Origin of the sequence: Martelella alba (assembly GCF_006516955.1) — a bacterium.
Classification (GTDB): Bacteria; Pseudomonadota; Alphaproteobacteria; order Rhizobiales; family Rhizobiaceae; genus Martelella; species Martelella alba.
On sequence record NZ_VHLG01000017.1, the window covers coordinates 1 to 57,209 of the forward strand.

Here is a 57,209-nt window from a genome sequence, read left to right on the forward strand (position 1 = left end):
CGAAAAGAGCGGTAATTTGGCAGCGTGGTCCATCAATGTCATTGAATATATTTGATAAATTGCGATTTATTGATTCCTATCAGCGGCACCATATTTATTTGCGCTTTGCCGCCCGCCAACCCAAAGCGCGGGTTTCGGTTCGAGTCTTCTCACCTGCATCATTTTTATTTGCGCTTCGCCACCTGCCAACCCAAAGCATGGGTTTCTTTTCGCGGCTTTTTCTCTCGTTGCGATCATTTAGTCCCGGCGCTGAAAGGCCTTTGGCGCAGCGCTGATGCCTGCATATCGAGATATGAAAAGCCCCGGGCGGGGCGCCCGGGGCTTTGCTGTTTTGCTGGAGCGTGCCGTGATCAGTAGCCGGAGGGGCAGGCCGCGACATATTTTCCGCCATTGCGGTCACGGTAATAGCACTGGTTCTTGCCCCGGTCATTTGCGTGCCCGATCAGTGCACCGGCTGCAGCACCCACCGCACCTGCGGCGACGGCCTGGCCGGTAGAGCCGCCAAGCAGCAGGGTGGTTGCCGCTGCTCCGCCGCCGCCAATGGCTGCGCCCTGCTGGGTGGAGGTACAGGCAGCTGCCGAAAGGGCACAGCCGGAGACGAGAAGGGCGGCAAGCGCGCGCTTGATGATCATGGGAAGAACCTCTCTTTGGTGTTTGTTCTGCCGCATCAACGCATGTGCACTGCTTCGGGTTCCATGATCGGCTGTTACCGGCGCAAGCAAAAAGCCGCCGGAGGTGATCCGGCGGCTTTGAAAGCAGTGTCAGCTCGCGGTGGCTCAGAGGCCGACCGTACGCTGTTCCAGTTCTTCCAGGGTTACGCCCTTGGTTTCCGGTGCCACGGCGATGGCATAGAAAATGCCGAACACGCAGCAGGCGGTGAAGATGGCGAAGGTGCCGACAATGCCGACCTCGTTCAACAGGACGGGGAACAGCAGTGCGACAATGAAATTGAAGAACCAGTTTGAGACCGAGGCGAGCGCCATGCCGCGCGGGCGCAGCCGAAGCGGGAACAGTTCCGCCATATAGAGCCAGGGCAACGGGCCGAGGCTGACAGCGAAAAAGGCGATGAAGGCGAAGATGCCGAAGGTCGCGATATAGGGCGTTGCCGGAATATCGATGATCGTGGCACCGGTGACGATCGCCATAGAGCAGGCCGTACCGATGAAGCCGATGATCAAAAGCTTGCGGCGGCCGATCGATTCCACCAGATACATGGCAACCACGGTCAGCAGGACATTGATGACGCCGATACCGACGGTTGCCAGAAGCTGGGTCGTGGTGCCGGAAAAGCCGGCATGTTTGAAGATCTCGGGCGCGTAATAGATGATCGCATTGATGCCCGAAAGCTGCTGCAGCACGAAGACGATCATGGCAAAGCTGGTAACCGGCAGGATGCCCTTTTTCAGGAAGGAGCTCCAGGCGGGCTTTGCCTCTTCGTCATGCGCTGATTCCTTGATTTCGTTGATGATCCGGTCGACATCGGCCTTGCTGGCATCGGGCTGCAGCTTGGTGATGATGTCGCGGGCCTTGTCGGCATTGGAATTCAGCGTCAGCCAGCGTGGCGTTTCCGGCGACATCAGGATACCGATCAGCGCGATGACTGACGGGAAGACGCCAACGCCGATCATCCAGCGCCAGTCACCCGACTGGCCGAAGGCGGCATTGCTCATATAGGAGACCATGATGCCGATGGTGATCATCAGCTGGAAGGCGGCAACGATCGTGCCGCGAATGCGGGCCGGTGCCACTTCCGCCAGAAACATCGGTGCGGTCATGGCCGATGCGCCGATGCCGATGCCGATCAGAAGGCGGGTGAGGGTCAGGAAATACTGGTTGAAGGCCAGTGCGGAAATGATCGAGCCGACCAGGAAGATCACCGCACCCAGAACCAGCATCGGCTTGCGGCCGTAACGGTCGGTGGTGACCATGGCGATGATGGTCCCGGCAACCGCCCCCAGCGGCACTGCCGAGGTTACCACGCCTTCCATGAAGGGTGTAATCGTGAAGGTCTGCTTGATGAAGGGAAGTGCGCCGGAAATAACGCCCTGGTCGAAACCGAAGAGCAAACCGAAAAGCGCAGCCACGATAACGATGGCAATCAGCATTTTTATTCTCCTCCGTATTTGCCGAAGCCCCTGAGAAACGGGATACGGTCGGTGAGATGTTGTTGTTGTTCAGTCGCCCCTTTTTGTCTGTCTTCTATAGTGGCAGCAATAGGACGGCAAGCGGGCATCCGATCAATTCTTGATGCGATTTATATCTTGTAATACCGCGGGTTTGATTGGACGCAATTATTTTGACCAACTGCGCTTTGTCATCAGGCTGAAACGCCTGCGCGCCAGCTGTTCCGGCGCCGGTGTGATTCGTAAGTCTGTTCTTTACCGGTCCTTGGCCGGTCCTTGGCCGGTCTTTGAGCGGCCCTTGACCGCACGGTCGGATTTGGGCATAGATGGGCGATCCGAGGGGTGTGTCCTTTGAGGCGCTGAGATGGCCATGAGCCGAACCCTTGAACCTGATCCGGGTCATGCCGGCGTAGGAACGGAGTTTCATCTTGGCCATTGCCATCAGAAAATCTGGCTCATTTTGCGCGTCGGTTTACCGGTCAGGCGCATCGCCTGACATCGGCCTTCGGCCGGTTTGTCAGGGTGGTGTTCCTTCATCACCTGCCGCGCGCTGCATCGCTGTCACAATATCGCCTGGCCGCCTGAACGGAGCCCGTCTCCGTCCTGCTGCGCGATATCGCGGGCGCCCGGTTGTCATGCCGGGGAAGCGACGTGCTGAAATCAACCCTTGACGTTTTTTATCTCGGCCTGCGCGCCGCCATTCTGGTGCTGCTTGTCTGGCAGATGGCTGTCTTTTTCCTCGCGCCGCCGCCCTATATCCTGCCGCCGCCTCTTGCGGTGACGGACAAGCTTTTCAGTGCCCATCAGACGCTCTTTGCCGCAGCGCTGATCACCCTGCGCGAGATCCTGGCCGGCTTTGTCGCAGGCGTTGGCTTTGGCGCGGCAACGGCGCTCATGGTCGTCGCCTGGCCGCGTTTCGGGCGGCTGGTCTGGCCGGTCTTCGTCGTGCTGCAGTCCTTTCCCGTTTTCGTCATCGCGCCGATGCTGGTGCTCTGGTTCGGTTTCGGCCTTTCTTCAAAAGTGGTGATGACGGCGATTATCGTCTTCTTTCCCGTGGCATCTTCCTTTGCCGACGGGCTGATGCGCACGGATCTCAATGTCATCCGTGCGGCAAGGCTGGATGGCGCGGAAGGGTTTTCCCTTCTGTTCTTCATCCGTCTGCCGCTTGCCGTGCCGGCACTTTTCTCCGGCCTCAGGATAGCCGCTCCGCTCGCCCCGCTCGGCGCCGTTGTCGGTGAATGGGTGGGGGCGGCTGGCGGGCTCGGCTTCGTCATGGTGCAGGCCAATGCCCGCATGCAAACCGATATGGTCTTTGCGGCGATGCTCATTCTGGCGGCCGAAGCCGTCATGTTTCGCAAGGCGGTGGATCTTGCCGCCCCTCTTTTCACACGCTGGGCGGCTACCGCCTGAAGGCGGCATGCCCCCCTGGCACGCACTCTGGAGACCCTGATATGCTGCGTAAATTCTTCCTGGCTGCGGCCTTGAGCCTTGCCCTTCCGGGCCTGGCCTCAGCCAATGACAAGCTGACGGTGATGCTGGAATGGTTCGTCAATCCCGATCACGCCCCCATGGTCGTGGCGCAAAGCCTCGGGCTTTTCGAAAAGGAAGGCCTCGACGTCACGCTGGTACCGCCATCTGATCCTTCCATGGTTCCGCGCATGGTGGCATCGGGCAAGGCCGATATCGGCATTCATTACCAGCCGAACCTCTATCTTGATCATGATGCCGGCGTCGATATCGTCCGCTTTGGCACGCTTGTTTCCACGCCGCTCAACACGCTGATGACCCTTGCCGACGGGCCGGTGAAGACACTTGCCGATCTGAAAGGCAAAAAGATCGGCTTTTCGGTTGCCGGTATCGAGGACGCGCTGGTTGCGACCATGCTGAAGGATGCCGGGCTGACGCGGGATGATATCACGCTGGTCAATGTCAACTTCGCCCTGACCCAGTCGTTGATGTCCGGTCAGGTCGATGCGACGATCGGCGCGTTCCGGAATTTCGAGCTGACCCAGATGAAGCTGGACGGCGCGGACGGCAAGGCTTTCTATCCTGAGGAAAATGGCGTTCCGGCCTATGACGAGCTGATCTATGTGACCCGCCGGGACATGCTTTCCGATGACCGGCTGCCGCGCTTTCTCGATGCCGTCGAGCAGGCGGTGATCTACATCACCAATCACCCGGATGCCGCCTGGCAGCTTTTTGCCAAAGCCTATCCGGATCTCGATGACGCTCTCAATCATCAGGCTTTCATGGACAGCATTGCCCGCTTTGCCAAACGGCCAGCAGCGCTTGACGCGGGGCGCTACCAGCGTTTTGGCGACTTCATGGTTGAAAATGGCCTGATCAAGACAGCGCCTGAGGTCAGCGACATTGCCATAGAGCTTCCCTAAGCCGACCACAGAAAAAGTGAACCTGTCATAATTCAAGGTTTCAAAATTGCCACAAAAGCCGGTTAGGACGTCCGTAACGGATGTCCTTTAGGGTGTCCTTCGGTTCTTCGCATCCTTCTTCGGAGGCGAGCCTCCGGTTCGAAGACCGGTCTCATTAACCCAGCATGTGGCAAAGGGAGATCGGGCAATGAAAATGGCAGGCCTGGTGCTTGTGGTCGTCGGCCTTGCGGCCTGGACCATCAATGTCTGCTTCTTTGATTATGTCGATACGGTTGATATGCTTCAAAACAGCATGTTTGTTCCAGTCAGCCGTCTCGCGATCCTTATGGGGCTTGGACTTCTGGCCCTTCACGCCGCAGTGCGATTTCTGTGGCGGGTGATCAATCACTGAGGCGAAATGATCTATAAAAAAGGCCGGACGGTGCCCGCCGTCCGGCCTTCAGCTTGCTGATAAAGCCATTCAGCTTATCTGTTTGAGGTGGAATAGCCATCGCCTCCGTCGTCATCCCCGTGCTTGTCACGGGGATCCATGCTCTTAAGGATTTGAATAAGCAGAGTCTTTCGCCGCGCGGACGCGCGTCGGCTGGATGCCTGTGATAAGCACAGGCGTGACGTTAGAGAAGGAGCTAGGCTTTGTCAGCAATCTGACCCCGGAGGATGCCCGCCGTCCGGCCTTTTGTCTGTGTTTATGCCGGTTTAAAGTTACGATCCGAGAACCGAGATCACCGCTTCTCTGGTGGCATCGACAATCTGATCGGCCTCCTCACGTGTCAGGCAGAGCGGCGGGGCGTAGCCAAGAATATCGCCTTCCGGCATGGCGCGTGCGATCACACCCCTGGACAGAAGCGCTGCGGCCAGCTTGTAGCCGATTTTTTCCTCGGCATCGAAGAAGCTGCGGTTGGCGCGCTCCTTCACGCATTCCACGGCAAGCAGCATGCCTTCGCCGCGAATATCGCCGATATGGGGGTGGTCGCCCAGTGCATCGCGCATGGCGGCGCGGAAATAGGCGCCGGTCTCGCGGGCATTGTCGACAAGGCCGAGTTCATCGATCAGCTTCAGATTGGCGACACCGGCAGCCGCCCCGATCGGGTGGGCGGAATAGGTCCAGCCATGACCGATCGGGCCATTCTCGTCGGTGCCTTTTTCCAGAACCTCCCAGACCATGTCGGAAACGATCGTGCCGGACAGCGGCGCATAGGCAGACGTCAGTCCCTTGGCAATGGTGATCAGATCGGGTTTGAGGCCGTAATGATCAGAGCCGAACATGGTGCCGAGCCGGCCGAATCCGGTAACCACCTCATCGGCGATCAGCAGGATATCGTATTTTTGCAGCACGGCGGAAATTGCCGGCCAGTAGCCTTGAGGCGGCGGCACGATGCCGCCAGTGCCAAGCACCGGCTCGCCGATGAAGGCGGCGATTGTGTCGGCACCCTCCCGCGCGATCAGTGCTTCCAGCTCCGCGACGCAATGGGCGACGAAATCCGCCTCGCCCATGGAAAGGTCGGCACGACGGAAGAAATAGGGCGCTTCCGTGTGGAACACCCGATCGAGCGGCAGGTCGAACTTGCGCTGGAAACCCGGCAGACCTGTCAGTGAGCCGGTCATCAGCCCGGAACCGTGATAGCCGCGGCGGCGCGAAATGATCTTCTTCTTCTCCGGCCGTCCGAGGATGTTGTTATAATACCAGACCAGCTTGATATTGGTCTCATTGGCATCCGAACCGGACAGGCCGAAATAGACCTTGGACATGTGCGACGGCGCGCGGTCCATGACCATCTTGGCCAGCGTGATCGAGGCTTCGGTGCCGTGGCCGGCATAGGCGTGGTAGTAGGCGAGCGATCTTGCCTGTTCGGCAATCGCTTCAATGATTGTTTCGCGGCCGTAGCCGACATTGACGCAATAAAGCCCGCCAAAGGCATCCAGCAGCCGGTTGCCATCGCGATCCTCGATAAAGACGCCCTTGCCGCCGGTGACGATCCGGCTCGGGCTTTCGCCGCGCGCATGCTGGGCGAGATGGGTCGAGGGATGGAAGAAATTCTCGCGGTCAAACCGGTCGAGCTGGTCATTGGTCAGCATGGCTGCGGTCTCCTCTCTACGTGGCGGCCCGACAGGCCTTTTCGCTTTCACCTGTCTGCCGCTTGACGGCCGGGACAATTGGCTCTTATGTTGTGTACAACAACATCATGAGAGTGTTTGAAGTCAAGTATCAAAGCGTAAAATCGGCTTTTTAGCGCGCATTTTGGTGCATTTTGGCAAGATATCTATAGTGTCGTGCACAACAGGAGTGGACATGTCCATGGTCACGCTGCCCTTCTCAAAGACTGAATATGCAAGGCGCCTGGCCCTCGTCAGGGCGGCGATGGCGCGGGAGGGACTTGACTGTCTTTTTGTCACCGCGCCGACGGCAATGAACTGGCTGACGGGCTATGATGGCTGGTCCTTTTATGTCGATCAGGGCGTGATCATTACCGGCGACGGCGCGCCTTTCTGGTGGGGACGTCTGATGGATGTGAACGGGGCCAAACGCACCACCACGCTGCCGGAGGATCACCTGCTCTATTATCCTGACCGCTACATTCAGGCGACCGATTGTCATCCGATGGATGATCTGGCCGAGCAGCTGGCGGGGCTTGGTTTTGAAAAGGCGCGGATCGGGGTTGAGACCGGCAATTATTATTATACTGCCAAGGGGCATCTGGCGCTGATGGCAGGTTTGCCAATGGCCGATTTTGTCGATGCCTCGAGCCTCGTTAACTGGCAGCGGCTGGTGAAATCGCCGGAAGAAATCGGCTTCATGCGCAAGGCGGCGTCGATCTCCGAAGCGGTGATTGCCCGCGCGGTCGAGATCGCCGAGCCCGGCATGGTCAAGAACCATCTCGTTGCCGAATTGCAGAAGACGGCGACAATGGGTGTCGGCGATGCCTGGGGTGACTATCCGGCAATCGTGCCGCTCTTGCCGTCAGGGGCCGATGCCTCGGCGCCGCATCTGACCTGGAATGGCGATGTCCTGAGAAAGGGCGAGGCGACTTTCATCGAGCAGGCCGGATGTTTTCGCCGCTATCACGCGCCGCTCTGCCGCACGCTCTATTTCGGCACGCCGCCGCAATTCATGCGCGATGCGGCGGACGCGCTTGCCGAAGGCCTTGCCGCTGGCATGGAGGCGGCGCGTCCCGGCAATCGGGCGGGCGACGTGGCACTGGCACTGGAAAAGGTGCTGTGGAAGATCGGCATCGAACGGCCGCATCGCGCCGGCTATGCGGTCGGCCTTGCCTATCCGCCGGACTGGGGCGAACATACCGTCTCGATCCGCTCCAGTGACGAGACGCTGCTGGAGCCGGGCATGACCTTCCATTTCATGCCGGGGCTGTGGATGGAGGACTGGGGGATGGAAACCACCGAAACCATCCTGATCCGCGAGGATGGCCCGGCAGAAGCGTTGGCAAAGGTACCGCGCCAGCTTTTCGTCAAGGACTAGCCGATGGATGAGGCGCTTTCCCGTTGCCGGTCGATCCTTGCCGATCTCGTTGCTTTCCCGACCGTCTCTTGCGACAGCAATCTTCCGGCGATCGCCTATATCGCTGAAAGGCTTGCCGATCATGGCGCCCGCATCGAGATCATGACGGATCAGAGCGGACAGAAGGCCAATCTGTTTGCAACGCTCGGGCTAGAGCGGGAAGGCGGATTGATGCTGGCCGGTCATACCGATGTCGTGCCGGTGCGCGATCAGAACTGGAGCAGTGATCCCTTCACGCTTGCAGAGCGGGAGGGAAGGCTTTTCGGGCGCGGCACATGCGACATGAAGGGTTTTATCGCCGCCTGCCTTGCGCGGCTGGACCTCTTTGCCCGGATGGCCAGCGACCGGCCGATCCATTTTGCCTTCACCCATGACGAAGAGGTGGGCTGCCTTGGCGCGCGGTCGCTGGTCAAAGAGCTTGAGAAACGGGCGATCCGCCCGGCCCTTGCCATTGTCGGCGAGCCGACAGGGATGCGGGTGATTGAAGGGCATAAGGGGTGCTGCGAATATACCGTGACCTTCACCGGTACGTCGGGCCATTCCTCGCGGCCGGAGCTCGGCGTCAACGCGATTGAATATGCCGCCCGCTATATCGCAAGGCTGATTGAGCTTCGCACCCGGCTGATCGATCGCGTGCCGGAAGGATCGCGCTTTCTGCCACCTTTCTCCACGCTCAATATCGGCGGTATCGAAGGCGGGCTGTCGCATAATGTGATTGCGCCGCGCGCCGTGTTGAAATGGGAGATGCGCCCGGTGATTGCCGAGGACATGGCGCTGGTCAAGAACGACATTTCCGACTATTGCCAGCATCGGCTTTTGCCGATGATGCGAGCGGTGGCGCCTGAGAGTGCCATTGCGACGGCGGTGATCGGTGAGGCGGCGGCCCTTTTGCCGAAGCGGGAGAATGCTGCGCGTGACCTTGCCTTTGCTGTGACCGGCGAGGAGGACGCGCATCTGGTTTCCTTCGGCACGGAGGCGGGGTTTTATCAGGAGATCGGCATGGACGCAGTGGTCTGCGGTCCGGGGGCGATCAGCGAGGCGCATCAGCCGGACGAGTTCATCACGCTTGACCAACTGAGCCGCTGCCTCACCATGTTCGAAAGGCTGGATGGCATATGGACAAATCAGTGACCGGCGAGCCGGCCCTTTCCGGACGTGACCGCTTCGAGCAGATCCATGATGCGCTGCATGAGCGGATATTGATGCTTGATTACCCGCCCGGCATGCGGCTTTCCGAAGCTGAGCTGGCAGAGGAATTCGGCGTATCGCGCACGCCGCTGCGCCGCGCGCTGGCACGGCTTGAAGATGAAGGCCTGCTGCGCTCGGTTCATGGTGTCGGCACCTTTGTTACCGATGTGGATATGGATGAACTCGATCAGGTCTATCAGTTGCGGACCGAACTGATCATCCTGATCGGCAGGCTGGATCCCGTCGCGGTCACGCCATCGGTGATCGCGGATTTTGCCGATCTTCATCATCGCGCCGTGGCGCTGAAGTATGATCCATCTCCGCGCGCCTTTGCCGCCCTTGATCGCGATATGTTTCTCGCGCTGACAGCACTTTCCGGTAACCGTCCGCTGAAGGAGATCAGCGAGCAGCTCTATTTCCGCACGGCGCGGATCTGGTTGCAGGCGGTTACCGCCGACCGGATCGACCTGAAAAGCGAGATCGTCATTTATGCACGCGAGACGGCGGATATTCTTGCAGCCCTTGAAGCGGGTGATCTCATGTCTGTCTGCCATCTGCGCCGCGCCCATATCGCGCTCAGTATTGCCCGCATGCGGTGAGGCCGGGTCTCATATCCGAAAGCTTGCCCGATCGGCGCTGGGCGTCATGCCGGTCACGCTCAGAAAGGCGGCAGCACCGGGGTTTTCTCTTGTGGTTGATGCCGTTGCCGGACTGGCGTGGGCACTCAGGATAGGTTTGCGCTGATCCGCCGGATTTCTCTGTCACCGGCCAGCTTTGGTCAGAAGCTTGATCAAAAGGGGGGAAGCTGGAACAAGTGAAAGCCTTGCGGTGAGACGTTGGGGGAAGAGCATGACAGGTGATGCTGCGGAGTTTTTTCGCGATGAGATCGAAAAGGGGCTCGGCCCGGCGGATGCTGCCCAGGTCGCGGTGTGCCTGACGGGCGATTTTCAGCTGTCATCGGTTTTTCATGTCTCAGATCTTGCCGCTGCGAGCATGGCCGGGGCGATGCAGGCGTTTGGCCTGCTCGTCGGCGGAAGGCAGATCACGCTCGACCGGCGCCGTGCGGAGCTATGGTGCGGCATGACCGTGAAGCCCGATGGCTGGGTGCTGCCTGAGGCATGGGACCCGATTGCCGGGAATTACCGATGCCGTGATGGCTGGGTAAGGCTGCACACCAATGCCCCGGCACATCGGGCGGCAGTCCTTGGGGTTCTCGGCGTTGAAGCGACGCATGCGGCGGTAGAAGAGGCGGTTGCGGTGTGGAAGGCCGATGCACTGGCGCAAGCCGTTGTCGCGGCAGGTGGCGTTGCCGCTGCCATGATCGGGCTTGATGACTGGGCTGGCCATCCGCAGGGACGGGCGGTGGCGGCTGAACCGTTGATCCACTGGGAGCAGTTCGACGTTGCGGACAAAGTGCCGTTGCCCGCCTTTTCCGGCAGTCTCGCCGGGTTGAAAGTGCTGGATCTCACGAGGGTTCTTGCCGGGCCGGTGGCAACCCGGTTTCTCGCCGGCTTCGGCGCCAGCGTGCTCAGGATTGACCCGCCGGACTGGAATGAAGAGGGGCTGGAGGCCGAGGTGACTTTGGGCAAGACCTGCGCCGGACTGGACCTGAAGTGCATAGATGACCGCCGGATTTTCGAAGATTTGCTCAGCGAGGCGCATGTGCTGGTCCACGGCTACCGGCCCGGTGCGCTGGACCGGCTGGGCTATGATGCGGTGAGGCGGCGGGTGCTCAACCCCGGCCTCATCGACGTGTCGCTGTCAGCCTATGGCTGGACAGGGCCATGGCGGGAAAGGCGCGGCTTTGACAGCGTGCTGCAGGTGGCGACGGGCCTGGCTGCGGAAGCCATGCGGATGACCGGCGCGGACAGGCCCGTGGCACTGCCGGTGCAGGTGCTCGATCATGGCACGGGCTATCTGATGGCGGCAGCGGTTCTGCGCGGGCTCGCTCGGAAACGGGCGAATGGCAGGGGATGTGCCGCGCGGCTGTCACTGGCACGCACGGCGCATCTGCTGGCTTCGGCCGGGACGCGCGATCCGGTCGCGCGCCAGCCGGGCGACGAGGTGGTGGCGATGCAGGCGGAAGAGACCCACTGGGGGCCTGCCCGCCGGGTGGTCTTTCCGGCAAGCCTGGACGGGAGGGGGCCGCATTTTGCCCGGCCCGCTGGTCCATTCCGGGCTTCACCGGCGCTATGGCCTGTCTGAGACAAAACAGGTGCCGTTCGGAAGCCGGAAGGGAGAAAGCAGCAGATCATGACTGACCATGTTCGGCGTGGCCTTGTGTGACATCAGGGCGAACAAGGCGCTTGACCGGGAATGGTTTGTTTCGCTAAATGTAATGTTATAACGTTATTTTAATTGCACGGCGGAGCGCGCCATCGGGCTGCTTGCCGTTGCGAAACCCATCAGGAAGAGGCTGCCATGTTGCAGAAAAATCAGGATCCGCGCCTGCCCGTCACTGTGCTTTCGGGCTTTCTCGGCGCGGGCAAGACGACCTTGCTCAATCATATTCTCAACAATCGCGAGGGCCGGCGGGTCGCCGTCATCGTCAATGACATGAGCGAGGTGAATATCGATGCCGATCTGGTGCGCCAGGGCGGTGCCGACCTGTCGCGCACCGAGGAGACCATGGTCGAGATGACCAATGGCTGCATCTGCTGCACGCTGCGCGACGATCTCCTGAGCGAGGTGCGGCGGCTGTCGGAAGAAAAGCGCTTCGATTATCTGCTGATCGAGGGGACCGGCATTGCCGAGCCGCTGCCGGTCGCCGCCACCTTTTCCTTTCGCGACGAGATGGGGCGCAGCCTTTCCGATCTTGCCCGGCTCGATACCATGGTGACGGTGGTGGATGCAGTGAACCTGCTGCGTGAATATGGCGGCCATGAATTCCTGAGCGATCGCGGTGAAGTGGCGGGCTCAGGTGATGACCGCACGCTGGTCGATCTTCATGTCGAGCAGATTGAATTTGCCGATGTCGTCGTCGTCAACAAGATCTCCGATGTGACACCGCAGGAACGCGAAAACGTCGTCAAGGTGGTGCGGGCGCTGAACGCCGATGCGAAGATCATCGAGACGGATTTTTCCGAAGTTGCACTGGAGGAGCTTCTCGACACGGGTCTCTTCAGCGAAGACAAGGCGAGCCAGCATCCGCTCTGGGCCAAGGAACTCTACGGTTTTGCCGATCATGTGCCGGAGACCGAGGAGTATGGCATTTCCAGCTTCGTCTATCGCGCCCGCGCACCGTTTCACCCGGAGAAGTTCGACCGCTTTACCAAGACCAGCTTTACCGGGCTGATCCGCGCCAAGGGCCATTTCTGGCTGGCAACGCGCCCGGATTTCGCTGGTGAGTTCTCGCTGGCCGGTGCGATTGTCCGCTCCGGCCCGCTCGGGCGCTGGTGGGCGGCAGTGCCGGAAAGCCGATGGCCGAATAATCCAGAACTGCGCGGCATGATCGAGGATTGCTGGCACGAGGCCTATGGCGACCGGCGTCAGGAGATTGTTTTCATCGGCACCGGCATGGATCAGGCCGCGATCCGTCAGGCGCTGGATGAATGCCTGATCGATACCGGCACCGGTTTCAACGAGCGTGATTATGAAGGGCTGACCGACCCCTTCCCTTCCTGGGTCAGGCAGGTGGCCTGACCCGCGAAATCTGGGATCACATCATCGACGGTATGAACAGTACAATGCCGGGAATGGCGATCAGAAGCGCGATGCGCAGCAGATCCATGGCGACGAAGGGCAGAAGACCGGCAAAGATCGTTCTCAGACTGACGTCGCGCACCACGGTGTTGAGCACGAAGGCGTTCATGCCGACCGGCGGCGTGATGTAGCTGACCTCGGTGATCACGACCACGAAAATGCCGAACCAGATCAGATCGAAACCCTGCGCGGCGACGATCGGGTAGAAGATCGGCACGGTGAGCGTGATCATCGACAGGCCTTCCAGCACGCAGCCGAGCAGCAGATAGATCACCAGTATGGCAAGGATGGTCGGCAGCGGCCCGTCGCCGAAAATGCCAAGGGCGGACTGGATGTCATTGGTCATGCCCGACAGATTGACATAATTGGTGAAGGTCATGGCGCCGAACAGGATGAAGAACATCATCGCCGAGGTTTTGGCGGTGCCGTAGAGAATATCGCCAAGCGAGGCGAGCGTGAGTTTCTTGCTCGCAAGAGCCAAAATGAAGGCGCCGAAGGCACCCATGCCCGCACTTTCCGTCGGCGTGAAGACGCCGAGATAGATGCCGCCCATGACAAAGATAAACAGGGCGATGGCACCGGCCGTGCCCTTCAGCGCCAGAAGCCGCTCCTTCAGCGGCAGGCGTTCCTCGCGTGGCAGGTCCTTTGCCGTGAAGCGGACCGAGATCATCACGGCGATGGCGTAGAACAATATGCCGATCACACCGGGCAGGATGCCGGCAATGAACAGCTTGCCGATATTCTGCTGGGTCATGATGCCGTAGAAAACCAGGATGACCGAAGGCGGGATCAGGATGCCGAGCGTGCCGCCGGCAGCGATCGAGGCGGTGGCAAGGCTGTCGGGATAGCCGAAGCGGCGCATCGAGGGCAGGGCGATCTTCGACATGGTTGCAGCCGTTGCCAGTGACGAGCCGCAGACAGAGGAAAAGCCGCCGCAGGCGACCACCGTTGCCAGTGCCAGGCCGCCGCGCCGGTGGCGCAGCCAGGCATGGGCGGAACTGTAGAGATCGCGGGCAATGCCGGACTGGACGACGAAATTGCCCATCAGCAGGAAGAGCGGCATCACCGTCAGCGTGTAGGAGCGGCCATTGTCGAAAAAGGTCGAGCCAAGCAGAGCGAAGGAGGGTTTGAAGCCGATGATGGAGGCCGTGCCGACAACGCCGATCAGCGTCAGGGCAAAGGCGATGGGCACGCCGCTCAGCAAAAGCACGAGCAGCACGGCAATACCGACGGGCCATTCGATCATGGCTTGCGCCTCCTGAGTGCGGCAAGCGCGATGACAAGGGTAATGGCGGCCGAAAGCCCGGTCATGATGGCGCAGAACCAGATGAAGGGGGCGACACGGATGCGCAGGCTGTTGGTGACGAGATAGCTGGCCACCTGGTCGCCATAAGCAAAGAGCCGCCAGCAGACGACGCCAAGCACGATCGCCGAGATGATGCCGGTCAGAAAGACGCGCGGCTCCTCGATGCGGGCGGGCAGCGCCTTCGTCACCAGATCGACGGTGACATGACCGCCATCGAGACAGACGGCCGGCAGGCCGAGAAAGACGATCGAGACCAGCAGCAGCTCGGACAGTTCCGAAGCGCCGGTGATCGGTGCGTTGAAGATATAGCGGCCGATGACATCACTGACGGTAAGCATCATCAGCACCATCAGCAGGATGCCGGCAACAAGACTGAGGACAATGCGAATGCCGCGCACCAGAGGATGCGCGGCCTTGTCATGCAAACTATAGGATTCGGTATCGCTCATTGAGCCTGCAGTTCTTCCAGATTCTTCTTCATCATCTGGACCGCCTCGGCCGAGGAGATGCCGGTCTCGTCGATTTCGGCAAGCTTGGCATCGACAACCGGCTGCACCATGGTGGTGATCTCGGCAATCTGCTCCGGTGTTGCATCATGGATGGTGACCTTGCCATCCATCGCGGCGCGGCCTTCAGCATCGACCTTGTCCCAGGCCTGGCCGGCAAGCCGTGCAAGCGCCTCGCCCGAAACACTGTCAATGGCCGCCTGATCTTCCGGCGACAGGCTTTCCCACTTGGCCTTGTTCATGACGATGAAGAAGGAGGTGTTGTAAAGCCCGCCCGGCACCACCAGCGCCTGGCTGACAAGATCGGTAAGCCCGAAGAAGTTGACCGATTCAAACGGGAACATGATGCCATCGGCAACGCCCTGCGACATCAGCTCATAGGTCTGCGAGGACGGGCCTTCGACCGGCACGGCGCCGAGCGCGGTGGCGATTTCATGGACAATGCCGCCGCCGACGCGGATCTTGGCGCCCTTCAGCGTATCGAGGCTGGAGAGATCGCCCTTGGTCATGAAGGTCTGGCCGGGGCCATGGGTGAAGACGGCGAGAACATGGACGTCGTCATATTCATGCGCGTTCTGCAGCAGGTCGATCCAGGTGCGCCAGTAGGCGACCGAATTGGCTTCTGCCGTATCGCCCCAGAAGGGCAGCTCTGCCAGATTGGTGGTCTTGAAACGGCCGGGCGTGTAGCCCTGCACGCCGAAGGAAATATCGGCAACGCCGTTGACCGCAAGGTCGTATTGCGCCGGCGGCGGCCCAAGCGGGGCCGGCAGGATATTGGCGGTAACGCGGCCATCAGTCGCCTCGGCGATTTCCTTGGCATAGGGCACCATCACATCGGCAACCAGCGCATGGGTCGGCGGCAGCCAGTTGGCGATCGTCAGCACTTCTGCGCTGAAGGCCTGTCCGGCCAGCATCGTTCCCGTCAGAAAAGTTGCGATCTTCAACGTGGTCTTCATGTGGAGACGTCCCCTCGTCATTGTCTGTCCTGAAAAAGGTCAAGGCTTGAAATTGGAAGTGAAGCTGGACCATGGCGGCGCGACTTGTCAATCGGGAAAGCAGGGCAAAGCCCTGTCAGCCAGTGCTTTCCGGCAAAAGGCGTGGCTTTTGCAACAGCGTCTTTGTGCTGTTGCCGCCTTGCGGTTGCGGGGAAGGGCGTGATGCCTGGGCCCGCTTGCGTCAGCGCCAGTGCTGCAAAGTGCCAAACGCAGAGCCAACCGTGCGGCGTGGTGCCGATATATGGGGCATGAAACAGAATTTACGGTAACGTTACAGATGCTATTTTCAAACCGCTTTGAAAAAATCGAGCATGCGTAGGTTGCAGCAATACGAGTATTTAATATAATAAAAACAATAAGATAAATTATGTAAATTTACGATGCGCAAAAATAGAGGCATTGTGCGACACGCGATGGTGGACAAAATCTAAAACGTTTCACTTTTGAGGTCGGTGATTCTGTGTTAACAGGCTTTGCAGGAGGACGCGAGCCGACCTGCCCGCCAATGCCGGGTTTGATGCCATGTGCTGAACCTGCGCATGTCTGGCCCTTGGTCTCAGTGCAAGACGGGATGCGAATATGTGCCCGTTTGGCTGGGATCTGCTTTTGGGAGGAGGCTGTCGCGCTGCCGCAGAATTTTTAAATGACAGGCACGCTGAACAGGATTGCATCATGAAATACGGTTATTTCGACGACACGGCCCGTGAATATGTGATCACCCGGCCGGATACACCCTATCCCTGGGTCAACTATATCGGTTGCGAAGGCTATTTCGGCATTCTCTCGGCCACGGGCGGCGGCTATTCCTATTATCGTGATGCCAGGCTCCGTCGTCTGACCCGCGGGCGCTACAACAATGTGCCGCTCGATATGTCAGGCCGCTATGTCTATGTCCGCGATAATGAGACGGCCGACTTCTGGTCGCCGTCCTGGATGCCGACCCAGTCGGAGGTCGAGGATTACAGCTGCCGCCATGGCATGGGCTATTCAACGATCGGCTCAAAGCGCAATGGCATCCGCGTCTCCAACCGCTATTTCGTGCCGCTTGGCGAGACGCTGGAAATCTGGCAGTTGACCGTCACCAACGAACGGCTGGTGCCGGCCGATGTCTCGCTGTTCTCTTCCGTTGAATTCTGCCTGTGGGATGCGCTGGACGACATGACCAATTTCCAGCGCAATCTGTCCACCGGGCAGGTCGAGGTGGAAGACGAGGTCATCTATCACAAGACCGAGTATCGCGAGCGCCGCAATCACTTTGCCTATTTTGCCTGCTCGGAAAAGCTTGCGGGTTTTGATACGAGCCGCGAGGATTTTCTCGGTCCGTGGCGCGGCTGGGACAAGCCGGTCGCCGTTGCCGAGGGCCGGTCGCGCGATTCGATTGCCCATGGCTGGTCGCCGATGGGATCGCATCATGTGAAGATGGTGCTTCAGCCCGGCGAAACCCGCCAGGTGATCTTCGTGCTCGGCTATCATGAAAATGACAAGGCTGAGAAGTTCGACCCGCCGGGTTCGCAGCGCCTCAACAAGAAGACCGTGGCGCCGGTGATCGAGAAATATCGTCAGATCGAAAATGTCGAGACGGCTTTCTCTGCGCTGAAGACGCACTGGGACGACCTGCTCGGCGTCTATCAGGTGTCATCGCCCGATATCCATGCCGACCGCATGGTCAATATCTGGAACGCCTATCAGTGCATGGCGACCTTCAACATGTCCCGCTCGGCCTCATCCTTTGAAAGCGGCATCGGCCGTGGTCTGGGCTTCCGCGACAGCAATCAGGATCTGCTCGGCTTCGTCCACATGGTGCCGGCCCGTGCGCGCGAACGCATTCTCGATATCGCCGCGACCCAGCTGTCCTCCGGTGGCGCCTATCACCAGTATCAGCCGCTGACCAAGAAGGGCAATAATGACATTGGCGGTGACTTCAACGACGATCCACACTGGCTGATCATCGGCGTCGCCGCCTATCTGAAGGAAACCGGTGATTTTTCCATTCTTGAAGAACCGGTGGTGTTCGACAATCAGCCCGGCACGGAAGAGCCGCTTTACGCTCATCTGACCCGCGCCATGCAATATGCGCTGGACCGGATCGGTCCGCATGGCCTGCCGCTGATCGGCCGGGCTGACTGGAATGACTGCCTCAATCTCAACTGCTTTTCCGATACGCCCGGTGAAAGCTTCCAGACCACCACCAGCAAGGATGGCAAGGTTGCCGAAAGCGTTTTCATTGCCGGGTTGATGGTGCTCTCCGCCCGCGAACTTTCCGATATCGCCCGCGAGACCGGCAAGGCTGATGATGCGGATCGTTATGCCAGGGTGGCCGCCGACATGGATGGCACGATCCGCACCCATGGCTGGGATGGCGAGTGGTTCGTGCGCGCCTATGATGATTTCGGCCGCAAGATCGGTTCGAAGGAGAATGAGGAAGGCAAGATCTTCATCGAAAGCCAGGGCTTCTGCGTTCTGGCTGGCGTTGGCGTTGATGACGGCAAGGCGCGCAAGGCGCTCGATTCGGTTGCCAAACATCTGGCGACCCCGCATGGCATTGTCGTGCTGCAGCCCGCTTACACGAAATACTATATCGAATATGGCGAGATCTCGACCTATCCGCCGGGCTACAAGGAAAATGCCGGCATCTTCTGCCACAATAATCCCTGGGTCATGATTGCCGAAACCGTGCTCGGCAATGGCGATGCGGCTTTCGACTATTATAACCGCATCAACCCGTCGGCGCGCGAGGCGATTTCCGATACGCACCGGCTGGAGCCCTATGTCTATGCGCAGATGATTGCCGGACGTGATGCCACACGCCACGGCGAGGCGAAAAACTCCTGGCTCACCGGCACCGCCGCCTGGAATTACTATGCCATCACCCAGTTCATTTTCGGCATTCGCCCGGAATATGAGGGGTTGCGCGTTGCCCCGGTGATCCCGGAACGCTGGAGCGGTTTCTCCGTCAGCCGGACATGGCGTGGCGTGACCTACGATATCACCGTCACCCGAAAGGGTCCCGGCAATGCGGTTTCGCTCGTTGTTGATGGGCAGCCGGTTGCCGGTGATCTCGTCTCCCCGCCTGCCGATGGCGTGACGGCGGTCAAGGTCGAAGGCTTTATCGGCTGACCCGGGCCCGGGGCTGAGCCCGGCTGACTGTGCCTTCTGATCATGGACGCCCCCGTTACAGTTCGAACTGTGGCGGGGGCGTTTTCGTTGCGGGCTGGGCGGCGGCGAGGTGTTTATGAATGGTTACTTAAGTATTTGTAATTAAAATATATATTAGGTGAATGATATGTTTTTGCTTTCTCGGGAGGAAATCATGCCATACACGTCGTTTGGAGTGGATATCACGCTGGATTACCTCAAGCGCGCAGAGTTCGGTCGTTACTTTCCGGCTGAGGAGCGCATTGTCGATCGGTTTGAGATTACGCGGGCGGTTGCCGAGGCAGAGGAGCGGCGAAGCCGGGCCACGTCTGAAGAAGAGCGCAACTTTTACCGGGAATGCAGCGAAGTGTTCGGCTTTGTGCTTGAACGCTATTCCAATTTTGATGCGGTGGATGCCATCAATCGCTGGCCGAAGGTCAATCTCCGCGTTGAGCCTGCCGCGACAGCCAGCGAGCCAAGGGCTTGCCCGCCGGAACGGGCGTTCAATTCTCCCGAAACCCGTTTGCCAACACAGGCAAAAAGCCGGCCGCCAGTGCCGCGCTACGGTTCTGCCGGCCATCACGGCGTTATACAGGGGCGGGTCAGCAAAAGACGCCCGGTTGACGTGATGAGAAAAGATGCCGGTAGCGGAACGACAGAAAGGCCGCGCTGACGCGCGGCCTTCTTCCTGTCTGGACGTGTGCTTCGGCCCTAGCAAGGCAAACTAGCCACGCCCATTTTCCCGAGGCTCAGGCGGCCTTGCTGTTTTCCTTGCGGAATTGCGAGGCAAGGGCCGAATACCACTTGCCGGAATTCTTGACCGTACGCTCCTGGGTTTCGTAGTCGACAAAGACGATGCCAAAGCGCATCTTATAGCCCTCGGCCCATTCGAGATTGTCCATCAGGCTCCAGGCGAAATAGCCCTTCAGCGGAATGCCTTCTTCGACAAGATCAGCCACGACGGAAATATGGTCGGAGAAGTATTCCGTGCGCGGCAGGTCGTCGACCACGCCATCAACCGGTTCCATATTGTAGCAGGAGCCGTTTTCGGTGATGTAGACTTCAGGCAGATCGTAGCGCGCATAAAGCGTTCGGGTAAGGTCGCCGAGCGCCGGGGCGAAGACCTCCCAGCCGATATCGGTGAAAACCTGATTGGCGGCGGGCATCTTCTTTACCGCCGGAAACTCAACGCCTTCGCGCGGGTCATCGGCAACGCGTTCCGGCGTGTAATAATTCAGCCCCCACCAGTCGAGCTTCTGTGAAATCAGCGCCAGATCGCCATCTTCGATTTCCGGCATACGATGGCCGAGTGCGGCCATGAAATCAGCGGGATATTCGCCCTTGAAGATCGGATCGAAGAAGACGCCATTATTGAACTGGAAAGCGCGCTCCCAGGCGGCCTGATCGGCGGCGCTGTCGGAGGCGGCAACGACGGCGGTGGCATTGCAGACGATGCCAGCCTTGACGTCGGGCGCCTCGGTGCGGATCGCCTCGACGCCGAGCCCATGGGCGAGATTGACCGTGTGGAGGGCGGCAAGTGCGGCATCCATATTGGACTCGCCCGGCGCGTGAATGCCGTAAAGATGGCTGAGCCAGACCACGCACCAGGGTTCGTTGAAGGTGGCGGCGGTGTCGATACGGTCGCCAAGCCGTTTCATCACGGTCTGGACATAGCGTTGATAGGCATAGGCTGTCGAGCGGGCGGTCCAGCCGCCGTCACCGGCAAGCGTCAGCGGCAGGTCCCAGTGATAGAGTGTGGCGAAGGTTTTGAGCCCGCGCGCCTTGCAGCCGTCGAGCAGCCGGTCGTAAAAATCCAGTCCGGCCTCGTTGACCGGGCCGCGGCCATCGGGAATGATGCGCGGCCAGGCGATCGAGAAGCGATAGGCCTCCATGCCGAGATCGCGGATCATGTCGAGATCCTCGTCCAGGCGGTGGTAGTGATCGCAGGCAACATCACCATTATCGCGGCCATGGACCCGGCCCGGCATGTTGCAGAATGCATCCCAGATGGATGGCTTGCGACCATCCTCGCGCGCGGCACCCTCAATCTGGTAGGAGGCGGTTGCGACCCCGAAGAGGAAGTCGTCCGGGAAGCGTCCGGCAAGGACCTTGGGATCAATCATTATCAGCTATCCTTCTTATCGACTCGGCCGTCTCGGACGTTAGAAACAGGCCTCTCATGTGGCTTTGGGGGAAAGTGGAGCGCAAAATCCGTGCGGCAAGCCCTGCCGACGCTGCAGCTCCGGCGCACACCCCATTCGCACCCGGCATGAACCGGGTCCGGTTGCAGCGACCGGGCCAGATCATGGTTGGACGCCCTTTTAGGCGACAATGATGCGGCTGTACAGCGGCAGGACGGACAAACTGTAACGTTACAGCAAATAGTCTGCCGCCGTTGCCGCTTTGCCGCAGGCCCCGGCAATCAGATGACCGGACTGGTCCAGGCGCCGTCTGCCGCTGCCGAGCGCAGGCAGGCATCGATAAAGGCGAGACCGCAAAGCCCGTCATCAAGGGTCGGGTAGAGGGCCTCAGGCGCGGTCTTGCCGTCTCTAAAGGCCGTGATCGCAAGCGCTGCCTCGCTGTAGAGCGTGGCGAAAGCCTCGAGATATCCCTCCGGGTGACCGGCTGGCACGCGCGAGACCCGTGCAGCCTGCGGCCTGGCGCCTGCACCATTGCGGGTGATCAACCGCTTTTCCGCGCCAAAGGGCGTGTACCAGAGCTGGTTGGGATGCTCCTGATCGAAGGAAAGCCCGCCCTTGGTGCCGTAAATGCGCAGCGTCAGCGCATTCTCATTGCCCGGCGCCACCTGGCTTGCCCATAGCATGCCCTTGGCCCTGACACCGTTTTTCTCGGCAAAGCGCAGCATCACATGGGCATTGTCGTCGAGCAGCCGGCCTTCGCCGAAATGGTCGAGATCGGCGGCAAGGCTTTCAAGCGTCAGGCCCGAGACGAAGGTCGCAAGGTTGAAGGCATGGGTGCCGATATCGCCAAGCGCGCCGCCAGCGCCAGCGCGTTTGGGATCGGTGCGCCATTCGGCCTGTTTCGATCCCTGCCGCTCTACTGGTTCGGTGAGCCAGTCCTGCGCATATTCGGCCTGTACCAGCCGGATCTGGCCGAGAAGCCCGTCCGCCACCATGGCGCGGGCCTGACGCACCATGGGGTAGCCGGTATAGTTATGAGTAAGGATAAACAGCGCATCGGCCCTGTCGGCTATGGCCTTCAGGGTGCGGGCTTCCTCCAGCGTCGCGGTCACCGGCTTGTCGCAGATGACATGGATGCCCTTTTCGAGGAAAGCCTTTGCCGGGGCAAAATGCATATGGTTCGGCGTGACGATCGCCACGGCCTCGATCCCGTCTTCGCGGGTGGCCTCGGCTTCAGCCATTTCCGTAAATGTGCCGTAGACCCGTTCAAGGCCAAGGGCCTGGCCGGAGGCGATTGCCTTTTCAGGTGTCGATGACAGCGCGCCTGCGACAAGGGTGAAGTGGTCGTCCAGCCGGGCGGCCATGCGATGCACGGCGCCGATAAAGGCGTCGGCGCCACCGCCCACCATGCCGAGCCGGATGCGCCGGCCTGTGGCAAGTTTCGATGCTTCAATGGTCATGATTGCCTCCCTCAAAGTCCGAGCATGCGGCGGTTGGCGGCATCATCCGAGCCGGAACCGGCAAAATCGTCAAAGGCCTTGTCGGTGACGCGGATGATGTGATGTTTGACGAATTCCGCCCCCTCGCGCGCGCCGTCTTCGGGGTGCTTCAGGCAGCATTCCCACTCGACCACAGCCCAGCCGTCGAAATCATTGGCGGCCATCTTGGAAAAGATTGCGGCGAAATCGACCTGGCCGTCGCCGAGCGAACGGAACCGGCCCGCCCTGTCGATCCAGGACTGATAACCGCCATAGACGCCCTGCCGCCCGGTCGGATTGAACTCGGCATCCTTGACGTGGAACATCTTGATCCGATCTTTGTAGATGTCGATATTGTCAAGATAATCAAGGCATTGCAGCACGTAATGCGATGGGTCGTATAGCATGTTGGCGCGGCTGTGCTGGCCGAGCCGGTCGAGAAACATCTCGAATGTCGCCCCGTCATGCAGGTCTTCGCCGGGATGGATCTCGTAGCAGAGATCGACGCCGTTTTCCTCGGCGAAATCGAGGATCGGCCGCCAGCGGCGCGCCAGCTCGTCAAAGGCGGCTTCGATGAGGCCGGCCGGGCGCTGCGGCCAGGGATAGAGAAACGGCCAGGCGAGCGCGCCGGAAAAGGTGGCATGTTCTGTCAGTCCGAGATTTTTCGAGGCCATCAGCGCCAGCTTGACCTGCTCCACCGCCCATTGCTGCCGCGCCTTCGGATTGCCGCGTACTTGCGGCGCGGCAAAGCCGTCAAAGGCTTCGTCATAGGCCGGGTGCACCGCCACCAGCTGGCCCTGGAGATGGGTGGAAAGCTCGGTCACTTCGACCCCGTTTTCGCGGGCCAAACCGGCAAATTCATCGCAATAGTCCTGCGATGCGGCGGCTTTTTCCAGATCGATCAGCTGGCTTGCCCATGTCGGCACCTGCACGCCCTTATAGCCGCAGTCAGCGGCCCATCTGGTAATGCCGTCCCAGCTGTCAAACGGCGCCTCATCGCTGGCGAACTGGCCGAGAAATATCCCCGGACCCTTGATGGTTTTCATGATTTTCCTCCCTCAGACCCGCATGTCCCAGACGGGCTGTAACGTTACCGGGAGCAAAGCATGAAGTGACCGCCGGGGCAAGCCGTGGCGGTGCGGGGCGCGCAGCTGAGACATCGAAAGGCGGCTGTTCGATATTTTCGAAAACAGCTTTGCTGAAGCGGCCTGTTCCATTTCCCCGAAAAAGGACAAGTTTGGAGGGACAGGTAAAAAGAACAGGACAGGCCCATGATGAGCCGAAACATCCCGCTGCGCATCCATGCTGCGGCGCCCGGGCGGAAGGACGGAAGGTGACACAGGATATTCTTCTTCTCGCAGCAGCGCTGATCGTTGGCATGTCGAAAGGCGGTCTGGCCTCGGCTGCGGCGATTTCAGTGCCGTTTCTGGCGCTTTACATGAACCCGGTCAAGGCCGCGGCGATCCTGCTGCCGGTCTATATCGTCACCGACTGGATCGGGGTCTATCTCTATCGCAAGAGTTTTTCGAAGCGGAATGTCCTCATTCTGACGCCATCCATCCTGCTTGGCGTCGCCATTGCCACGCTGATCACGCCCTATACGCCGGAATGGGCGTTGCTGATTTTCACCGGGTTGATCGGCGTCTGGTACTGCGCCCGTGCCTGGCTCAAGCGCAAGCAGCTGGAAAAACATGACGCTCGCATTCTGCCGGGGGTCTTCTGGGGCACGCTGACAGGCATTGCCAGCTTCATCACCCATTCCAGTGCGCCGCCGTCCCAGGCCTATCTTTTGCCGCAGCGGCTGCCGAAGCTGGAATTCGCCGGCACGGTGGCGATATCATTCGCCATCGGCAATCTGGTCAAGCTGCCTGCCTATTATGCCATTGGCCAGCTCGATGGGCTGAACTGGTGGCTGATTGCAGGCCTTGCCGCAACCGGCATTATCGGCACTTTCTTCGGCCGCGCCCTGACGAAGATCCTGCCGGAGACGGTCTATATGCGGGTGATCCAGACCATGCTGCTGATCCTGTCCGTTATCTTGCTGGCACGCGGTGTCATGGAAATGCTTTCCGGCGGGTAAGCTGAGGCTGCCGCTTTCCTTTGCAGGCTGGTGGCGTTAGGCTTCCGGGCAGTTCTATTCCGGCCTGGGGGGATTGCCGATGGACGAAGTGACTGCGAGCCAATGGGTTATTCCCGATTTTCAGGCGCTGACAATCGGCATGGTGGTGTTCTTTCTCGGGGCGCTTCTGACCCGCAGGATTGCCTTTCTGCGCAATTTCAACATTCCCGAGCCCGTCGCTGGCGGGCTTTCTGTCGCGCTCATTACCTGGGCGATCTACGGTTTCTTTCATATCGAGATTTCCTTCACGCTCGACACGCGGGATGAGCTTTTGGTGGTGTTCTTCACCACGATCGGCCTCAATGCCCGGCTTTCCGATCTGGTATCCGGCGGCAGGCTGCTCGGCATTCTGCTTGCCGTCACGCTCGGCTTCATCATCGTCCAGGATATTGTCGGGCTTGCCGGTGCGCTGGCCTTCGGCCTGCCGGCTGATGTCGGCGTGCTTCTGGGCTCGGCTTCGCTGATTGGCGGGCACGGCACGGCGATTGCCTGGGGGCCGACCATTGCCGAAAAGACCGGCTTTGCCGCAGCAAGTGAGGTCGGCATTGCCGCCGCCACGCTCGGTCTTGTCGTCGCCTCCTTTCTCGGCGGGCCTCTGGCCAAGCTGCTGATCGAGCGCAACCGGCTGACGCCGGAGACGGAGGCCGTTTCTGCCGAACTGGTGGGTATCGGCTATGAAGACCGGCCGGAGCACCGTGCCGTCAATCATGTCAGCCTGATCCGGGCGCTGCTGGTCACCAATATCGCCATCATGCTGGGGTATGGCCTTGACGGGCTGATCGCAAGAACGGGCGTGAAACTCCCGGCCTTCGTCTCCTGCCTGCTGGTGGCGATTTTTCTGTCGAACACGGTACCGCGCCTGATGCCGAAGCTTGAATGGCCGGCCCGCACCAAGGCGCTGGCACTGATCTCCGACTATTCGCTGTCGATCTTTCTGGCCATGTCGCTGATGAGCATGCAGCTGTGGACGCTTGCCGGTCTCGGCGGTCCGCTGATTGCGGTTCTCATGCTGCAGGTCGTCATCACCGCACTGTTCATTCTGCTGGTCTTCTTCCGGCTTGCCGGGCGGGATTATACCGCAGCCGTGCTATCAGCCGGTGTCGCCGGTTTCACGCTTGGCGCCACACCGACGGCGATTGCGAACATGTCATCGGTGACCAAGCATTATGGCCCCGCACCACTCGCCTTCATCGTCCTGCCGCTGGTCTCCGCCTTCTTCGTCGACCTCGCCAATGCGCTGGTGATCGGTGTGTTTACGGCGTTTTAGAGAGGGCAAAAATACCAGGGCGCTGACAAAGTCATTCAGATTGCCGGTTCGGGGTGGAATAGCCAGCCCCACTGTCGTCATCCCCGCGCTTGGCCCGCGGGGATCCAGCTTCAGCAGATATTGAAGAATAGAAAGAGCCGTTCTGCGTGCCGGTGCATGTCCGCTGGATGCCTTTGGACCAAGCATAGGCATGACGTCAAAGGGGGCAGATTGGTTCGTCAAGACAGCAAACCGGGGCGCATTCACGCCCCGGCCTGTCATTGCCACATCGATGGATGCGTCTGGTCTCAGACGTATTTGTTGACGATGTTTTCCAGATATTCCTGGCGGCCGGATTTCGGCTGCGGGTTGAGGTTTTCCTTTTCAACCATGTCGGCAATGTCGGAAAGCGTCATCTCGCCAGCCAGCATCTTCTTGGCGGCGGGCTTGTCCCAGCCGGCATAGCGCTCGGCGAGCGGGCCGGAAAGCGCCTTGTCTTCGATCATCTGAGCGGCAGCCTTCAGGCCGCGTGCGCAGGTGTCCATACCGCCGATATGGCCGTAGAGCAGGTCTTCGGCATCAATCGACTGGCGGCGTAGCTTGCTGTCGAAGTTGGAGCCACCGGTGGTGAAGCCGCCAGCCAGCAGAACCTGGTAATAGGCCAGCGCCAGTTCGGGCACATTGTTCGGGAACTGGTCGGTGTCCCAGCCGGACTGATAGTCGTTGCGGTTCATGTCGACGGAGCCGAAAATGCCGAGTGTGCGGGCCATGGCCAGCTCGTGCTCGAAGGTATGACCGGCCAGGATGCAGTGTCCCTGTTCGACATTGACCTTCACTTCATTTTCCAGGCCGTATTTCTTCAGGAAGCCGTAAACCGTGGCAACGTCGAAGTCATACTGATGCTTGGAGGGTTCCTGCGGCTTCGGTTCCACCAGGATCGCGCCCTTGAAGCCGATCTTGTGCTTGTATTCGACAACCATGTGCAGCATGCGGGCCATCTGGTCATATTCATGCGCCAGATCGGTGTTCAGCAGGGTTTCATAGCCTTCGCGACCGCCCCACAGAACATAGTTCTGACCGCCGAGCTTCATCGTTGCATCCATGCAGGTCTTGATGGTGGCAGCAGAATAGGCAAAGACATCCGGATCGGGATTGGTGGCAGCGCCGGACATGAAGCGACGGTTGGAGAACAGGTTGGCCGTGCCCCACAGCAGCTTGACGCCGGTTTCTTCCTGCTTCTGGGCGAAATAATCGACGATTTCGTTCAGGTTCTTCGTGCTTTCGGCGAAGGTTGCGCCTTCCGGACGGACATCCACATCGTGGAAGCAGTAGAAGGGGGCGCCGAGCAGGGTGAAGAGTTCGAAGGCAACATCGGCTTTCAGCTTGGCCTTGTCCATGCCGCCGTCATACCACGGGCGGTCGAAGGTGCGGCCGCCAAACGGGTCGAGACCTTCATAGGCCAGGCTGTGCCAATAGGCGATGCCGAAGCGCAGATGGTCTTCCATGCGCTTGCCAAGCACGACCTCGTCGGGGTTATAGTAGCGGAAGGCCAGCGGGTTGTCGCTGTCCGGGCCTTCATATTTGATCTTGGCGATATCGCCGAAAAATCCGGTGCTCATGGGTTTCTCCCTTTAAGGTTTCATTCTGTTGCAGACGTGCATTGTTCCATGACAATGTCAGAGGGCAGACAGGGGTTTGATCGCCGGGTAAAGCGCCCGGTAACGCTGATAGGCCGCCTCGAAAGCGGCAGTAAGACCCGGTTCCGGCAGGATGGTTTCTGCGGTGGCGGGCGGAGTGCAGACGTCGACCGGGTCCGCGCCGGTTGCCGCGATGAGGCCCAGGCGGGCCGCACCGAAGGCAGCGCCGAAATCGCCGTCGGCGGGAATTTCGACGGGCAGTTCCAGCGCGGTTGCAATCGCCTTCAGCCAGTAGCGTGAACGTGAGCCGCCGCCAATGGCCGTGATGCGGGTGAGTGAGGTCCCGGCTGATTTCAGCGCTTCAAGGCTGTCACGCAGGGCAAAGGTAACGCCTTCCAGCACGGCACGGGTAAGCGCTGCCCGGTCGCTTTCATGGGCAAGACCGATAAAGGCACCGCGGATCGCAGCATCATTATGCGGGGTGCGCTCACCGGAAAGATAGGGCAGGAAGGTGATATCACTGGGGGCGACGAGGGTTTCGCCGATCTCGCCGGTCAGCGCCGCCGGGCTCTTGTCGGTGACGCGGGCATACCAGTTCAGCGCGTCGGTCGCCGACAGGATCACGCCCATCTGGTGCCAGGTTTCGGGCAGCGCATGGCAGAAGGCATGAACGGCGCTTTCGGGCTTGGGCAGATAGCGGTCATTGGCGGCGAACAACACGCCGGATGTGCCGAGCGAGATGAAGGCCGAGCCATCCTTGACCGTGCCCATGCCGCAGGCCGATGCTGCATTGTCGCCGGCGCCGCCAGCGACCACGACCGGTCCGGTCATGCCCCATTCCGAGGCAAGGGCGGCCTTCAGCACGCCGCCGGGGGCGGAGCCTTCCACCAGCGCCGGCATCTGCTCGCGCTTCAGCTCGGTTGCGGCCAGCAGTTCGTCAGACCAGTCGCGCTTTGCGGTGTCGAGCCAGGACGTGCCGGCCGAATCCGACATTTCGGAAATGTATTCGCCGGTCAGCCAGTAGCGCAGATAATCCTTCGGCAGCAGAACCTTGGCGACCCTGGCAAAAAGGTCCGGCTCGTTCTTCTTCACCCAGACGAGCTTCGGTGCGGTAAAGCCCGGAAAGACGATATTGCCGGTGATGGCACGGAAGCGCGGATCGGCATCGAGTTCTGCCGCTTCGGCAAAGCTGCGGGTGTCATTCCACATGATGCAGGGGCGCAGCACCGCACCGGATGCATCCAGCAGCGTTGCACCATGCATGTGACCGGAAAGGCCGATGCCGGTGACGGCGGCCAGCTCTGCTGGATGGCGCTGCTGCAGCCGGCTGACGGCCGCCTCACAGGCGGCTACCCAGTCAGCCGGGTTCTGTTCGGACCAGCCATGATGGGGACGCTGGACGGTGAGCGGCGCATCGGCGCTGGCAATCACCTTCTGGGCGTCGTCGATCAGCATGGCTTTGAGGCCGGATGTGCCGAGATCGAGGCCGAGATACATGTTGTCCTCCCTTTCTGCCGGGGCTTATTGCCCGTTACGGCAGATTTTCCTTGATGAATATATCGATACGAATGCGTTCCTGTGCGGCGATGACATTCAGTCCGTCGGCGCGTGATTTCAAAACGCGGATGGCACTTCTGACCTCGTGGCCGGCATCCTGGTTGAGTACGGCATCGAAGACGCCGCTTTCCAGTGCCTTGCGGGCGTGGCCGGAAAGTTCATGGGCAATGGTGACGATTTCACGGCCATGGCCGCGCGCTGTCTCCAGCGCACCGATCAGGCCGCGATTACCGGCGCCGAGGCTGTAAATGCCGATCATGTCGGGATCGGCGGCAATCGCGTCTGTCACCATGGCGCGGGACCGGGCGCTATCGTCCTGCGCTTCGATCGCCGGCAGGATTTCAAGACCGGGAAAGCCGGCCTCGATCACATGGCGAAAGCCCTTCAGGCGATTGGCATGGTCGCGCACGGATAGCGAACCGGCGAGAATGCCGATCTTGCCGCTGCGCCCGGACAGGAACCGGCCAAGAAGCGTTCCGGCCGTGCGGCCTGCAGCCTCGTTGTCGACGCCTGCATAATGGTCGCGGGCGCTGTCTTCGAGATCGGAAACCAGCGTGACGACGGGAATATCGCGGGCGCGCAGCCGGCCAATGGCTGCGGAGACGTCAGCAGCTTCGATGCCGACCAGGGCGATACCGGCCGTGTCCGTTTCCGCCACCCGGTCAATGGCGGCTGCAAGGGCTGAGGGATCGAAGGCCGGCACGCGGACGATATCGATCTGGGTGCGCTCCACCCGGCCGCGAAGCCGCTCCTGCTGGACCGCCTCGTCAAGCGCCTGCATGAAGGAGTTGTCGTTGAGCGGCAGGATGAAGGTGAAGGGATAGATGCGGCCCTTGGCCAGATTGGCGGCGGCGACATCACGGACATAGCCGAGTTTCTCAACTGCCGCCTCGACCTTGTCCCTGGTCTTCTGGCGCACGCCGGGGCGGCCGTTCAGCACGCGATCGACCGTCGCCAGGCTGACGCCTGCTTCCGATGCGATATCGTGGACCGTTGGCCGCATTGTCATAAAATCCCGTCTGCCACCGGTCAGCTGGACCGGTTTGCTGCCTCCTGATCGACGGGGCGGTTTGCCGTGTTTTGCGCGGTCTTCCGCCTTTCGTCTTTCACTCCCGACAAGGCGGCTTTGCGCCTTGAATGGGCAAGCTATAGCGTGATTTTTGATGTACGTAAATCAAAAAACGCAAAGCTTGTGATTTGGTCGCAGAGGGTTATTTTTAAATATTAAAAATCAGATAGTTATGATTTTCTCTTTTCGACAAGGTAAATGTGGTCACAAGCCATAACGACCTCATCGCGCTGGTTGATCACGCGCACCTCCTCAACCACGCGGCCATGGCCGGGGCGCTTGGGGTCATCCGCGCGGCTGGCAATGGTCAAGACCGTGTGGATCGTGTCGCCGATGAAGACCGGTTTGGGAAAGCGCAGCCGCTCATAGCCATAGGTGAAGGAGAGCGGGTTGATCTCGGAGGCAGACAGGCCGATGCCGATGGCAAAGGTCATGGTGCCATGCGCTATACGCTGGCCAAAGGGCGTCGCCTTCATGTGTTCGGCATCCATATGATGAGGGAAAAAATCCCCCGTATGCCCGGCATGGACGACGAAGTCCGTTTCAGTGATCGTTCGGCCATAGGTCTTGCGGCTCTCGCCGGGTTCGATGTCTTCAAGATAGCGCGGCCGTTCCATTGAAACTCTCCTCATAGGCGGCGTTGAGACTGGCGATCACGGCGCTTGCCGCGCGTTTCTCGGTCAGCCCGTCATTGATGATTGCGGAGGCTCTGGCCTGGAAATCCATGTAGCCATCATGGCGCGGCCGCAGATAGGCCTCTTTCAGCGTTCGCCTTGTCCTGCGGTAAAACTGCCCGGCTGCCGCATTCACGGCGTCGTCTTCCCAGGCATCCGCATGGCCCGGCTGGCCGCCGGCTTTGGCAAAGCCTGCCTTCTGCACGTCACCCGAGGCCACCCAATAGGCATAGTCGAGTGCTGCTTCCGGGTTGTTCGAAAAGGCGGAAACGGCAATGCCGGTGCCACCAAGTGCGGAGCCGCGCGGCCCGTTCCGGTCGATGCCCGGCATATCGGCAAAGGCAATCTGCCGCGCCCGGAAGCCTGGCATGGCATAGGAGACATAGCCGTAAATATAGGGCGAGACGATGTAGGGGCTCTCGGCCCGTGCCATTTCTTCCAGAACGGCAATCGGGTCGTGGTTGAAATTGTCTCCAGGCACCAGACTTGCGAGCTCTGTCAGCCGTTCAAACGCTGCTTCGCCGCCTGCCGGATCGACAAACAGGCCCGGCCCGTCATTGCGGCAGGCAAAGCCGGTATTTGCCGCAAGGGTGAAGAATGTCATCAGACTGTGCGGCGGGCGGAGCGGCAGCAGAACGCGGCCGTCTCGGGCGAGGGAAAGCACCGCATCGAAATCGGCGGGCGCGTCGCCGGAAAGCTCGGGGCCGAGTGCCATCACCTGGGCTGCGGCATCAATCGGAAAGGCCCATTGACGGCCGTTGAAATGATAGCTGTCATAGGAGGTGCCGACGGACCCCAGCGCCAGTGCCTGACGTTCCGTTTCCCGGCCCGCCACATCCAGCGGCTGGAGGCAGCCCTCCGCCGTCACCTGGCCGACATGGGGATGATCGATGACGATCAGGTCATACTGGCGGGCCAGCTCCTCGACGGGAAAGCTTTCGAAATCCTGCAGCGAGCGCTTGTCCCAGCGGATCAGCACGCCGGTTTTCTGCGCCCATTGCCTCGCCGTCGCCACCATCGGGTCATAGCCGCGCGGGTGGCTCCAGGTCATGCCCTTCAGAACCGTCATCATAGGTTAAACTCCGCTCGGATTCTGGCGGATTGTTCGCCGATCAGCGGTGCCGCGCGCCCGGTGGCGCCGCGTTTGCCGTCAATCCTGAGCGGCGAGCGCGTGGTGGTGATCGATACGCCATCCTCCCGGGTGACCGTCTGCAGCATGTTCAGCACCTTGAACCCCTCATGCTCCAGGAGCGCCGGCCAGTCCAAAACGCGTGCGCACCAGATATCGGCCGGCTCCAGCAATGACAGCCAATGCTCGGTGGTCCGGGCCTTCAATGCCTCGGCAATGATTGCCTTGATCGTGTCGCGTTCGGAAAACCAGCAGGCAGGCTTGCCGCAATAGGGGCGAAGCGCTTCGATCTGAAGCACATCTTCCAGCCGGTCGATCGGCATCATGGCGAGTGCCAGCCAGCCATCCACCGTCTGATACACGCCGTAAGGTGCGGAAAGATAGGCATGGGCCGAACGGAAATTGGAGCGTTTTGGCGGGCGCTTGCCGTCATTCAGATGCGTTGTCAGCACCTCGAACTGGAAATCGATCAGCGCCTCGATCAGGCTGGTTTCCACATGGGCACCGCGCCCGGTCCGGCCCTTGCGCACCAGTGCGGCCAGCAGCCCCTGGGCAAGGGCAGCACCGGCCAGCATATCGGCAATGGCAAGGCCGAAGGGCACCGGCCCCTGATCCTCATCGCCGTTCAGCCACATCACGCCGGAGCGCGCCTGGGCGAGCAGATCCTGACCCGGCCGCATTACCCAGGGCCCCGCCTCGGAATAACCGGTGATGGAGCCGTAGACAATGCCGGGATTGATCGCCTTCACCGTCTCGTAATCGAGGCCAAGCCGGGTGATCACGCCGGGCCGGAAATTCTGCAGCACGATATCGGCCTTGCCGATCAGGGTCTTCAGCGCGGCAAGGTCATCCGGGCTCTTCATGTCGATGGCGAGGCTTTCCTTGGAGCGGTTGATCGCATGAAAAATTGTCGAATCGCCACCGATCTCGGTGTCGGAGAGATAGAGCCGGCGCGAGAGATCGCCGCCATCCGGCCGCTCGATCTTGATCACTCGGGCGCCAAGATCCTGCAGGCGCAGCGAACAATATGGGCCGGAGAGAAACTGGCACATATCCAGTACCAGCACGCTCGAAAGCGGCAGGTCGTCATCAATGTCGCTCATGGTTTTTCCTTGATGGGCGTTGCAGGCGCGGCCGCGCTTTCATAGGCCGCCTCGACGAGGGCCATGGTGTTCCAGGCATCCTCGACGCTGGTCAGAAGGGCGGCATCATCACCGGCAACGAAGCGCTGGAGATTGCTCATCGTGCCGATAAAGGCATGCGGAAACCAGGTGCCGGAAAGCGGCAGCGACTGCCAGTCCCGGCCTTTCTCGCAGAACCACAATTCATCCGGTACGCCCTTGGGATAGTTGAGATTGACGCCAAGCGTGGCAATCGCCACAGCTTTCGTGCCTTCCAGCCGGAAGGAGCAATCCTGAAATTTCGGGCCGAAATCATGATTGTGGTTGATCGACATGACGGCGCGCACCGGCGCGTCATAATCGAGAATGGCTGCGGTCCGGCTTTGCGACACCGTGGTGTCGGGATGGCCAAGCGTCCTGGCATGGATGCCCTTCGGATCGCCGAGGAAATGGCGGAAAAGGTCGAGGTAATGGATCGAATGCAGCAGGATCTCGACCCGTTCCATCTCTTTTAGAAACGGCCATAAATGCCAGGGCGTCATCATATTGGCGTGCATTTCGGCATCAACGATCTCGCCGAGCGCGCCGCTTGCCGCAAGATCACGGATCGCCAGCATCATCGGGGCGAAGCGCAGCTGGAAATTGACCGCAGCGGTGAGATTGCGGGCGCGGCAGGCTTCAAGGATTGCCGTTGCCTCGCCAAGATCGCGTCCCATCGGCTTCTGGATCAGACAGGCTGATCCGGCCGGCAGCTGTTCCAGCACCGACAGATGGGCAAAGGGCGGAAGCGCCAGATCGAAGATCGCGTCCGGCACGGCCATGGCGTCCTCAAGTGTCGCGAAGGCCGCAATGTCCCAGCTGTCAGCGACCTTCCGGGCCTGTTCGCCATTGATGTCGTAGATCCCGGCAACGCTGAAACCTGCCATGCGATAGGCGGGAAGATGCGCATCTGTAACAATAGACCCCGCGCCGATGATCACGATCGGACGGGGATTTTCAACCGCCGGCCAGCTTTGGGCGACGGTGCTGTGCTCCTCTGACAACCTGCTCCTCCTTCAGGCTCGGTCGGAAAATTCGACCGGTGTCATTCTTATGTGAATAGATTATTCAAATTTGGATAATACGCAAGGGGCCTTTCAGGATTATTTGTCAATCATGGCTTCCTTGTGGGCGCCGTGTCATGGCTTGCCTGAGCGATGCGCTGTGACTAGTCTTGCGGAATGGGGCGAGCGGCAGGGCGCGTCCGGATGAGGATGTTATGTTGAAGTTCCCGATTGCCGTACTGCTTTTCACCGGCATGGCCTTTCCCGCGATGGCAAAAATGCCGGATATTGATCCGGCGGCCTATCCGCCTTCCGGTGTGTTTGGCTTTCCTGCCTTCGCGCTTTCGCCGGACGAACAGGCCGCAAGGCAGGCGCGTATCGACGCCAATAACCGCTTCCTTGCCGATAATGGCATCGCGCCGCTGGAAATGTCGCCGCTTGATCCCTGTTTTGTGAAATTCTACGCCAAGGATGCGACGGGGCATTATACGGGCTATGCCATAGATGAGGCGTTGTTCGCCGAGAAGGGCACCGTGTCCTACATCAAGACCGATGACGGGCAGTGCAGCTTTGATGCCGAGACGCGGGTTGAAACCTGTGACCTGATGATGCTCGACAGCGAGATGACCCTGACGACGCAGTTCGACAGTGACAGTTTCACCCGGCTTCTCGAATTTTTCGGACCCGATGAGTTCGATGCCTGGAAAAGCGGTGATCTGCCGGCTGATTTTTTCGATGTGCTGGATTGCTCACCAGTGGCGCAAACCCTCTTTGCCCATATCGAGGATGGCACGCCCGATCACATCGACTATCCTGACGATGGCGATGAGGGCGCGGTGTTCCGCCGTGCGATTGCCGATCCGGATTTCGTCAAAAAGACCCGGGCCGCAGAGCAGGGTGGTTAGAACGCCGATCTGATTCATAAAGATCAGCGCTTTGAATCAGTTCAGCCGAGCAGGCGTCTGGTGACGAAAGCCACGTCCTCGGCCAGCTGATCGCGCCTGCCGGTGAATTTATAGAGCCCGGAGACACAGGCGACCAGCATGTCGGAGCGATGGGCAGCATCGCTGCGCTCAAACCCATGCTCAACCAGCAGCGCTTCAATCGCTTCATAGAGCCAGTCTTCGAGACCGGAGGCGTTGCGGGTGGCAAGATTGGCGCCTTCGCGCATCAACTCTTCGGCATGCGGTGAGCCGGAAATGAGATCATCTGCGGCGGAAAACTTGGCAAGAAAGGCGCGGGCGATGCGCTCTTCAGGCTTGCCATCGGAGCTCAGTGCCGTGCCGACGATCTGTGTCCAGTCCTCCATCAGCCGTGCGATCACGGCGTTGAAGACGGCCTCCTTGTCTGGAAAATAGGCATAGAGTGTTGGCTTGGCGACGCGGGCGCGGCGGGCGAGCGTCTCCATCGTCGTGCCACGCAGGCCGGTTTCGAGAAACTGTTCCTGGGCGGCATCGAGAATGCGTTGCGTCCGTTCGGCGGTTTTTTTGCTCTTTGTTGCAGGCACGGTCTTGAAGACTCCAAAAACTTTACTAATTGAACATTTATCGTTCAAATCGTTCATTTCAAGAGACCATCATGACCGACACAGTGCTTCTCACAGGTATCACCGGTTTTCTTGGCGGCCATATCGCCCTCGAATTGTTGAACAGAGGTTATAGCGTGCGGGGAAGCCTGCGCAATCCGGGGCCTGACGGCGCCCGGGTAAAGGCGCTCGGCGAGACGCTGCAAAAGGCCGGCGCCGATGTCTCCCGGCTGGAGACGGTGACGCTTGATCTCATGAGTGACGCAGGCTGGGATGAGGCCGCTCGCGGCGCGCGCTTCATGATCCATTCCGCCTCGCCCTTTGTCACCACCATGCCCAAGGACCCGGATCAGCTGGTACGCCCGGCGGTGGAAGGCACCGAGCGGGCGATGCGTGCGGCCGGCAAGGCCGGTATCGAACGGGTTGTCCTCACCTCCTCGACAGCGGCAATCGTTTATGGCCGCGGACCCGGCCGGCCGGATCATCTGGGCTCCGATGACTGGCCGGACCCCGCCGAAGGCAGGCTCGCGGCCTATGCATTGTCGAAAAATCTGGCTGAACGTCGCGCCTGGGAACTGGCCGAAGACCCGTCCCGGCTTGCCGTCATCAATCCCGGTTTCATTGTCGGGCCGTTGCTGGATGCCGATCCCGGCACGTCGGGGGCGATTTTCCAGCGGCTGCTGCGCGGGGAGTTTCCGATGATGCCGCGCCTGGCGGTGGATATTGTCGACGTTCGCGATGCAGCGACCCTTCATGTCAATGCCCTGACGGATGCCGAGGCGGCCGGAAAGCGTCATCTCTCGGCCTTTGCCGGGCTATGGATGAAGGATCTGGCGGCAATCGCGGCACGGGCGGCGCCGGCCTATGCGAAGAAGATCTCAACCCGGCAGGCGCCGGACTGGCTGGTCCGGCTTCTGGCCCTGTTTGATGGCGATATCCGCGCCAATGTCAACGAACTGGGCTACCACCCCGCACTGGATTCAGAACGGGCAAAGCGCTTGCTTGGCCGCACACCCTACACAGCCGAAGACAGTGTTTCAGACATGGTGAAAAGCATCGTCGCGCGCGGGCTCGTCTGAGCCGTCGCGCGACGGATGTATCAATCGACGTGGAAGACTTCTTCCATGTCGATCCACCATTCGCCGTCCTTTTTCGTGTTGAGCGGTTTCTGGCAGGGAATGCAGAATGTCCACCATTCCTGCGTCTTGGGGTCGGCAGCCATTTTGGCCATGTCGGCCTCATAGTCGGTACCGTGATATTCGTAATAGGAGAAGAGCAGGTTTTCCGGCTCGCGCAGGAAAATCGAATAGTTGGAGATATTGCAGGCCTTGATCATGGCCAGAACCTCCGGCCAGGCATTGGCATGGAGCTTCTTATATTCGGCGACCTTGTCGGCATTGAGCCCGATCACCATTCCGTAGCGTTTCATGGGGTCCTCCTTAAGGGCATCAGATTTTGTAGATGCGCATGGCATTCAGCGAAAACAGTCTCTCCTGCTCTTCTGCGCTGGCGCCGGCAATGAGCGTCTTTGTCGCGGCAACCCAGTCCTTCAGACTGGCCGTCAGCGTGCAGACCGGGAAATCAGATCCCCAGACAATACGGTCAAAGCCGAAGCGCTCAATCACATGGCTGACATAGGGCCGCAGGCCGTCGACCGACCAGTTCGCACCGCCATAGGCGATGACGCCGGAAATCTTGGCCGCGACATTGTCGATCCCGGCCAGTTCGGACATATGGCTTCGCCATGGATCAAGCTCGCCGCCTTCGATATCGGGAACGCCGCAATGATCGAGAATGAACTGCACGCCGGGGCATTTTCTTGCCAGAGCGATGGCAAGCGGCAATTGCCGGGCGGAAACGCACAGATCAAAGGTCAGCCCGAGCGGGGCAAGCCGGTTCAGATTTTCGGCAAAAAGCGGCGCCTGCGAGATCTCGTCCGGCACGACATGCAGGACACGACGGAAGCCCTTCACGCCCGAAACCGCGGCCATTTCCTCCAGATAGGCCGGGAAATCAAGATCTTCCGGGCGGCAGGCGGCAATCGCGCCAGCGATCTTGCGATGGGCCGACAGCATGAAGCGGGTTTCTGCGGCCATGTCCGCTTCCGCCACATCCACTTCCATGTGAAGAGCGGCCTCGATGCCATATTGTTCTGCCTCTGCGAAATAGTCCACGGCAGAAAACGTCCGGTCAAGCGCCGGGGCGCCGGTGAGCCAGGGATAGGAAAAGCGGTCCTTTTCGACCAGATGAAGATGGGTGTCGATGATGCGCATGAACGCCTCCTGTCATGCGGGGTTATCGGCTCAGCCGGCATCTCCTCCTTGCCGGCGGGCCTGGGAAAGCTGGTCTGCGGTCCGGAGCACCAGCGTCAGCGCTGCCTGAATATCAGTCTCCAGCACGCGGTCGAGCCGTTCCGTATAGGGGCAGGTCACCACCGCGATTACGGTGCCGAGCGGACCGATCACCGGCGCGGTGATATTGGTGACGCCGGAAATCTGGCCACTGGGCATCAGTACATAGCCCTGAGCGCGGATCGTCTCCAGTTCCGCCTCAAGATCGGCATTGAGGCTTTCGCCGGAACCCTTCAGCATCAGCGCGCGATGTTCCGGTGTGGCCATGGCGAGAAAGACGAGACCTGATCCGGTGGTGGTGAGGCCGAGCCTGGTGCCGACACGTACCGCAAGGCTCCAGTAGGATGGTGCGTCCACCTGGGCAACGACCACCGGTGCATTGCGATCGAAGACGACGAGATGGCAGGATTGCGCGGCATCCTGGGCAAGGGTCTGCAACAGCGGAACAGCCTGATTGACGAGACGTCTGAGCGGCGGGCGGGCATGGACCAGCTCGAACATCTTCAGCGTGATTTCGTAGCGATCCTCCGGCGTGCGGCGGATATAGTCGCGCCTGACCAGCCGGTCGAGCATGCGGTAGATTTCGTTGGGCGTGCGCGACAGCGCCTTGGCAATCTCCGCCTGGCTGAGCGGTGATTCGGTTTCAGCCAGGAGTTCAAAAATATCGAGGCCCTTATCGAGGGCGGGGGCGCGATAGCGATCGTTTTCTTCTGTTGTCATTGTTCTTCCTGCTCATGCGAACGGGGCCGCATCTTTTCTTTTTCGCCTCAACATTGTGCATCTTGCAACCATAAGAATTCCGAATTTGGTCTTTATTCAGAACCCGGACGTTGACGTCCCGTCGAAAACCATGCTTATATACGAATAGACTTTTCAAATATGGAGGATCAAGTCTTTTCTGGCTTGGCATTTGGAAGGTCGAGGAGGAGAAAATGGCAGTGAAACCCTTAACGACGCTTCTGGCGGCGTGCTGCGCGCTTGGCGCGCTCGCGGTCGCCGCTCATGCCGACGACTTCGATTACGGCTCGTTTCCCGACTACACGCTGAAGGTGAAGCTGATTGGCGGCACCCAGTATGAAAAGCTCTACACCCGCATTCCCGAATGGGAAAAGATGACCGGTGCCAAGGTCGAAATCGTGTCCTCGAAGAATCACTTCGATCTCGACCGTGAGATCAAGCAGGATATCGCCGCCGGTTCGGTGAATTGGTGCGTTGGTTCCAATCACACAAGCTTCGCCCCGCAATATGGCGATCTCTATATCGATCTGACGGATTACATTCCCCAGTCCGAACTCGACAAATATGTGCCGGGCACGCTTGCCTCAGCCAAGGTCGACGGCCGTCTGGTCCAGCTGCCACGCGTGACCGATGTTTCCAATCTTTATTACAAGAAGAGCCTTTACGCCGATCCGAAGAACCAGGCGGCGTGGAAGGAGAAATACGGCACGGATCTCGCCCCGCCGAAGACCTTTGACGAGTTTAAGGACCAGATCATCTTCTTTGCCGATCCGCCGAACCTTTATGGCACCGCCTTTGCCGGCAAGGATGAGGGCATGTCCGGCCGCTTCATGGAAATCCTGCGCGCCAATGGCGGCGATATCTTTGATGAAAACCTGAAGCCGATCTTCAATTCGCAGGCTGGCGTTGATGCGCTGAACTGGTTCATTGATATCTACAAGGCAGGCGCCGTACCGGCCGGAACCGTCAACTACACCTGGGATGATATCGGTCAGGCCATGGCCGCCGGTCAGCTCGCCATCGATCTCGACTGGCCGGGCTTTGCCGCCTATTTCTCCGATCCGTCCTCGTCCAAGATCGCCGATGATCTCGGTTATGCGCTGGCCCCGGTCGGCACGTCCGGCAAGCGTGGCGGCTGGTCGGGCTCGCATTCCTTCTCGGTCACTGAGGATTGCGACAACAAGGAAGCGGCCGTTTCCTTCGCCGTCTTCATGACCAATGATGAAAGCGAGATGATGGAGGCCGAGGCCGGCAATCTGCCAACCCGCACCGCCACCTATCCGGCCGTGATCACGTGGTTCAACGAGAACGGCAAGCAGAATCTCGCCCAGATGTTCGAGGTCTGGCAGCAGTCGCTGGCCGATGCGCGCACGCCGCCGCTGATTCCGGAATGGATCGAGGTTTCCAACGTGCTCTGGCCGCAGCTTCAGGCGGCAATCGTTGGCGAAAAGACGGCGCAGGAAGCGCTGGATGATGCCGCCAAGCAGGCGACGCAGATCATGGAAGATGCAGGCTACTACTGAGCCTGATCTCTATCAGCGACCGCCGGATTTGGTCCGGCGGTCATTCCCGGGAAGACCGGTCTCCGACAATCGAACAATTCTGAAGGCGTGACATGAAGTTTCTCAGGTCGCCGAAGGCGACGCCGTATCTGCTGTTGCTGCCGGCCATCATCGTCATCCTCGCGGTGGTGCTGCTGCCACTGCTGGTGTCCTTCTGGACGTCATTTACCAGCTACAATCTCACCAAGCCCCATACGCTTTATAACTTTGTGGGACTGAGAAACTACAAGCGCCTTATGGGCAATGAGGATTTCTGGTGGGCTTTTGGCCGCACCATTGTCTTCATCACCATTGCGCTCAATCTGGAAATGGTGATGGGGCTTGGCCTGGCGCTGCTCATCAACAAGATCACCTGGGGCCAGCGCACGCTCAGAACGGTGATGATGTTTCCGATGATGTTCTCGCCGATTCTGGTGGGTTTCCAGTTCAAATATATTTTCAACGATTCCGTCGGGCTGGTGAACAATGCGCTGTTCTCGCTCGGGCTGATTTCCAAACCCATTCCGTGGCTGGTCAATGCCTGGCTTGCCAATTATTCGATCATCGTTGCCGAGATGTGGATGTCGACCTCGATCTTTGCAATCCTGCTGCTGGCCGGTCTGCTCGCCATGCCGAAGGAGCCTATCGAGGCGGCCAGGGTGGATGGCTGCAATCCCCTGCAGGTGTTCCGCCACATCACGCTGCCCTTCCTGATGCCCTTCATCTGGATTGCCATGACGATCCGCTCGCTCGATGTCGCCCGCGCCTATGACATGGTCAAGATCATGACCAATGGCGGTCCCGCCGGGCGCACCGAACTCATCTGGACGCTGATGACGCGCACCGGATATCAGAATTCACAAATGGGGATGGCCAACGCCATGGGCTATATCTCGATCCTTCTGTCGATCGCCTTCACCATCATGTTCTACAAGAACCTGTCCAAGGCGCGCGTCTTCATGGGAGGCGCCCAATGAGTGCGGCAAAAACCATCGAAAAACCCTGGCAGCGCTGGGGCATCCGCTTCATGGTGTTCTGCGCCATGCTGGTACTGGTTGTGCCGGGCGCCTGGGTGGTGCTGACCGCCTTCCGCCCCAATGTCGAGGTGCTGGCTCGCCCGCCGGTCTGGATCCCGCAGGTCTGGACGCTTGATAATTTCCTCGGCATTTTCGGCCTTCTGCCGGATCGCCAGCAGGGCCTGCCGGTCGGTTCCTATTTCCTGAACTCGATCATCATTTCGCTGACCTCCACCGTGGTGGCGATCCTGGTCGGGATGATGGGCGGCTATGCCTTTGCCCGCTACCGCTTCAGGGGCAAGGGGGCGCTGTTTTTATCCTTCATGCTGTCGCGTACCGTACCCGGCGTGGCGCTGTCGCTGCCGCTCTTCATCATCTGGAGCCGGCTCGGTCTGATCGATACCAAATTCGGCATCATCCTCGTCTATATGGCGATCAACATTCCCTTCACCATCTGGCTGACGGACGGCTTTTTCCGCCAGATCCCGATCGACCTGTCGGAAGCTGCCCAGATTGACGGCTGCACCCGCTGGCAGGCCTTCTGGAAGGTGGAATTTCCGCTGGCCCGTTCGGGCCTTGCCTCGGCGGGCATCTTTGCCTTCCTCACCTCGTGGAACGAATTCGCCCTGGCAAGTCAGCTGACCCGCACCACCGCATCGAAGACCATGCCTGTCGGGCTGATGGATTTCACCGCGCAGTTCACCGTTGACTGGACCGGCATGAGCGCCATGGCCGTCATGATCATCATTCCGGCGCTCATTCTCACCTTCATCGTACAAAAGCATCTGATTGCCGGACTGACGTTCGGTGGTGTGAAAGGATAGTCCCGTGGCCGAAGTGCACCTTTCCAAAATCGTCAAGCGCTATGGATCAATGGACGTTGTCCATGGCATCGATCTCGATGTCGCCCATAATGAATTTGTTGTTCTGGTCGGCCCGTCAGGTTGCGGCAAGTCGACAACACTCAGAATGATCGCCGGTCTTGAGGAGATTTCCGGCGGCGAGCTTCGTATCGGCGACCGCGTCGTCAACGATCTGCCGCCCCGCTCGCGCAATATCTCCATGGTGTTCCAGTCCTATGCGCTCTATCCGCATATGACGGTGCGCGAAAACTTAGGCTTCGGCCTGAAGATCGCTGGGATGAAACCGGAGGAGATCAGGCCGCGCGTCGACGAGGCAGCCGGCATTCTCGGCCTGGAAAGCTTCATGGACCGCCTGCCGGCCAATCTGTCGGGTGGTCAGCGCCAGCGCGTCGCCATGGGGCGCGCCATCGTCCGCCATCCGGATGTGTTCCTGTTTGACGAGCCGCTCTCGAACCTCGATGCCAAATTACGCGGTCAGATGCGCGTCGAGATCAAGAAACTGCATCAGCGCGTCAAGACCACGGTGATTTACGTGACGCATGATCAGGTCGAGGCGATGACGCTGGCCGACCGGATCGTCATCATGCGCGACGGCCATGTCGAGCAGGTCGGCACGCCGACGGAGGTTTTCGAAAACCCGGTCAACACCTTCGTTGCCGGCTTTATCGGCTCCCCGCCGATGAACCAGATTGACGCCACGGTCGAGACGTCCGATGGCGCAGCCGTTGCAAGGCTTTCCGATGGAACATCCGTGCCATTGCCGGCTGATCTTGCTGCCAAAGTGCTGAACGGACAGACGGTGGTGATCGGTTTCCGCCCCGATGCCTTTGCGCCCAAGGGCCATTCGCTGCATCCTGAAGAACGGTCCCTGGAGATTGATCTTGGCGTTGTGATTGCCGAACCGCTTGGGACCGAGACGATCATCTTCACCGAGCTTGCCGGCAAGGATGTCCAGGCCAAGATGCTGGATCCGCGGCCGGTTTCACCCGGTGAGACCCTGACCTTCACGCTCGATCTCGACCGCCTCCATGTCTTCGATCAGGCATCGGGCCGAAGCTTAAGAGCCTGATCATGGCAAAGATCACCCGTGTTGAACTTCAGATGGTCGACCTGAAGCCGAAGGTCAGAAGGGTCGATGCGATCCAGTCCTTCGTCTCGCAGGAAACGCCGATCGTCACGATCACTGATGATGATGGCGCAACGGGCACTGGCTATTCCTATACGATCGGCACCGGCGGCCCATCGGTGATGGCGCTTCTGGAAAGGACACTGGCGCCAGCGCTGATCGGCCGGGAGGCATTGGAGATCGAACGGATCTGGCGCGATCTTCTGTTTTTGACCCATGCAACCTCGGTCGGCGCGATTACGTCGATCGCGCTTGCCGCCATCGATACCGCATTGTGGGATCTGAAAGCGCGAAAGCTCGGCCTGCCGCTCCATCTTCTGGCGGGCGGGGCGCAGGCCTCGGTGCCGCTTTACACCACTGAAGGCGGCTGGCTGCATCTGCAACCCGAAGCCCTCGTTGACGATGCGCTGAAGGCGAAGGCGGAAGGGTTTTCGGGCGCCAAGCTGAAGGTCGGGCGGCCGATTCACGAAGATGTCGCCCGGATTGCTGCGGTGCGAGATGCGGTCGGCCCCGGTTTCGAGATCTTTACCGATGCCAATCAGGCCTTCAGCGTCGACGAGGCTATCCGTCGGGCTCAGGCCTATCAGCCGCTTGGCCTTGGCTGGCTGGAAGAACCGCTTCCGGCGGACGATGTCGCCGGTCATGCGGAACTGTCGCGCCGGACCTCAATCCCGGTTGCGGTCGGTGAGAGCCTTTATGCGCCGGGCCAGTTTCGCGATTATCTGGAGCGCCGGGCCTGTTCCATCGTTCAGGTCGATGTCGGCCGGATCGGCGGCATCACGCCCTGGCTCAAGGTTGCCCATATGGCGGAATGCTTCAACGTGGCCGTGGCACCGCATTTTCTGATGGAGCTGCATGTGGCGCTCTGCGCTGCCGTGCCGAATGCGCGCTGGGTGGAATATATCCCGCAGCTCGACAGCATCACCCATCAGGGTCTGACCATCGAAAATGGTCATGCCATCCCGTCATCTGCGCCCGGTCTTGGCATCGACTGGGATTTCGCCGCGATCGAAAAGGCTTCGATCAAGGGCGCGCATCGCATCATTGCCTGAGCACGAAGAGGAGGCGCTCATGTCCAGTCTTTCCGGAAAAACCTGCCTGATCACCGCCGCAGCCCAAGGCATTGGCGCGGCATCGGCAAAGGCCTTCGCCGATGCCGGCGCCCGTGTGATCGCAACCGATATCAATGCCGAAAAGCTCACCGAACTGCCAGCCGGCATCGAGACCCGGGTGCTGAATGTGCTCTCGGATGCCGCCGTGGCGGACGCCGCCGCCGAGATCGGGCCGATCGACATATTGTTCAACTGCGCCGGTGTGGTTCACAACGGCTCGGTGCTGGAGATGAAGGATGGCGATCTTGATTTCGCGTTTGATCTCAACGTCAAGGCGATGGTGCGCACCATTCGCGCCTTCCTGCCGGGCATGATCGAGAAGGGCGATGGCGCCATCATCAACATGTCCTCGGTTGCCTCCTCCATCAAGGGTGTGCCGAACCGCTTCGCCTATTCCACAACCAAGGCGGCTGTGATCGGGCTCACCAAGGCCATTGCCGCCGATTATGTGACCAGGGGCATTCGCTGCAACGCCATCGCGCCGGGCACCGTCGACAGCCCCTCGCTGCAGGACCGGCTGAAGGCGACCGGTGACTATGAAAAGGCGCGCCGCGATTTCATCGCCCGCCAGCCGATCGGCCGGATTGGTACGCCGGAAGAGATCGCCGATCTCGCTGTCTATCTCGCCGGCGCCACCTATACGACCGGCCAGGCCCATATCATCGATGGTGCCTGGGCCTGCTGACGAGAGCTGAACCGATAACATCAAATGCGGCCTGCCGCCCTGACCGGACCCTGATATCACATGACCAAGATTACCGGCCTTACGACGCATGATCTGCGCTTTCCGACCTCAGCCAAGCTCGACGGATCGGATGCGATGAACCCTGACCCGGATTACTCCGCCGCCTATGTCATTCTGACGACGGACAGCGCGCTTGAAGGCCACGGCCTGACCTTTACCATCGGCCGTGGCAATGAGGTGGTCTGCGCGGCAATCGCCGCCCTGACCGGCCGTGTGGTAGGCCTCGATCTCGACTGGATCGAGTCGGATCCGGGGCGGTTCTGGCGGCATGTCACCGGCGACAGCCAGCTGCGCTGGATCGGGCCGGACAAGGGGGCGATGCACCTCGCCACCGGTGCCGTGGTCAACGCCGTCTGGGATCTGCTGGCCAAGCGGGCGAAGAAGCCGGTCTGGCAGTTCGTCGCCGATATGACGCCCGAGCAGCTGGTCTCGATCATCGATTTCCGCTACCTCACCGATGCGATCACGAAGGACGACGCGCTTGAAATCTTCCGCCGGGCAGAGGCTGGCAAGGCGGAACGGATCGCGGAGCTGAAGGCCAATGGCTATCCCTGCTACACCACCTCTGCCGGCTGGCTTGGCTACAGCCACGAGAAGCTGAGGCGGCTGGCGCAGGAAGCGGTTGATGCCGGTTTCACCCATATCAAGATGAAGGTCGGCCAGGATATGGAGGAAGACGTGGCGCGGCTGAAGATCGTGCGCGAGGTAATCGGTGAAGATCGCACGCTGATGATCGATGCCAACCAGGTCTGGGAGGTCTCGCAGGCCATCGACTGGGTGAGCGCGCTGAAACCCTTCCGCCCCTTCTTCATCGAGGAGCCGACCAGCCCGGATGATGTTGCGGGCCATCGGAAGATCCGCGAGGCGGTGGCGCCGGTCAAGGTCGCCACCGGCGAAATGTGCCAGAACCGTATTCTGTTCAAGCAATTCATCGCCGGTGGTGCGATTGATATCGTCCAGATCGATGCCTGCCGCATTGGCGGGCTGAACGAGGTGCTCTCCGTGCTGCTGATGGCGGCGAAATACGGCCTGCCGGTCTGGCCGCATGCTGGCGGGGTCGGGCTTTGCGAATATGTCCAGCACCTATCGATGATTGATTATCTGGTGGTCTCGGGCAGCAAGGAAGGCCGCGTGATCGAATATGTCGATCACCTGCACGAACATTTTCTGGCGCCCTGCCGGATCGAGAATGCGGCCTATATGCCGCCTGAAAGTCCGGGCTTCTCCATTGAGATGAAATCCGAAACCCTTCATAACTTTGCGCACATGGCCTGACCAAAGGGTCGTGAAACGGGAGAAATACCATGAAACTGCTTCGCCTCGGCGCCAAGGGTGCCGAAAGACCGGCTATCCTTCATATTGACGGAACCTATCGCGATATTTCCTCGCTGGTGGTCGATCTGGCCGGAGACGCCCTGTCTGATGCCGAGCTGGCGCGTATCCGCGCCGCCGAGATCGGCGCCCTGCCGGTATTGCCGTCTGACAGCCGTATCGGTCCCTGCGTCGGCAAGGTCGGCAAGTTCATCTGCATCGGTCTCAATTATGCCGATCACGCCGCAGAAACCGGCGCAACGCCGCCGGAAGAGCCGATCATTTTCATGAAGGCGACCAGTGCCATTATCGGCCCCAATGATGATGTCCGCATTCCGAAGAATTCGGTCAAGACCGATTGGGAAGTCGAGCTCGGCATCATCATCGGCAAGGAAACCCGCTATATCGCGGAAGAAGATGCGCTGTCACACGTCGCCGGTTACTGCGTTGTCAATGATCTGTCGGAACGTGCATTCCAGATTGAGCGCTCGGGCCAGTGGGTCAAGGGCAAGAGCGCCGATACTTTCGGCCCGATCGGCCCTTATCTTGTCACCCGTGACGAGGTTGAAGACCCGCAGAAGCTTTCCATGTGGCTTGAGGTCGACGGTCATCGATATCAGAACGGATCGACGAAGACGATGATCTTCGGCGTTGCCCATCTGGTCGCCTATCTCAGCCAGTTCATGAGCCTGCAGCCCGGTGACATCATCACCACCGGCACGCCGCCCGGCGTCGGCATGGGCATCAAGCCGGAACCGGTCTATCTGAAGGAAGGCCAGACGATGCATCTTGGCATAGAGGGCCTTGGCGAGCAGACCCAGAAGACGATCGCCTGGAACGCCTGAACGTACCGGAGGAATGGGACGGCCCCGGTTGGGGCCGTTCGCTCAGCGCTGCCCTGCCGGTGTCATCAAAGCCGCACCTATCGTGGGGGACCTGCTCCGCATGGCTTCTTCATAGGTGGGTAGCCGATCGATTGCATTTTGGTGGCTTTCAATCTGCCGCTGCGCCAGATTCCGCTCGCTCCGGGCCGCTTCCAGGCGTTCCTGCATCTCGCAGATTCGCATTGCGTAGATACGCCCGTTCATTTTCAGCGTTCGAAGTTGCCCGTCGTCACGCACTTTGCGCTTGATGGACTGATACAGGCTACTCAGTTCTTCGATGCGTTGACGGTTCCGCAGGCGTGCGCCTTTGAGTTCTGCCAGTTGCAGCTTGGAAACCCTGGCTGTCTCTTCGCTTCGGGCAAGGCTTTGCCGCAGTGCGTCAAGATCGTCTTGCGCAAGCGGTACGCTGTCATGCGCAAGTGGTAGGCTGTCATATGATGGAGGGGCAGTTGGTCGCATTTTTTCCTCGCTCGTGAAATTGTCTGACTAAGGGTGAGAACAAATTTCTGTTTTCCAGACGCTGTCCCATCACTTGCATGTTCAAAGGACGTCTGGCCTCGCTTCGATAGTGCGGAGAGATGCCTCGATGTTCTGCTTTCACGGTCTCTTATGAAATGCGTCTGCTTTCCAACATGACCGGTTGGCCATCAGCATCCGGCGCAGCCGCCGGTCCCCACACGCTCCATATTTTCTCTCCCCCAGGAAGCTGGTGCGCGGAATATCGTTCGATTTTTCGCTATATTAAATTCAGTTTCTTTGAAATACGCGCGGGCGGAGACGTTGCCTTGCCGTCACGGATCGCGGGCAATCTCGCCCTCTGCCGGGGCGATCCTGATTTCGGTTTTCCAGTCGTGACAGGCTTTCGTGAGCGCCGGAGACAGTGGCCGGTCGGTGAACACCGTGTCGATATCGGCGAGAGAGGCGATCCTGGCCGGTGCGTTTCGGGAGAATTTCGAATGATCGGCCACCAGGAAGGTCTTGCGGGCGCGGGCAATGGCTGCCTGGGTCACGCCGATCTCCAGCATGTCGAAATCAAGCAGGTCGCCATCCTGATCAAGCGCTGAACAGCCGATAATCGCGATATCGAATTTGAATTGCTCGACGATGCGGTTGGCCAGCGTTCCGACAAGGCCGCCATCGGAACGGCGAAGATGGCCGCCGGCAACCACGATTTCGCAACCGGGATTGGCAACAAGCGTGTTGGCGACATTGATGTTGTTGGTAACGACCATCAGCCGGCGATGGGACAGAAGCGCGTGCGCCACGGCCTCGGTCGTGGTGCCGATATTCAGGAACAGGGCCGCGTCATCCGGCACGGCACTGGTGCAGGCCGTGGCGATGGCCGCCTTTTCTGCCGCCATCAGACCACGCCGGTCGGCATAGCCGATATTGGCGGTCCCGGAGGGCAGGACAGCACCGCCATGGACGCGTGTCAGCTTTCCGGTTTCAGACAGTTTGACCAGATCGCGGCGGATCGTCTGGACCGTGACGCCCAACCGTTCGGCCGCATCTTCGGCGACGATCCGTCCCTCGGCGCGGGCAATCTGCATCAGGTCATTGAGGCGGAAGTTTTCGGCCAAGGGTGTCACTTTCCTGCAGGCATTTCTGTGCGAATGAAAAGGATAGCGCCTGTGCGACCGTTTTGAAACAGTTCGCCTGGCGATGCGGTGTGATGCAATTCTCCACGTAAGCGTCTTCGCTTTTGCCTTGATCCGGCCTATTAAACCCTGTCAATAGCATTTCGGGCCGAACGAACACGGGAATTGATTGTGAGCGGATTGGAAGATGCAATCAGAAAGGCGCTGGAACGCGCCGACCGCAGCGATGCCAATCAGCGCGCGCGTATTTATCAGGCGGCGCGTCAGGCGCTGGATAATGGCCTGCGTAACCAGAATATCACTGATCTTAAAACCGTTTCGCGTCAGCGGCGCAAACTGGAAGAGGTGATTACCGAGATCGAGCGCGCCGAATCAGCGGCCGTGCGCGCCGCGCGGCTGCAGGCGACGCCGGCGCCGCTTTTTGATGATGTCTTTGCCACAGGGCGCACGCCGGACCACGAGGCCGAGCCGCGGGTGAGCGAAGATGTGCCTGATATCTTTGCGCCGGTCGCTGAACCGCAGGTCGAAGCACCGGCACCCGATTTCGCTCCGCAGGAACGCCCTGAGCCTGATCTGGCGATGGCCGATTTCTCCGCCCATGATGAACGGCGTGAAGCGGACCATGCGGTGTTTGAAGAAACGCCGGTTCTGGCCGATAGCGATGCGGCGGCGCCGAGCCTTGTCGCCGAACGGGCGGAAGATGACCGGGCCGCCACGGATGAAGCGGATGTTCAGTCCGGGCTGTTTCAGGCCCAGCATGGTGCCGGTGACGGACTGGCCGCCGGTCGCAGCGAAAAGAAACGCGCCAAACGGGTCAAGAGCCACGAAAGGCGCGAGAAAAAGCAGGCCGCCGTTGAGCGCAAGACCGAAAAGCGTGGTCGCCCGCCCATTCACTGGGGACGTATTGTTGCTTCGGCTGCCGTTGCCGCCCTGCTCGTCGTGGGCATTGTTGTCGCTGGCTGGTGGTGGCTCGTTACCTCCGATGTGGCCGAAGAGAGCGACGCGGTGACCGTGACCGGCGATCCCTCCGAACCGCAGGTCGTCTGGACCGATATGTTCAAGCCCGGTGACACATCCGGGTTTTCAACCGGCGCTGCTGCGCGGGCCGAAGCGGTCAATGTCGAGGGCGAGCCAGCGCTCAGGATCACGGCAATGGCAGAAGGCAGCGAAGGCTCTGTTGCTTTCGCCCTGCCTGCAGCCATTGCGTCATCTGCCGCCACCCGGCCGGTGATTGTCGATTTCGTGGTTCGTGCGCCCCAGGGTGGCGGCCAGCCGGTGGGTATCAGCTGTGCTGATGGCACACTTTCCGGTTGCGAGCGTCACCGCTTCACGGCGCCCTCGCAGAAGGACCATCTGGTCGTCAGGCTTGATCCGGGCGGAACGCCGCCGACCCGCATGATGATTTCGAGCGATCTCAATGGTGATGCCCTGCCGCTTGATGTCTACTCTGTTCAGGCCCGTGTGGTCGAGTGATGCGAAAAAAGATGCTTTTACAACGCGCTTGGCAATATAGCTGTCATGAAAGGGGTGTAGCAGACCCGATCTGACAGTGACCAAGCTTGCGGAGCGCATATTGGAAGAAGGTTCGAAGGCGGGAAGGGGATTGTGGTCCAGAATTGGCCGGGCACGGCTGATGCTGGTTGCCGACACTCTTTTGGCCGGCGGCGCCTTTGCCATAGCTGTTGATCCGGTGGCCATCGGCATTGGCTGGCTTTTTCTGGCCGGTGCGGCCCTGTTTGCCGCTGGCGATCACCCGCCCTCGGCCGTGCATGCGCCGGTCGCTCCGCCGGAAAACGAAACCGGGAACGAAGCCGATCTCGGCGCGGTCACGCCCTTTCTCGATGAGATTGATCTCGGCATTTATGTCTTGTCCGCCAATGGCTCGGTTCTGTTCCAGAACCGCTCCGCCAGCACGACATTTGGTGCGGTACCGGCAGGTGCGCATATTTCGGCGCGTATGCGTGCGCCGGGCGTTCTGGATATCGTTCGCGACACGCTGACGAGCGGGCGTTCCAACCAGATGGAATATTCCGAACGCCTTCCATCCGAACGCGTCTATCTCGTGCGTTCGGTGCCGGTCAGCGGGCTGAACCACGCCGAAGAGACGTCGCTTTTCCTGCTGATGTTCCGTGATATTTCCGAGGCCAGGCGAATTGATCGCATGCGCTCGGATTTCGTCGCCAATGCCAGTCATGAGCTTCGAACGCCGCTTGCCTCGCTGCGCGGCTATATCGAGACCCTGCAGGGACCGGCCAAGGGTGATGCCAAGGCACAGGAGCGGTTCTTGCCGATCATGCTGGATCAGGCCACCCGCATGAGCCGGCTGGTGGATGATCTTCTGTCGCTGTCCCGGCTTGAAGTCCGCGCACATCTGCCGCCCGACAAGGTCGTTGAACTCGGCCCGCTGCTCGAACATGTGCGCGATGCGCTGCTGCCTCTCGCACGCGAGCTTGAGGTTGAAATCGTGCTCGATTTGCCGGACGAGCCCGTGAGCGTCAATGGTGATCATGACGAACTTGTCGAGGTCTTCGAAAATCTGGTCGAAAATGGCTGCAAATACGGTGCTGAAGGTGGTCAGGTCGATGTCGTGCTCCGGGTGATCAAGCCGCGCGGCGCTGAAGTCAGCGTCATCGATCATGGTCCCGGTATTCCGGCAGAGCATGTTCCACGACTGACCGAGCGTTTCTACCGTGTTTCGGTGGCCGACAGCCGTTCGAAAAAGGGCACAGGCCTCGGGCTTGCCATCGTCAAGCATATTCTGACCCGCCATCGTGCAAGGCTTGTCGTGCGTTCCGAGGTTGGCAAGGGAACCGAGTTCACCGTGCGTTTTTAGCACATCGGCAGCCGATTCCTGTTCTTCATCAGGCGTGCGGAGCCTGGATGCGCACAGGTGATGGCGACCGGGCCGTCGTCAAAATGCTTGAAAAAACAAAATCATAAATCGTCATAAATAATTTGCAAAAATGACATAAAACGCTGTCTCGGCGGGACTAGCTCTAACCTGAAATGCTGCGCCGGAGCGGTGGGTTTCAGTTCGCCAGCGGCGACGCAGAAACAGCATTCCGGCATAGCGGTTTCTTAGACAGGATGCCGTCTCAAAAAGCCATTCGTCGGGTGGTATCGCCCGGGACGTAATTTCAGATCCGGAAATGTCGGCGCATAAAGCGTTTTGAACCGGTATCATGCAGGAGAAGCGATATGAGAGGACTGATCTATGCGTTCGCTTCGCTCGTTCTTGCATGTGTGATTGCCAGCGGCGCTGCCGCACGTGACCAGATCCAGATTGTCGGCTCCTCCACCGTCCTGCCCTATGCGCGGATTGTGGCCGAGACTTTCGGTGAGGTTTATGCGCAATTCCGCACGCCGGTGGTGGAATCGGGTGGTTCTGCGGCCGGGATCAAGGAATTCTGCCGCGGTGTGGGAATGGACACGGTTGATATTGCCGATGCCTCGCGGCCGATCACCCCGATGGAAATTGATGCCTGTGCCAAAAACGGTGTCAGTGCCATTGAGGAAGTGAAATTCGGCTATGACGGCATCGTCTTTGCCAATGACGTTTCAGCCCCTCATCTCGATCTGACCCCGGCTGATCTCTATCGCGCCCTTGCTGCCCGCGTCGTTGTCGACGGCAGCCTGGTGGACAATCCCTACAAGCGCTGGTCCGAGGTTAATCCCGATTTGCCGGATCTGCCGATCACCGTCTTCATTCCGGGTGAAAAACACGGCACGCGTGAGGTTTTCGAGGTCAAGCTCCTGGCCGTGGGCTGTGTCGATGCAGGCGCCTATGATGCCTTTGTTGACGAAGGCGGTGCGGAAAGCGCCCATGCCGCCTGCCTCGATCTGCGCAAGGATGGCCGGGCCGTCGATATTGACGGGGACTATACCGAGACGCTGGCGCGCATTTCCGCCAATCGTTCCGCGCTTGGTGTTTTCGGGCTGTCCTTTTATGAAAACAATGTCGACAAGCTCAATGTTGCAACGATTTCCGGTGTGACACCGTCATCCGAAACCGTTGCTTCCGGGGCCTATCCGGTGTCGCGCCCGCTGTATTTCTATGTGAAAAAGGCGCATCTGGACGTTGTGCCCGGACTTGCGGAATATGTCGCCTTCTTCCTGAGCGATGATATGATCGGACCCTATGGGCTGCTTGCCGACCGCGGTCTTGTCGCTGCACCGGAGGCAGAGCGGATGGCCATGCGCCAGCGTGTTGAACGTGGTGAGACATTGTGAGGCGATGATCATATCTGCGTTCAAAGCCTCTCCGTTTTTCTGCAGCACTGTGCAGCGCCGCCGCTTCACCGGGCGCCTTTCTCTGGCCCGTCGGGACTTTTGAGATGTTCTTAACGCTGACCCTGGCTCTGCTTGCCGCCTTCGGTTTCGCCGGTTTTCTGGCGGCCCGCGCCCGCGCCTTTGCCTTTTCAGACGAACGCCGCCGCCCGCATTCCCGGCCCACCTATCACGGTGCTTTTGTCGCTGTCGCAACGGTTTTGCCAGCGCTCATCATTGTTCTTGTCTGGCTGGCGATCAGCCCCGCCATTGTTGGCGCCTATGTCCGGTCCGGCTTTCCCGAAACGCTCTTGGCACAACCCTTGGCCATGCAGGATCTTGCCTATGACACGGTCGCGCAGATTGCCACGGGCCTTGCACGGCTCCCCGCTGGCAGCGTTGCGGCGATCGGAGCCGGTGATATTTCCGTTGCCGATGCCTTTGCCGGGATTGGCATTCCGGTTGCCGACAATCCGTCCCCGGCGCTGATTGATGCGGCTGTCAGGCTTGATCATGCCTGGCGGGTGAGCGGGCTGTGCCTTGTCGGCCTGGTGACGCTTGTTGCTCTTGGCGGCATGGTGCTTTCCTATCGCAGGGTTCGTCCGGCCTTCAGGGCGAGGAGCCGGATCGAACAGTTGATCCTGGCCGGTCTTGTTCTTGCATCGTCGCTGGCTGTACTGACGACGCTTGGCATCGTGCTGTCGATGCTGATTGAGGCGTTGCGTTTCTTTTCCATCGTATCGCCGCGTGCCTTTTTCTTCGGCACGGTCTGGGATCCGCGTTTCGGCCTGGCGGGCGAGAACCAGCCGCCCGGCCAGTTCGGGCTGGTGCCGCTTCTTGCCGGCACGCTTTATATTGCGCTGGTCGCCCTGCTGGTGGCCGTTCCGATCGGGCTTTATGCGGCGATTTATATGGCCGAATATGCCGGTTCACGGCTGCGGCTGGTGGCAAAGCCGGCTTTGGAAGTGCTGGCTGGCATTCCCACCATCGTCTACGGTTTTTTCGCACTGGTGACCGTGGGGCCGTTCTTTCGCGATCTTTCGGCTTCGCTCAACCGGCTTTTCACCGGCGAATACACAGCTTTCATTCAGGCCCAGTCGGTTTTGACGGCTGGCGTCGTCATGGGGCTCATGCTGATCCCCTATGTCTCCTCACTGGCCGATGACATTATCAATGCGGTTCCCGAAGACCTGCGCGAAGGCTCTCTCGGTTTGGGTGCCACCCGGTCTGAGACCATCAAGCGGGTCGTGCTGCCTGCTGCGCTGCCGGGCATTGTCGGCGCGCTGCTGCTGACGGCATCACGTGCCATTGGTGAAACGATGATCGTTGTTCTGGCGGCCGGTGTTGCCGCCCAGCTGCATTTGGATCCCTTCGAGCCGATGACGACGATCACGGTGAAGATTGTCAGCCAGCTGACCGGCGATCTCGAATTTACATCGCCGCAGACGCTGGTCGCTTTTGCGCTCGGGCTGACCCTGTTCGTGCTGACGCTCGGCCTCAACATCTATGCGCTCTATATCGTCCGCCGCTATCGGGAGCAGTATGAATGACCAATGCCGTCGACATACCGGTCCGGACGATGGATGAAAGGCAGCGCAAGCGGCGGCTGAAGCGTCGCTATGCCGCCGAACGGCGTTTTCGGCTGGCGGGAATCGCCGCCATTCTGGTGGGTATCTTTTTCCTTGCGGCGCTGATCTTCAATGTGGTCGAGCGCGGGGCAGGCGCCTTTCGGCAGACCGTGGTGACCCTGCCGATCACCTTTGCAAGTGATTTGATCGATCCTGCCGGTCAGCATGTCAATGATCCCGAGCGGCTCAGCACGCTCAACTATATGCCGCTCGTCTCGCAAGCGCTGGATCAGGTTCTCGGCATTGCTCCCGACGACAGAGACGCCAGCCGTCAGGCCATGCGGCTGATCTCGCTCAGCGCGCGTTTTACCCTGCGCGATATGGTGGTGGCTGATCCTTCTTTGTTGGGGCGGACCGAGCCGGTCGCGCTTCTGGCCTCGTCGGCACTGGATACGATCCGCAAGGGCGGCACAGCAGTACGGCCGGATGAGGTGGTGTTGAAGGCCTATATCGGCAGCCTTGACCAGCAGGGTCTGTTGGGATCGCGTTTCAATACGGGCCTGTTCGTCAATGGGGCATCCAGCCGTCCGGAGGCGGCCGGTATCGGCGTGGCCATGGCCGGTTCGCTCAGCATGATGGCGATCGTGCTGGTGCTGTCGCTGTCCATCGGCGTGGGCGCGGCGATCTATCTGGAAGAATTCGCCCCGCGTAATCGCTTCACGGATCTCATCGAGGTCAATATCAATAATCTTGCTGCCGTGCCGTCAATTGTCTTCGGTCTCCTGGGCCTTGCCGTTTTCATCGGTCTCCTGGGCCTGCCGCGCTCCGCTGCCCTTGTCGGCGGTCTGGTACTGACGCTGATGACGTTGCCGACCATCATCATTGCCACACGGGCCGCTCTTGCCGCCGTGCCGCGATCGATCAGGGAGGCCGCACTTTCGGTGGGGGCATCGCGGGTTCAGGTGGTGTTTCACCATGTCCTGCCGCTGGCCATGCCCGGTATTTTGACGGGAACGCTGCTTGGTCTGGCTCAGGCTTTCGGTGAGACGGCGCCACTGCTGCTTGTCGGCATGGTTGCTTTCGTTGCCGATTATCCGTCAAGCCTGCTTGATCCGGCGACGGCATTGCCGGTGCAGATCTATATGTGGGCGGGCGAGGGGCAGGAGGCCTTTGTCGAGCGTACCGCGGCAGCCATCATCGTGCTTCTGATGATTCTGGTGGCGGTGAACCTGACGGCAGCACTGTTGCGGCGGCGCTTCGCCAGGCGGCGGCAGGAACGGCGATGAACAGGATTTCAGGGCCGCATGAGGTCCAGGCAACGGATGTTGAGATGAACGCAATGCGATACAAGATCGTCGGCGAACAGGTTTCGGTCTTCTACGGCGAGAAGAAGGTGCTCTTTGATGTCGATCTGAAGATCCGCGCCAATGCGGTGACCGCCCTGATCGGTCCGTCCGGCTGCGGCAAGTCGACTTTTCTGCGCACGTTGAACCGGCTGAATGACACCATCGACAATTGCCGGATCACCGGCCGCATTCTGCTGGATGGCGAGGATATTCATTCGCCCGATCTCGATGTCGTCGAGCTTCGTGCCCGTGTCGGGATGGTGTTCCAGAAGCCAAATCCCTTTCCAAAATCGATCTATGAGAATGTCGCCTACGGGCCGCGGATCCACGGTCTTGCCAGGAGCCGCAGTGAATTTGACGCCATCGTTGAGACCAGTCTGGTCAAGGCCGGGCTGTTCAATGAGGTCAAGGACCGGCTGCATGAGCCTGGCACCAGTCTTTCGGGTGGCCAGCAGCAGCGGCTGTGCATTGCAAGGGCGATTGCCGTGAGCCCTGAAGTGATCCTGATGGATGAGCCCTGCTCGGCGCTTGATCCAATCGCCACGGCACGGGTCGAGGAACTGATCTTCGATCTGAAGGAAAACTACACCATCATCATGGTGACCCATTCGATGCAGCAGGCTGCCCGCGTTTCGGAGCGAACGGCCATGTTCGATCAAGGCCACATGGTGGAAGAAAACGACACGGATGTGATTTTCACCAATCCGGCCGACAACCGCACCCAGGATTACATCATGGGACGCCTCGGATAACGGTCTGGCGCGGGAAAACCTCGCGGCCGCAAAGGAATGAGACATGGCCCCTTCACATATTCTGACAGCCTATGATCAGGAACTGAAATATCTGCAGCGTCGCATTTCCGAAATGGGCGGTCTTGCCGAGGAAATGGTCGGCGAAAGCGTGCGTGCGCTGGTCAATACCGACAGTGCGCTGGCGCAGAAGGTCATTTCCGATGACCTGATGCTGGATGAGGCCGAGCGCGAAATTGGCGATAAGGCCGTGGTGGTGATTGCTAGGCGCCAGCCTGTGGCTGCTGACCTGCGTGAGATCATGGGGGCGATCCGGATTGCCGCCGATCTGGAGCGGGTCGGGGATCTCGCCAAGAACACGGCCAAGCGGGTGATAGCGGTGCAGGGCACCGGCGTG

51 protein-coding genes, 1 pseudogene and 1 riboswitch (1 of these 53 running past the window's edge) are annotated in these 57,209 nt (G+C 60.0%); of the genes and pseudogenes, 30 read left to right on the plus strand and 22 right to left on the minus strand.

Annotated features, from left to right (window positions below):
- The coding region (locus FJU08_RS22980) for a hypothetical protein (protein ID WP_210245280.1) at nt 1–275 on the plus strand (275 nt) is incomplete at its 5' end.
- A gap of 75 nt (nt 276–350) precedes the next feature.
- On the opposite strand, the gene FJU08_RS19785 is transcribed toward FJU08_RS22980, so the two are convergent.
- Both FJU08_RS19785 and FJU08_RS19790 read right to left on the minus strand, forming a co-directional pair.
- Nucleotides 351–632 (minus strand): hypothetical protein, encoded by a 282-nt coding sequence (locus FJU08_RS19785; protein WP_141150786.1) that lies wholly within the window; start codon nt 630–632, stop codon nt 351–353.
- A gap of 144 nt (nt 633–776) precedes the next feature.
- The gene (locus tag FJU08_RS19790) at nt 777–2,123 is read right to left on the minus strand and encodes a sugar porter family MFS transporter (protein WP_328592427.1); all 1,347 of its coding nucleotides are present in this window, start codon (nt 2,121–2,123) and stop codon (nt 777–779) included.
- 328 nt (nt 2,124–2,451) lie between these two features.
- Nucleotides 2,452–2,556, plus strand: a riboswitch (TPP riboswitch).
- Between the two features lie 290 nt (nt 2,557–2,846).
- On the opposite strand from FJU08_RS19790, the gene FJU08_RS19795 reads away from it, so the two are divergent.
- The 3 genes from FJU08_RS19795 to FJU08_RS19805 all read left to right on the plus strand — a co-directional run bounded on the left by FJU08_RS19795 (nt 2,847) and on the right by FJU08_RS19805 (nt 4,904).
- On the plus strand, nt 2,847–3,533 hold the full coding sequence (locus FJU08_RS19795; RefSeq protein WP_141150859.1) for an ABC transporter permease: 687 nt from the start codon (nt 2,847–2,849) through the stop codon (nt 3,531–3,533).
- Between the two features lie 41 nt (nt 3,534–3,574).
- Nucleotides 3,575–4,513 carry an ABC transporter substrate-binding protein gene (locus tag FJU08_RS19800; RefSeq protein ID WP_141150788.1) on the plus strand — a complete coding sequence of 313 codons (939 nt, stop codon included), beginning with the start codon at nt 3,575–3,577 and terminating at the stop codon, nt 4,511–4,513.
- Between the two features lie 187 nt (nt 4,514–4,700).
- Nucleotides 4,701–4,904, plus strand: coding sequence for a DUF3955 domain-containing protein (locus tag FJU08_RS19805; protein WP_141150789.1), 204 nt, complete (start codon nt 4,701–4,703; stop codon nt 4,902–4,904).
- A gap of 311 nt (nt 4,905–5,215) precedes the next feature.
- Here FJU08_RS19805 and FJU08_RS19810 read toward each other — a convergent pair whose 3' ends face one another.
- Nucleotides 5,216–6,589 carry an aspartate aminotransferase family protein gene (locus FJU08_RS19810; protein ID WP_141150790.1) on the minus strand — a complete coding sequence of 458 codons (1,374 nt, stop codon included), beginning with the start codon at nt 6,587–6,589 and terminating at the stop codon, nt 5,216–5,218.
- A gap of 214 nt (nt 6,590–6,803) precedes the next feature.
- Between FJU08_RS19810 and FJU08_RS19815 the strand changes: the two genes are divergently transcribed.
- The 5 genes from FJU08_RS19815 (at nt 6,804) to FJU08_RS19835 (ending at nt 12,857) form a co-directional block, all read left to right on the plus strand.
- The gene (locus tag FJU08_RS19815; RefSeq protein ID WP_141150791.1) at nt 6,804–7,988 is read left to right on the plus strand and encodes a M24 family metallopeptidase; all 1,185 of its coding nucleotides are present in this window, start codon (nt 6,804–6,806) and stop codon (nt 7,986–7,988) included.
- A gap of 3 nt (nt 7,989–7,991) precedes the next feature.
- Nucleotides 7,992–9,158, plus strand: coding sequence for an acetylornithine deacetylase (gene argE / locus FJU08_RS19820; protein ID WP_141150792.1), 1,167 nt, complete (start codon nt 7,992–7,994; stop codon nt 9,156–9,158).
- Nucleotides 9,143–9,814 (plus strand): GntR family transcriptional regulator, encoded by a 672-nt coding sequence (locus FJU08_RS19825; RefSeq protein ID WP_181409950.1) that lies wholly within the window; start codon nt 9,143–9,145, stop codon nt 9,812–9,814. The genes argE and FJU08_RS19825 overlap by 16 nt, the downstream gene beginning before the upstream one ends.
- A 250-nt stretch (nt 9,815–10,064) precedes the next feature.
- Entirely contained in the window at nt 10,065–11,420 is a 1,356-nt protein-coding gene (locus FJU08_RS19830) for a CoA transferase (RefSeq protein ID WP_141150793.1), read from the plus strand.
- 216 nt (nt 11,421–11,636) lie between these two features.
- The gene (locus tag FJU08_RS19835) at nt 11,637–12,857 is read left to right on the plus strand and encodes a GTP-binding protein (RefSeq protein WP_141150794.1); all 1,221 of its coding nucleotides are present in this window, start codon (nt 11,637–11,639) and stop codon (nt 12,855–12,857) included.
- Nucleotides 12,858–12,873: 16 nt separating this feature from the next.
- On the opposite strand, the gene FJU08_RS19840 is transcribed toward FJU08_RS19835, so the two are convergent.
- From FJU08_RS19840 to FJU08_RS19850, 3 genes are read right to left on the minus strand one after another with little or no spacing between them, the layout of a single operon-like run.
- Entirely contained in the window at nt 12,874–14,163 is a 1,290-nt protein-coding gene (locus FJU08_RS19840; protein ID WP_141150795.1) for a TRAP transporter large permease, read from the minus strand.
- Entirely contained in the window at nt 14,160–14,672 is a 513-nt protein-coding gene (locus tag FJU08_RS19845) for a TRAP transporter small permease (RefSeq protein WP_141150796.1), read from the minus strand. Before FJU08_RS19845 ends, FJU08_RS19840 begins: the two co-directional genes overlap by 4 nt.
- Entirely contained in the window at nt 14,669–15,706 is a 1,038-nt protein-coding gene (locus FJU08_RS19850; protein WP_235890861.1) for a TRAP transporter substrate-binding protein, read from the minus strand. Before FJU08_RS19850 ends, FJU08_RS19845 begins: the two co-directional genes overlap by 4 nt.
- Nucleotides 15,707–16,396: 690 nt before the next feature.
- On the opposite strand from FJU08_RS19850, the gene FJU08_RS19855 reads away from it, so the two are divergent.
- Together FJU08_RS19855 and FJU08_RS19860 are read left to right on the plus strand one after the other, a co-directional pair.
- Complete coding sequence (locus FJU08_RS19855) at nt 16,397–18,841, plus strand: glycoside hydrolase family 94 protein (protein ID WP_141150797.1); 2,445 nt, start codon at nt 16,397–16,399, stop codon at nt 18,839–18,841.
- A 193-nt stretch (nt 18,842–19,034) separates the two neighbouring features.
- A complete protein-coding gene (locus FJU08_RS19860) occupies nt 19,035–19,532 on the plus strand; it encodes a hypothetical protein (RefSeq protein ID WP_141150798.1) in 498 nt (165 codons plus the stop codon).
- Nucleotides 19,533–19,608: 76 nt separating this feature from the next.
- Here FJU08_RS19860 and FJU08_RS19865 read toward each other — a convergent pair whose 3' ends face one another.
- The 3 genes from FJU08_RS19865 to FJU08_RS19875 all read right to left on the minus strand — a co-directional run bounded on the left by FJU08_RS19865 (nt 19,609) and on the right by FJU08_RS19875 (nt 23,524).
- Complete coding sequence (locus tag FJU08_RS19865; protein ID WP_141150799.1) at nt 19,609–20,982, minus strand: GH1 family beta-glucosidase; 1,374 nt, start codon at nt 20,980–20,982, stop codon at nt 19,609–19,611.
- Between the two features lie 299 nt (nt 20,983–21,281).
- Entirely contained in the window at nt 21,282–22,460 is a 1,179-nt protein-coding gene (locus FJU08_RS19870) for a Gfo/Idh/MocA family protein (RefSeq protein WP_141150800.1), read from the minus strand.
- An 11-nt stretch (nt 22,461–22,471) separates the two neighbouring features.
- A complete protein-coding gene (locus tag FJU08_RS19875) occupies nt 22,472–23,524 on the minus strand; it encodes a sugar phosphate isomerase/epimerase family protein (protein ID WP_141150801.1) in 1,053 nt (350 codons plus the stop codon).
- 287 nt (nt 23,525–23,811) lie between these two features.
- Between FJU08_RS19875 and FJU08_RS19880 the strand changes: the two genes are divergently transcribed.
- Together FJU08_RS19880 and gltS are read left to right on the plus strand one after the other, a co-directional pair.
- Entirely contained in the window at nt 23,812–24,558 is a 747-nt protein-coding gene (locus tag FJU08_RS19880; RefSeq protein WP_141150802.1) for a sulfite exporter TauE/SafE family protein, read from the plus strand.
- Nucleotides 24,559–24,637: 79 nt separating this feature from the next.
- Nucleotides 24,638–25,864 carry a sodium/glutamate symporter gene (gltS, locus tag FJU08_RS19885; RefSeq protein WP_141150803.1) on the plus strand — a complete coding sequence of 409 codons (1,227 nt, stop codon included), beginning with the start codon at nt 24,638–24,640 and terminating at the stop codon, nt 25,862–25,864.
- A gap of 287 nt (nt 25,865–26,151) precedes the next feature.
- Here the strand turns inward: gltS and xylA are convergent, their stop codons facing one another.
- The 7 genes from xylA to FJU08_RS19920 form a co-directional block, all read right to left on the minus strand.
- Nucleotides 26,152–27,462, minus strand: coding sequence for a xylose isomerase (xylA, locus tag FJU08_RS19890; protein WP_141150804.1), 1,311 nt, complete (start codon nt 27,460–27,462; stop codon nt 26,152–26,154).
- Between the two features lie 57 nt (nt 27,463–27,519).
- Nucleotides 27,520–28,977, minus strand: coding sequence for a xylulokinase (gene xylB / locus FJU08_RS19895; protein WP_141150805.1), 1,458 nt, complete (start codon nt 28,975–28,977; stop codon nt 27,520–27,522).
- A 34-nt stretch (nt 28,978–29,011) separates the two neighbouring features.
- Nucleotides 29,012–30,040: a LacI family DNA-binding transcriptional regulator gene (locus tag FJU08_RS19900; protein WP_141150806.1), complete on the minus strand. Its 1,029-nt coding sequence runs from the start codon at nt 30,038–30,040 to the stop codon at nt 29,012–29,014.
- Between the two features lie 236 nt (nt 30,041–30,276).
- A complete protein-coding gene (locus FJU08_RS19905; protein ID WP_141150807.1) occupies nt 30,277–30,723 on the minus strand; it encodes a MaoC family dehydratase in 447 nt (148 codons plus the stop codon).
- Nucleotides 30,701–31,852: an extracellular solute-binding protein gene (locus FJU08_RS19910; protein ID WP_141150808.1), complete on the minus strand. Its 1,152-nt coding sequence runs from the start codon at nt 31,850–31,852 to the stop codon at nt 30,701–30,703. The genes FJU08_RS19905 and FJU08_RS19910 overlap by 23 nt, the downstream gene beginning before the upstream one ends.
- Nucleotides 31,849–33,012, minus strand: a complete 1,164-nt coding sequence (locus FJU08_RS19915) for a CaiB/BaiF CoA transferase family protein (RefSeq protein WP_141150809.1) — start codon at nt 33,010–33,012, stop codon at nt 31,849–31,851. Before FJU08_RS19915 ends, FJU08_RS19910 begins: the two co-directional genes overlap by 4 nt.
- The gene (locus tag FJU08_RS19920) at nt 33,009–34,073 is read right to left on the minus strand and encodes a Gfo/Idh/MocA family protein (protein WP_141150810.1); all 1,065 of its coding nucleotides are present in this window, start codon (nt 34,071–34,073) and stop codon (nt 33,009–33,011) included. Before FJU08_RS19920 ends, FJU08_RS19915 begins: the two co-directional genes overlap by 4 nt.
- A 215-nt stretch (nt 34,074–34,288) precedes the next feature.
- Between FJU08_RS19920 and FJU08_RS19925 the strand changes: the two genes are divergently transcribed.
- Nucleotides 34,289–34,978 carry a hypothetical protein gene (locus tag FJU08_RS19925; RefSeq protein ID WP_141150811.1) on the plus strand — a complete coding sequence of 230 codons (690 nt, stop codon included), beginning with the start codon at nt 34,289–34,291 and terminating at the stop codon, nt 34,976–34,978.
- Nucleotides 34,979–35,019: 41 nt separating this feature from the next.
- Here the strand turns inward: FJU08_RS19925 and FJU08_RS19930 are convergent, their stop codons facing one another.
- A complete protein-coding gene (locus FJU08_RS19930) occupies nt 35,020–35,580 on the minus strand; it encodes a TetR/AcrR family transcriptional regulator (protein WP_181409951.1) in 561 nt (186 codons plus the stop codon).
- Nucleotides 35,581–35,651: 71 nt separating this feature from the next.
- Here FJU08_RS19930 and FJU08_RS19935 point away from each other — a divergent pair, with 71 nt between their 5' ends.
- A complete protein-coding gene (locus FJU08_RS19935) occupies nt 35,652–36,677 on the plus strand; it encodes an NAD-dependent epimerase/dehydratase family protein (protein ID WP_141150813.1) in 1,026 nt (341 codons plus the stop codon).
- Between the two features lie 20 nt (nt 36,678–36,697).
- On the opposite strand, the gene FJU08_RS19940 is transcribed toward FJU08_RS19935, so the two are convergent.
- From FJU08_RS19940 to FJU08_RS19950, 3 genes are read right to left on the minus strand one after another with little or no spacing between them, the layout of a single operon-like run.
- A complete protein-coding gene (locus FJU08_RS19940) occupies nt 36,698–37,027 on the minus strand; it encodes an L-rhamnose mutarotase (protein ID WP_141150814.1) in 330 nt (109 codons plus the stop codon).
- A 19-nt stretch (nt 37,028–37,046) separates the two neighbouring features.
- Nucleotides 37,047–37,871, minus strand: coding sequence for an amidohydrolase family protein (locus tag FJU08_RS19945; RefSeq protein ID WP_141150815.1), 825 nt, complete (start codon nt 37,869–37,871; stop codon nt 37,047–37,049).
- A 30-nt stretch (nt 37,872–37,901) separates the two neighbouring features.
- A complete protein-coding gene (locus FJU08_RS19950; RefSeq protein ID WP_141150816.1) occupies nt 37,902–38,669 on the minus strand; it encodes an IclR family transcriptional regulator in 768 nt (255 codons plus the stop codon).
- A gap of 218 nt (nt 38,670–38,887) precedes the next feature.
- On the opposite strand from FJU08_RS19950, the gene FJU08_RS19955 reads away from it, so the two are divergent.
- The 8 genes from FJU08_RS19955 (at nt 38,888) to FJU08_RS19990 (ending at nt 47,246) form a co-directional block, all read left to right on the plus strand.
- Nucleotides 38,888–40,210 (plus strand): ABC transporter substrate-binding protein, encoded by a 1,323-nt coding sequence (locus FJU08_RS19955; RefSeq protein ID WP_407943729.1) that lies wholly within the window; start codon nt 38,888–38,890, stop codon nt 40,208–40,210.
- Between the two features lie 92 nt (nt 40,211–40,302).
- Nucleotides 40,303–41,205, plus strand: coding sequence for a carbohydrate ABC transporter permease (locus tag FJU08_RS19960; RefSeq protein ID WP_141150818.1), 903 nt, complete (start codon nt 40,303–40,305; stop codon nt 41,203–41,205).
- Complete coding sequence (locus FJU08_RS19965; RefSeq protein ID WP_141150819.1) at nt 41,202–42,068, plus strand: carbohydrate ABC transporter permease; 867 nt, start codon at nt 41,202–41,204, stop codon at nt 42,066–42,068. The genes FJU08_RS19960 and FJU08_RS19965 overlap by 4 nt, the downstream gene beginning before the upstream one ends.
- A gap of 4 nt (nt 42,069–42,072) precedes the next feature.
- Entirely contained in the window at nt 42,073–43,176 is a 1,104-nt protein-coding gene (locus FJU08_RS19970) for an ABC transporter ATP-binding protein (protein WP_141150820.1), read from the plus strand.
- Nucleotides 43,177–43,178: 2 nt separating this feature from the next.
- Nucleotides 43,179–44,285 carry a mandelate racemase/muconate lactonizing enzyme family protein gene (locus FJU08_RS19975; protein WP_141150821.1) on the plus strand — a complete coding sequence of 369 codons (1,107 nt, stop codon included), beginning with the start codon at nt 43,179–43,181 and terminating at the stop codon, nt 44,283–44,285.
- A 19-nt stretch (nt 44,286–44,304) separates the two neighbouring features.
- A complete protein-coding gene (locus FJU08_RS19980) occupies nt 44,305–45,030 on the plus strand; it encodes an SDR family oxidoreductase (protein ID WP_141150822.1) in 726 nt (241 codons plus the stop codon).
- Between the two features lie 60 nt (nt 45,031–45,090).
- The gene (locus FJU08_RS19985; protein ID WP_141150823.1) at nt 45,091–46,365 is read left to right on the plus strand and encodes an L-fuconate dehydratase; all 1,275 of its coding nucleotides are present in this window, start codon (nt 45,091–45,093) and stop codon (nt 46,363–46,365) included.
- A 29-nt stretch (nt 46,366–46,394) separates the two neighbouring features.
- The gene (locus FJU08_RS19990; protein ID WP_141150824.1) at nt 46,395–47,246 is read left to right on the plus strand and encodes a fumarylacetoacetate hydrolase family protein; all 852 of its coding nucleotides are present in this window, start codon (nt 46,395–46,397) and stop codon (nt 47,244–47,246) included.
- 42 nt (nt 47,247–47,288) lie between these two features.
- Here the strand turns inward: FJU08_RS19990 and FJU08_RS19995 are convergent, their stop codons facing one another.
- Nucleotides 47,289–47,744 (minus strand): hypothetical protein, encoded by a 456-nt coding sequence (locus tag FJU08_RS19995; protein WP_141150825.1) that lies wholly within the window; start codon nt 47,742–47,744, stop codon nt 47,289–47,291.
- Nucleotides 47,745–48,076: 332 nt separating this feature from the next.
- Nucleotides 48,077–48,865, minus strand: coding sequence for a DeoR/GlpR family DNA-binding transcription regulator (locus FJU08_RS20000; RefSeq protein ID WP_141150826.1), 789 nt, complete (start codon nt 48,863–48,865; stop codon nt 48,077–48,079).
- Nucleotides 48,866–49,054: 189 nt separating this feature from the next.
- On the opposite strand from FJU08_RS20000, the gene FJU08_RS20005 reads away from it, so the two are divergent.
- The 7 genes and pseudogenes from FJU08_RS20005 to phoU all read left to right on the plus strand — a co-directional run.
- Entirely contained in the window at nt 49,055–50,356 is a 1,302-nt protein-coding gene (locus FJU08_RS20005; RefSeq protein ID WP_141150827.1) for a hypothetical protein, read from the plus strand.
- A 160-nt stretch (nt 50,357–50,516) separates the two neighbouring features.
- On the plus strand, nt 50,517–51,716 hold the full coding sequence (gene phoR, locus FJU08_RS20010; RefSeq protein ID WP_141150862.1) for a phosphate regulon sensor histidine kinase PhoR: 1,200 nt from the start codon (nt 50,517–50,519) through the stop codon (nt 51,714–51,716).
- A gap of 365 nt (nt 51,717–52,081) precedes the next feature.
- The gene (locus FJU08_RS20015) at nt 52,082–53,113 is read left to right on the plus strand and encodes a substrate-binding domain-containing protein (protein WP_141150828.1); all 1,032 of its coding nucleotides are present in this window, start codon (nt 52,082–52,084) and stop codon (nt 53,111–53,113) included.
- A gap of 104 nt (nt 53,114–53,217) precedes the next feature.
- Nucleotides 53,218–54,699 (plus strand): phosphate ABC transporter permease subunit PstC, encoded by a 1,482-nt coding sequence (pstC, locus tag FJU08_RS20020; protein WP_141150829.1) that lies wholly within the window; start codon nt 53,218–53,220, stop codon nt 54,697–54,699.
- Nucleotides 54,696–56,003, plus strand: a complete 1,308-nt coding sequence (gene pstA / locus FJU08_RS20025; protein WP_141150830.1) for a phosphate ABC transporter permease PstA — start codon at nt 54,696–54,698, stop codon at nt 56,001–56,003. The genes pstC and pstA overlap by 4 nt, the downstream gene beginning before the upstream one ends.
- Before the next feature lie 59 nt (nt 56,004–56,062).
- Nucleotides 56,063–56,815: pseudogene (gene pstB, locus FJU08_RS20030) on the plus strand (phosphate ABC transporter ATP-binding protein PstB); the annotation flags it as partial.
- A 43-nt stretch (nt 56,816–56,858) separates the two neighbouring features.
- Nucleotides 56,859–57,209: the 5' portion of a phosphate signaling complex protein PhoU gene (phoU, locus tag FJU08_RS20035; RefSeq protein ID WP_141150832.1), read on the plus strand. The gene runs 363 nt beyond the window's last position; the window shows 351 of its 714 coding nt (coding positions 1–351); it begins with the start codon at nt 56,859–56,861; its stop codon lies beyond the right edge, outside the window.

Bases quoted from the DNA above. Each gene is read 5' to 3' on its own strand.
- xylA (WP_141150804.1), bottom strand. From the start codon at position 27,462: ATGAGCACCGGATTTTTCGGCGATATCGCCAAGATCAAATATGAAGGC.
- FJU08_RS19905 (WP_141150807.1), bottom strand. From the start codon at position 30,723: ATGGAACGGCCGCGCTATCTTGAAGACATCGAACCCGGCGAGAGCCGC.
- FJU08_RS19995 (WP_141150825.1), bottom strand. From the start codon at position 47,744: ATGCGACCAACTGCCCCTCCATCATATGACAGCCTACCACTTGCGCAT.
- FJU08_RS19940 (WP_141150814.1), bottom strand. From the start codon at position 37,027: ATGAAACGCTACGGAATGGTGATCGGGCTCAATGCCGACAAGGTCGCC.
- FJU08_RS19805 (WP_141150789.1), top strand. From the start codon at position 4,701: ATGAAAATGGCAGGCCTGGTGCTTGTGGTCGTCGGCCTTGCGGCCTGG.
- FJU08_RS19860 (WP_141150798.1), top strand. From the start codon at position 19,035: ATGCCATACACGTCGTTTGGAGTGGATATCACGCTGGATTACCTCAAG.
- FJU08_RS19935 (WP_141150813.1), top strand. From the start codon at position 35,652: ATGACCGACACAGTGCTTCTCACAGGTATCACCGGTTTTCTTGGCGGC.
- FJU08_RS19945 (WP_141150815.1), bottom strand. From the start codon at position 37,871: ATGCGCATCATCGACACCCATCTTCATCTGGTCGAAAAGGACCGCTTT.
- FJU08_RS19990 (WP_141150824.1), top strand. From the start codon at position 46,395: ATGAAACTGCTTCGCCTCGGCGCCAAGGGTGCCGAAAGACCGGCTATC.
- xylB (WP_141150805.1), bottom strand. From the start codon at position 28,977: ATGTATCTCGGCCTCGATCTCGGCACATCCGGCCTCAAAGCCATGCTG.
- FJU08_RS19915 (WP_141150809.1), bottom strand. From the start codon at position 33,012: ATGAGCGACATTGATGACGACCTGCCGCTTTCGAGCGTGCTGGTACTG.
- FJU08_RS19870 (WP_141150800.1), bottom strand. From the start codon at position 22,460: ATGACCATTGAAGCATCGAAACTTGCCACAGGCCGGCGCATCCGGCTC.
- FJU08_RS19825 (WP_181409950.1), top strand. From the start codon at position 9,143: ATGGACAAATCAGTGACCGGCGAGCCGGCCCTTTCCGGACGTGACCGC.
- FJU08_RS19865 (WP_141150799.1), bottom strand. From the start codon at position 20,982: ATGATTGATCCCAAGGTCCTTGCCGGACGCTTCCCGGACGACTTCCTC.
- FJU08_RS19785 (WP_141150786.1), bottom strand. From the start codon at position 632: ATGATCATCAAGCGCGCGCTTGCCGCCCTTCTCGTCTCCGGCTGTGCC.
- FJU08_RS19810 (WP_141150790.1), bottom strand. From the start codon at position 6,589: ATGCTGACCAATGACCAGCTCGACCGGTTTGACCGCGAGAATTTCTTC.
- FJU08_RS19975 (WP_141150821.1), top strand. From the start codon at position 43,179: ATGGCAAAGATCACCCGTGTTGAACTTCAGATGGTCGACCTGAAGCCG.
- FJU08_RS19830 (WP_141150793.1), top strand. From the start codon at position 10,065: ATGACAGGTGATGCTGCGGAGTTTTTTCGCGATGAGATCGAAAAGGGG.
- FJU08_RS19925 (WP_141150811.1), top strand. From the start codon at position 34,289: ATGTTGAAGTTCCCGATTGCCGTACTGCTTTTCACCGGCATGGCCTTT.
- FJU08_RS19900 (WP_141150806.1), bottom strand. From the start codon at position 30,040: ATGCGGCCAACGGTCCACGATATCGCATCGGAAGCAGGCGTCAGCCTG.
- phoR (WP_141150862.1), top strand. From the start codon at position 50,517: ATGCTGGTTGCCGACACTCTTTTGGCCGGCGGCGCCTTTGCCATAGCT.
- FJU08_RS19965 (WP_141150819.1), top strand. From the start codon at position 41,202: ATGAGTGCGGCAAAAACCATCGAAAAACCCTGGCAGCGCTGGGGCATC.
- FJU08_RS19815 (WP_141150791.1), top strand. From the start codon at position 6,804: ATGTCCATGGTCACGCTGCCCTTCTCAAAGACTGAATATGCAAGGCGC.
- FJU08_RS19985 (WP_141150823.1), top strand. From the start codon at position 45,091: ATGACCAAGATTACCGGCCTTACGACGCATGATCTGCGCTTTCCGACC.
- FJU08_RS19855 (WP_141150797.1), top strand. From the start codon at position 16,397: ATGAAATACGGTTATTTCGACGACACGGCCCGTGAATATGTGATCACC.
- FJU08_RS19910 (WP_141150808.1), bottom strand. From the start codon at position 31,852: ATGATGACGGTTCTGAAGGGCATGACCTGGAGCCACCCGCGCGGCTAT.
- pstC (WP_141150829.1), top strand. From the start codon at position 53,218: ATGTTCTTAACGCTGACCCTGGCTCTGCTTGCCGCCTTCGGTTTCGCC.
- FJU08_RS19875 (WP_141150801.1), bottom strand. From the start codon at position 23,524: ATGAAAACCATCAAGGGTCCGGGGATATTTCTCGGCCAGTTCGCCAGC.
- FJU08_RS19960 (WP_141150818.1), top strand. From the start codon at position 40,303: ATGAAGTTTCTCAGGTCGCCGAAGGCGACGCCGTATCTGCTGTTGCTG.
- FJU08_RS19840 (WP_141150795.1), bottom strand. From the start codon at position 14,163: ATGATCGAATGGCCCGTCGGTATTGCCGTGCTGCTCGTGCTTTTGCTG.
- FJU08_RS19835 (WP_141150794.1), top strand. From the start codon at position 11,637: ATGTTGCAGAAAAATCAGGATCCGCGCCTGCCCGTCACTGTGCTTTCG.
- FJU08_RS19800 (WP_141150788.1), top strand. From the start codon at position 3,575: ATGCTGCGTAAATTCTTCCTGGCTGCGGCCTTGAGCCTTGCCCTTCCG.
- FJU08_RS19845 (WP_141150796.1), bottom strand. From the start codon at position 14,672: ATGAGCGATACCGAATCCTATAGTTTGCATGACAAGGCCGCGCATCCT.
- FJU08_RS19950 (WP_141150816.1), bottom strand. From the start codon at position 38,669: ATGACAACAGAAGAAAACGATCGCTATCGCGCCCCCGCCCTCGATAAG.
- argE (WP_141150792.1), top strand. From the start codon at position 7,992: ATGGATGAGGCGCTTTCCCGTTGCCGGTCGATCCTTGCCGATCTCGTT.
- pstA (WP_141150830.1), top strand. From the start codon at position 54,696: ATGACCAATGCCGTCGACATACCGGTCCGGACGATGGATGAAAGGCAG.
- FJU08_RS20015 (WP_141150828.1), top strand. From the start codon at position 52,082: ATGAGAGGACTGATCTATGCGTTCGCTTCGCTCGTTCTTGCATGTGTG.
- gltS (WP_141150803.1), top strand. From the start codon at position 24,638: ATGGACGAAGTGACTGCGAGCCAATGGGTTATTCCCGATTTTCAGGCG.
- FJU08_RS19850 (WP_235890861.1), bottom strand. From the start codon at position 15,706: ATGACGAGGGGACGTCTCCACATGAAGACCACGTTGAAGATCGCAACT.
- FJU08_RS19795 (WP_141150859.1), top strand. From the start codon at position 2,847: ATGGCTGTCTTTTTCCTCGCGCCGCCGCCCTATATCCTGCCGCCGCCT.
- FJU08_RS19980 (WP_141150822.1), top strand. From the start codon at position 44,305: ATGTCCAGTCTTTCCGGAAAAACCTGCCTGATCACCGCCGCAGCCCAA.